This window comes from Actinophytocola sp., from assembly GCF_035712165.1.
Lineage (GTDB): Bacteria > Actinomycetota > Actinomycetes > Mycobacteriales > Pseudonocardiaceae > DASYTH01.
Genome location: NZ_DASTBH010000245.1, coordinates 1 through 41,857, shown reverse-complemented (window position 1 = coordinate 41,857; position 41,857 = coordinate 1). Strand labels below are relative to the sequence as shown.

The 41,857-nt window shown below is 72.0% G+C and carries 43 protein-coding genes; 26 read left to right on the top strand and 17 right to left on the bottom strand.

The window, feature by feature from the left end; translation table 11 throughout:
* Nucleotides 1-301, bottom strand: a 301-nt coding sequence (locus VFO68_RS14170) for a hypothetical protein (protein WP_325158726.1), incomplete at its 3' end; no start/stop codon positions are given.
* Nucleotides 286-552 (bottom strand): type II toxin-antitoxin system prevent-host-death family antitoxin, encoded by a 267-nt coding sequence (locus tag VFO68_RS14165; protein ID WP_325158725.1) that lies wholly within the window; start codon nt 550-552, stop codon nt 286-288. The genes VFO68_RS14170 and VFO68_RS14165, both read right to left, overlap by 16 nt.
* Nucleotides 553-622: 70 nt before the next feature.
* On the opposite strand from VFO68_RS14165, the gene VFO68_RS14160 reads away from it, so the two are divergent.
* Together VFO68_RS14160 and hisG are read left to right on the top strand one after the other, a co-directional pair.
* Complete coding sequence (locus VFO68_RS14160; protein ID WP_325158724.1) at nt 623-886, top strand: phosphoribosyl-ATP diphosphatase; 264 nt, start codon at nt 623-625, stop codon at nt 884-886.
* A gap of 10 nt (nt 887-896) precedes the next feature.
* A complete protein-coding gene (gene hisG / locus VFO68_RS14155; protein ID WP_325158723.1) occupies nt 897-1,742 on the top strand; it encodes an ATP phosphoribosyltransferase in 846 nt (281 codons plus the stop codon).
* 6 nt (nt 1,743-1,748) lie between these two features.
* On the opposite strand, the gene VFO68_RS14150 is transcribed toward hisG, so the two are convergent.
* Both VFO68_RS14150 and VFO68_RS14145 read right to left on the bottom strand, forming a co-directional pair.
* Nucleotides 1,749-2,525, bottom strand: a complete 777-nt coding sequence (locus VFO68_RS14150) for a thioesterase family protein (protein WP_325158722.1) — start codon at nt 2,523-2,525, stop codon at nt 1,749-1,751.
* A complete protein-coding gene (locus VFO68_RS14145; protein ID WP_325158721.1) occupies nt 2,525-3,421 on the bottom strand; it encodes a RecB family exonuclease in 897 nt (298 codons plus the stop codon). The genes VFO68_RS14150 and VFO68_RS14145 overlap by 1 nt, the downstream gene beginning before the upstream one ends.
* A 103-nt stretch (nt 3,422-3,524) precedes the next feature.
* On the opposite strand from VFO68_RS14145, the gene VFO68_RS14140 reads away from it, so the two are divergent.
* Together VFO68_RS14140 and VFO68_RS14135 are read left to right on the top strand one after the other, a co-directional pair.
* A complete protein-coding gene (locus VFO68_RS14140; protein ID WP_325158720.1) occupies nt 3,525-4,661 on the top strand; it encodes a site-2 protease family protein in 1,137 nt (378 codons plus the stop codon).
* 29 nt (nt 4,662-4,690) lie between these two features.
* Entirely contained in the window at nt 4,691-5,524 is an 834-nt protein-coding gene (locus VFO68_RS14135) for a tRNA (adenine-N1)-methyltransferase (protein ID WP_325158719.1), read from the top strand.
* A gap of 55 nt (nt 5,525-5,579) precedes the next feature.
* On the opposite strand, the gene VFO68_RS14130 is transcribed toward VFO68_RS14135, so the two are convergent.
* From VFO68_RS14130 to VFO68_RS14115, 4 genes are all read right to left on the bottom strand, one after another.
* The gene (locus VFO68_RS14130; protein ID WP_325158718.1) at nt 5,580-6,089 is read right to left on the bottom strand and encodes a hypothetical protein; all 510 of its coding nucleotides are present in this window, start codon (nt 6,087-6,089) and stop codon (nt 5,580-5,582) included.
* Entirely contained in the window at nt 6,077-6,700 is a 624-nt protein-coding gene (locus VFO68_RS14125) for a hypothetical protein (RefSeq protein WP_325158717.1), read from the bottom strand. Before VFO68_RS14125 ends, VFO68_RS14130 begins: the two co-directional genes overlap by 13 nt.
* A 25-nt stretch (nt 6,701-6,725) precedes the next feature.
* Complete coding sequence (locus VFO68_RS14120) at nt 6,726-7,454, bottom strand: hypothetical protein (protein WP_325158716.1); 729 nt, start codon at nt 7,452-7,454, stop codon at nt 6,726-6,728.
* Nucleotides 7,455-7,562: 108 nt separating this feature from the next.
* On the bottom strand, nt 7,563-8,216 hold the full coding sequence (locus tag VFO68_RS14115; protein ID WP_325158715.1) for a hypothetical protein: 654 nt from the start codon (nt 8,214-8,216) through the stop codon (nt 7,563-7,565).
* Between the two features lie 222 nt (nt 8,217-8,438).
* Here VFO68_RS14115 and arc point away from each other — a divergent pair, with 222 nt between their 5' ends.
* The 5 genes from arc to prcA all read left to right on the top strand — a co-directional run bounded on the left by arc (nt 8,439) and on the right by prcA (nt 13,863).
* Nucleotides 8,439-10,259 (top strand): proteasome ATPase, encoded by a 1,821-nt coding sequence (gene arc / locus VFO68_RS14110; RefSeq protein ID WP_325158714.1) that lies wholly within the window; start codon nt 8,439-8,441, stop codon nt 10,257-10,259.
* A 110-nt stretch (nt 10,260-10,369) separates the two neighbouring features.
* Nucleotides 10,370-11,878, top strand: coding sequence for a depupylase/deamidase Dop (gene dop, locus VFO68_RS14105; RefSeq protein WP_325158713.1), 1,509 nt, complete (start codon nt 10,370-10,372; stop codon nt 11,876-11,878).
* A 61-nt stretch (nt 11,879-11,939) separates the two neighbouring features.
* Nucleotides 11,940-12,134: a ubiquitin-like protein Pup gene (locus VFO68_RS14100; protein WP_325158712.1), complete on the top strand. Its 195-nt coding sequence runs from the start codon at nt 11,940-11,942 to the stop codon at nt 12,132-12,134.
* Nucleotides 12,135-12,180: 46 nt separating this feature from the next.
* Entirely contained in the window at nt 12,181-13,047 is an 867-nt protein-coding gene (gene prcB, locus VFO68_RS14095) for a proteasome subunit beta (protein ID WP_325158711.1), read from the top strand.
* Between the two features lie 33 nt (nt 13,048-13,080).
* Nucleotides 13,081-13,863, top strand: coding sequence for a proteasome subunit alpha (gene prcA / locus VFO68_RS14090; protein ID WP_325158710.1), 783 nt, complete (start codon nt 13,081-13,083; stop codon nt 13,861-13,863).
* Nucleotides 13,864-13,885: 22 nt separating this feature from the next.
* Here prcA and VFO68_RS14085 read toward each other — a convergent pair whose 3' ends face one another.
* A complete protein-coding gene (locus VFO68_RS14085; RefSeq protein ID WP_325158709.1) occupies nt 13,886-14,623 on the bottom strand; it encodes a class I SAM-dependent methyltransferase in 738 nt (245 codons plus the stop codon).
* 76 nt (nt 14,624-14,699) lie between these two features.
* Nucleotides 14,700-16,187: a bifunctional phosphatase PAP2/diacylglycerol kinase family protein gene (locus tag VFO68_RS14080; RefSeq protein ID WP_325158708.1), complete on the bottom strand. Its 1,488-nt coding sequence runs from the start codon at nt 16,185-16,187 to the stop codon at nt 14,700-14,702.
* Between the two features lie 132 nt (nt 16,188-16,319).
* Between VFO68_RS14080 and pafA the strand changes: the two genes are divergently transcribed.
* Entirely contained in the window at nt 16,320-17,678 is a 1,359-nt protein-coding gene (pafA, locus tag VFO68_RS14075) for a Pup--protein ligase (RefSeq protein ID WP_325158707.1), read from the top strand.
* An 11-nt stretch (nt 17,679-17,689) separates the two neighbouring features.
* Here the strand turns inward: pafA and VFO68_RS14070 are convergent, their stop codons facing one another.
* Nucleotides 17,690-19,882 carry an MMPL family transporter gene (locus VFO68_RS14070; protein ID WP_325158706.1) on the bottom strand — a complete coding sequence of 731 codons (2,193 nt, stop codon included), beginning with the start codon at nt 19,880-19,882 and terminating at the stop codon, nt 17,690-17,692.
* Nucleotides 19,883-19,968: 86 nt separating this feature from the next.
* Between VFO68_RS14070 and VFO68_RS14065 the strand changes: the two genes are divergently transcribed.
* On the top strand, nt 19,969-20,670 hold the full coding sequence (locus VFO68_RS14065) for a TetR/AcrR family transcriptional regulator (protein WP_325158705.1): 702 nt from the start codon (nt 19,969-19,971) through the stop codon (nt 20,668-20,670).
* A 171-nt stretch (nt 20,671-20,841) separates the two neighbouring features.
* Here VFO68_RS14065 and VFO68_RS14060 read toward each other — a convergent pair whose 3' ends face one another.
* Nucleotides 20,842-22,263: an FAD-dependent oxidoreductase gene (locus VFO68_RS14060; RefSeq protein WP_325158704.1), complete on the bottom strand. Its 1,422-nt coding sequence runs from the start codon at nt 22,261-22,263 to the stop codon at nt 20,842-20,844.
* A 67-nt stretch (nt 22,264-22,330) separates the two neighbouring features.
* Between VFO68_RS14060 and VFO68_RS14055 the strand changes: the two genes are divergently transcribed.
* A complete protein-coding gene (locus VFO68_RS14055) occupies nt 22,331-22,972 on the top strand; it encodes a TetR/AcrR family transcriptional regulator C-terminal domain-containing protein (RefSeq protein ID WP_325158703.1) in 642 nt (213 codons plus the stop codon).
* Here VFO68_RS14055 and VFO68_RS14050 read toward each other — a convergent pair.
* Nucleotides 22,932-23,660 carry a sterol desaturase family protein gene (locus VFO68_RS14050; RefSeq protein WP_325158702.1) on the bottom strand — a complete coding sequence of 243 codons (729 nt, stop codon included), beginning with the start codon at nt 23,658-23,660 and terminating at the stop codon, nt 22,932-22,934. The genes VFO68_RS14055 and VFO68_RS14050 overlap by 41 nt on opposite strands.
* A complete protein-coding gene (locus VFO68_RS14045) occupies nt 23,657-24,376 on the bottom strand; it encodes a FadR/GntR family transcriptional regulator (RefSeq protein ID WP_325158701.1) in 720 nt (239 codons plus the stop codon). The genes VFO68_RS14050 and VFO68_RS14045 overlap by 4 nt, the downstream gene beginning before the upstream one ends.
* A 132-nt stretch (nt 24,377-24,508) precedes the next feature.
* On the opposite strand from VFO68_RS14045, the gene VFO68_RS14040 reads away from it, so the two are divergent.
* From VFO68_RS14040 to VFO68_RS13995, 10 genes are all read left to right on the top strand, one after another.
* Nucleotides 24,509-25,492: a helix-turn-helix transcriptional regulator gene (locus VFO68_RS14040; protein WP_325158700.1), complete on the top strand. Its 984-nt coding sequence runs from the start codon at nt 24,509-24,511 to the stop codon at nt 25,490-25,492.
* Entirely contained in the window at nt 25,489-26,475 is a 987-nt protein-coding gene (locus tag VFO68_RS14035; RefSeq protein WP_325158699.1) for a helix-turn-helix transcriptional regulator, read from the top strand. The genes VFO68_RS14040 and VFO68_RS14035 overlap by 4 nt, the downstream gene beginning before the upstream one ends.
* A 5-nt stretch (nt 26,476-26,480) precedes the next feature.
* Nucleotides 26,481-26,744: a bacteriophage holin gene (locus VFO68_RS14030; RefSeq protein ID WP_325158698.1), complete on the top strand. Its 264-nt coding sequence runs from the start codon at nt 26,481-26,483 to the stop codon at nt 26,742-26,744.
* Complete coding sequence (tatA, locus tag VFO68_RS14025; RefSeq protein WP_325158697.1) at nt 26,741-27,010, top strand: Sec-independent protein translocase subunit TatA; 270 nt, start codon at nt 26,741-26,743, stop codon at nt 27,008-27,010. Before VFO68_RS14030 ends, tatA begins: the two co-directional genes overlap by 4 nt.
* A gap of 17 nt (nt 27,011-27,027) precedes the next feature.
* The gene (tatC, locus tag VFO68_RS14020) at nt 27,028-27,990 is read left to right on the top strand and encodes a twin-arginine translocase subunit TatC (protein WP_414635501.1); all 963 of its coding nucleotides are present in this window, start codon (nt 27,028-27,030) and stop codon (nt 27,988-27,990) included.
* A 39-nt stretch (nt 27,991-28,029) separates the two neighbouring features.
* Entirely contained in the window at nt 28,030-28,917 is an 888-nt protein-coding gene (locus tag VFO68_RS14015; protein WP_325158696.1) for a YegS/Rv2252/BmrU family lipid kinase, read from the top strand.
* Between the two features lie 31 nt (nt 28,918-28,948).
* Nucleotides 28,949-29,863 carry an LLM class flavin-dependent oxidoreductase gene (locus VFO68_RS14010; protein ID WP_325158695.1) on the top strand — a complete coding sequence of 305 codons (915 nt, stop codon included), beginning with the start codon at nt 28,949-28,951 and terminating at the stop codon, nt 29,861-29,863.
* 28 nt (nt 29,864-29,891) lie between these two features.
* Nucleotides 29,892-32,663 carry a DEAD/DEAH box helicase gene (locus VFO68_RS14005; protein WP_325158694.1) on the top strand — a complete coding sequence of 924 codons (2,772 nt, stop codon included), beginning with the start codon at nt 29,892-29,894 and terminating at the stop codon, nt 32,661-32,663.
* Between the two features lie 130 nt (nt 32,664-32,793).
* On the top strand, nt 32,794-33,441 hold the full coding sequence (locus VFO68_RS14000) for a DUF4333 domain-containing protein (RefSeq protein ID WP_325158693.1): 648 nt from the start codon (nt 32,794-32,796) through the stop codon (nt 33,439-33,441).
* A 42-nt stretch (nt 33,442-33,483) separates the two neighbouring features.
* Complete coding sequence (locus VFO68_RS13995; RefSeq protein WP_325158692.1) at nt 33,484-34,701, top strand: GNAT family N-acetyltransferase; 1,218 nt, start codon at nt 33,484-33,486, stop codon at nt 34,699-34,701.
* A 7-nt stretch (nt 34,702-34,708) separates the two neighbouring features.
* Here VFO68_RS13995 and VFO68_RS13990 read toward each other — a convergent pair whose 3' ends face one another.
* Complete coding sequence (locus tag VFO68_RS13990) at nt 34,709-35,638, bottom strand: 5'-3' exonuclease (protein WP_325158691.1); 930 nt, start codon at nt 35,636-35,638, stop codon at nt 34,709-34,711.
* Between the two features lie 45 nt (nt 35,639-35,683).
* On the opposite strand from VFO68_RS13990, the gene VFO68_RS13985 reads away from it, so the two are divergent.
* Nucleotides 35,684-36,808 (top strand): Xaa-Pro peptidase family protein, encoded by a 1,125-nt coding sequence (locus VFO68_RS13985; RefSeq protein WP_325158690.1) that lies wholly within the window; start codon nt 35,684-35,686, stop codon nt 36,806-36,808.
* Entirely contained in the window at nt 36,805-37,257 is a 453-nt protein-coding gene (locus VFO68_RS13980) for an Lrp/AsnC family transcriptional regulator (protein ID WP_325158689.1), read from the top strand. The genes VFO68_RS13985 and VFO68_RS13980 overlap by 4 nt, the downstream gene beginning before the upstream one ends.
* Here the strand turns inward: VFO68_RS13980 and VFO68_RS13975 are convergent.
* On the bottom strand, nt 37,254-37,943 hold the full coding sequence (locus tag VFO68_RS13975) for a helix-turn-helix domain-containing protein (RefSeq protein WP_325158688.1): 690 nt from the start codon (nt 37,941-37,943) through the stop codon (nt 37,254-37,256). The two genes, VFO68_RS13980 and VFO68_RS13975, sit on opposite strands and share 4 nt — an antisense overlap.
* 103 nt (nt 37,944-38,046) lie before the next feature.
* On the opposite strand from VFO68_RS13975, the gene VFO68_RS13970 reads away from it, so the two are divergent.
* Both VFO68_RS13970 and VFO68_RS13965 read left to right on the top strand, forming a co-directional pair.
* A complete protein-coding gene (locus VFO68_RS13970) occupies nt 38,047-38,667 on the top strand; it encodes a helix-turn-helix domain-containing protein (RefSeq protein WP_325158687.1) in 621 nt (206 codons plus the stop codon).
* Nucleotides 38,668-38,772: 105 nt separating this feature from the next.
* Entirely contained in the window at nt 38,773-40,296 is a 1,524-nt protein-coding gene (locus VFO68_RS13965; protein ID WP_325158686.1) for an FAD-dependent monooxygenase, read from the top strand.
* 33 nt (nt 40,297-40,329) lie between these two features.
* On the opposite strand, the gene VFO68_RS13960 is transcribed toward VFO68_RS13965, so the two are convergent.
* Nucleotides 40,330-41,730 (bottom strand): S28 family serine protease, encoded by a 1,401-nt coding sequence (locus VFO68_RS13960; protein WP_325158685.1) that lies wholly within the window; start codon nt 41,728-41,730, stop codon nt 40,330-40,332.
* Nucleotides 41,731-41,857 lie beyond the last annotated feature (127 nt).

Genomic DNA, 41,857 nt, shown 5'->3' with positions numbered 1-41,857 from the left:
TGACCAGATCGAGGGCGCCGCGCGGCCGCCCGGCGCGCCGGGCGTGCATCGCCAGATAGGCGTGCGCGCGAGCCACCTCCACCGTGTAGTCCTCGATCGGCATGATGGCGAGCCACGCCTCGGCGTTCAGCGCGATCATGTCGCGGTACGCCGGGTGAGCTTGATCGACTCCGGCCAGCAGCTCCATCGCGGTGACCGCCGAGATGGCTGGGTCGCGGTCGCCGATGACGGCACGCAGTTCCAGCCGCTGACGTTCGGCCGCGACGATCACCCCGGTGTCGAGGATCAGTCGATCGGCCACTGGCGCACGCTGTCCCCGGCGTTCATCAGCGCGCGGTTCTCCTCGATGGTCCTGGCCAGGTCTTCGGCGGCTTCGGGGCTGAGCGGGTACCGGTCCAGCACCTCGGCGATGCGTTCGGCAACGGATCGTTCCGGGACGAAGCGGCCGACCGGAACGCCGTCGCGGGTCACCACGATCGTCTCCCCGTGTTCGGCGGCCGCGAGAAGGGCGGCGAAGTTCGCGGAGGCTTCGGCGGTGGTCATGGAACGCATGTGATCAGGTTATCGATGGGGTGGGGTGGCGGGCGTCACTCGATGGGGTGGGATGAAAGGATTCGGGCTCGTGAAGTCGTTCGACGAGTTGTTCGCCGAACTCACTGAGCGGGCGCGGGCGCGTCCGGTGGGTTCCGGCACGGTGGCCGCGCTGGACGCGGGTGTGCACGCACAGGGCAAGAAGGTGCTCGAGGAGGCCGGCGAGGTGTGGATCGCCGCCGAGCACGAGTCCGACGAGCGGCTGGCCGAGGAGGTCTCCCAGTTGCTCTACCGGGTACAGGTGCTGATGCTCGGCCGGGGGCTCACGCTCGAGGACGTCTACCGTCACCTCTAAGGAGCGAAGAATGCTGCGTGTGGCCGTGCCGAACAAGGGTGCGCTGGCCGCGTCCGCGTCCGAGATGCTCGTCGAGGCCGGCTACCGGCAGCGGCACGAGCAGCGCGATCTCACCGTCCTCGATCCCGCCAACAGTGTGGAGTTCTTCTTCCTGCGCCCCAAGGACATCGCCATCTACGTGGGCTCCGGCGACGTGGACCTGGGCATCACCGGGCGCGATCTCGCGCTGGACTCCGGCGCGCCGGTCGAGGAGCGGCTGGCGCTCGGCTTCGGGTCGTCCACGTTCCGTTACGCCGCGCCCTCCGGTCCGGAGTGGACGGTCGCGGACCTGGCCGGCAAACGGCTGGCCACCGCGTATCCGCGGTTGGTGCGCGACGACCTGGCCCGGCACGGGGTGTCGGCGACGGTGATCCGGCTGGAGGGCGCGGTGGAGATCTCCGTGCAGCTCGGGGTCGCTGACGCGATCGCGGACGTGGTCGGCTCCGGCCGGACCCTGCGCCAGCACCAGCTGCTCCCGTTCGGTGACCCGATCTGTGTCTCCGAGGCGGTTCTGTTGCAGCGCAAGGATTCTCCGGCCTCGGCGGTCAAGGACCAGCTGACCGCCCGGCTGCGCGGTGTGGTGTTCGCCCAGCAGTACATGATGGTCGACTACGACTGCCCGAAGTCGCTGTTGGATGCCGCGATCGCGATCACGCCCGGTCTGGAGTCGCCGACCGTCGCCCCGCTCGCCTCACCGGAGTGGGTGGCGGTCCGTGCCATGGTGCCGCGCAACGAGGTCAACCCGATCATGGACCAGCTCGCCGAGCTCGGCGCCCGGGCCGTGCTCGCCTTCGACATCCGCTCCTGCCGGCTGTAGGGCGCGCTACCTGGGACGCACCATCAGCGACTGGGCGCCGGCGGCCACCGGGCCGTCGAGGTCGTGCAGGGTGGACAGGGCCGCGCCGATCCCGTCCGGCCCGATCACCGTGTTGGCGTCGATGCCGATCCATTCACCGGTGGGCTCGCGGTAGAGGTGCACGGTCAGCTCGGTGTTGATGAACCACCAGTGCCGCGGGTCCAGCCGGTTGGACACGCCGTTGCCGGAGTCGGCGACGGTGAGCAGGCGTTGCAGCCCGGAGGCCGGTTCCCCGGCGACCAGGTCGACCTGGGCCCGTGCCCAGATGGTGGCGGGACCGGGGCCGGCGAAGGAGCCGCGCAGCGCCCGCCATTCCATCGCGTCCAGGTAGCCGTTGCCCCAACCCTCCGGCCGGGTCACCGGCACGGCCTCCTCGGGCGGGCTGATCGGGTCCGGGAAGCCGGCGAGCACCGCCGTGCTGTCCGACCGCACGATCCGCCAGGCGCGGCCGCGCACCACGGTTCGGCCGCCGGCCCGGATCTCGCCCGCCAGCAACTCCACCGACCGGCCGGGGCGTTCGACCGCGGCCGACACCTCGAGCTCGGCGACCGGCACCGGGCCGAGGATCTCCACGGTGATGCGGCTGATCATGCTCGGGGTGGTGGTGGGCAGCCGCTCCAGCTCCCGGGTCAGCAGCGCGCTGGGCGGACCGAGGTGCTGGCTGCCCTCCGCCCACGGCCCGTTGGTGTGCTCCGTCGAGCGGAACCGACCCCCGCCAAGGGGTTCGAAGAACGCCTCACCCATCAGTCCGCCCTGTCCACTACGGATTCCTCGCCGTCCGGTTCCGGCCAGCCCGGATAGTCCGGCGGCGTGCCGCCGAAGGCCGGACACCGCTCCTTGTGCGAGCACCAGTCGCACAGCCGGCTCGGGTTCGGCCGGAAGTCGCCGGTGCGTCCGGCCCTGAGGATCGCCTGCCAGATCGCGTCCAGGGTGCGCTCGAACCGGGCCAGCTCGGCCTCGTCCGGCGTGTAGGTCAGGGACTGCCGGTCGGCCAGGTACATCAGCCGCAGCTGGCGGGGCACCACGCCACGCAGCCGCCACAGCGCGACCGCGTAGAACTTCATCTGGAACAGCGCCTTGGCCTCGTTGAACTCGCGGGGCGCCGCGCCGCTCTTGTAGTCGACCACGCGCAGCTCGCCGGTGGGTGCGGCGTCCAGCCGGTCGATGTAGCCCCGCAGCAGCACCCCGGACGCCAGCTCGGTCTCCACCAGCAGCTCCCGGGCCTCGGGGTGCACCAGCCTGGGATCCTCCAGCCCGTAGTACCCGTCGAGCAGCTCGCCCGCCGAGGCCAGCCACTCGGCGACCGAGGCGTCGTCGCCGGCCTGGAACAGCTCGGCCAGCTCGGGCCGCTCCGCGCACACCCGCCGCCAGGCCGGCGCGACCAGCTGGTGCGCCCGCTCGGGCACGCGCTCGGCCGCGGGCAGGCCGAACAGCTCCTCGAGCACGGCGTGCACCACGATGCCGCGCACCTGGGCCGCGGACGGAGTCTCGGGCAGCCGGTCGATCGCCCGGAACCGGTAGAGCAACGGGCACACCTTGAAGTCGCTGGCGCGCGACGGCGACAGCGCCGGGCGGCGCGGTGCGGATGCCTCGCCCGGTGGAGGCTCCTGCGCCGCGACGGGGGCGGCCGTGTCCGTCATGGTCCAAACAGTAGGCCAGGGCACCGACATCCCCGACCGCCCCGCTCGGGCGTGTCCCGCCGAACCCATGCGGGGTTGACAGCCGGCCACCTACGCTGCCCGTGTGACCACGACGAGCTGGGCGCAGTCGGCGAACCAGGACGGCGGGCTGCGGCTGTTCCGGTTCGCCGGGGTGCCGGTCCTGCTGGCCCCGTCGTGGTGGCTCGGCTCCGCCGTGGTGGTCGTCTTCTACACCCCGCTGGTCTTCCGGTTCCTGCCCGGCATCGACTTACCGGCGGCGTTCCTGCTGGCCATGATGTTCGCCGTGCTGCTCGGCGCGTCGGTGCTGGCCCACGAGCTGGGCCACTGCGTAGCCGCCCTGCGGCTGGGTCTGCCGGTGCGCCGGGTGCGACTGTTCCTGCTCGGCGGTCTGTCCGAGATCGCCAGGACACCGCGCCGGCCCCGGCACGAGTTCGTGGTGGCGGTGGCCGGGCCTGCGGTGTCGGTGCTGCTGGCCGCGCTGTGCTGGCTGGTGCTGCTGGTCGTGCCGGACGAGGGTGCGGTGCGGCTGCTGGTGCTGGAGTGCGTGTTCGCCAACGCGGCGGTCGCCGTGTTCAACCTGCTGCCCGGGTTGCCCCTGGACGGCGGGCGCATCCTGCGGGCCGGGGTGTGGGCGCTGTCCGGCCGGCGGGGCGACGGAACCCGGGCGGCGGTGGTCGGTGGCTGGCTGGTCGCCGGGGTGCTGCTGGCCTGGGCGGTGTGGGGTCTGGTCAGTGACAGCCCGGACCGCTGGCTGCGGCTCGGCGGGTGCCTGGTCACCGCCTGGTTCGTCATCGACGGCGCCAGCGGCGAGCTGGCCCACGAGCAGCGTCCGGGATGGCCGCCGGGCCTGCGCCTGGCCGACCTGGTCAGTCCCGTTCTGCAACTGCCGGCCGAGAGCCCGGTGGCCAGCGCGCTGACCGCGGCCGCCGGCCGGGGGGTGGTGCTGGTCCGGGCCGACGGCGTCGCGGCCGGGCTGCTCGACCGGGCGGCCGCCGAGCGGCTCGCCCAGCGTTCGCCGAGGGCGCCCGCGGAGTTCGCCGCCGAGCCCATCCGGCCCGAGTCGGTGCTGCTGGCCTCCGAACCGGGGGAGGACATCGTGGACCGCGTGCTGGACACCGCCGCCTGGCAGTTCCTGGTGGTCGACGAGGAGGGCCGCCCGTCCGGCGTGCTGCGGCGGGAGGACCTGCGAGCCGCGCTGGAGTCCTACCCGGCATCCTGACGCCCCGGCTCGGAGGCGATGATCTCCCCGTGACAGCACGTACGGCCAGTGGTCCGTTCCGGGCCGGAGATCGCGTTCAGCTCACCGATCCGAAGGGACGGCGCTACACCCTGGTGCTCACCGAGGGCGGCCAGTACCACACCCACCGCGGCGGCATCGCGCACGACGACGTGATCGGCCGGGCGGAGGGGTCGGTGATCGTCTCGGCCGGCGGCACCTCCTACCTCGCCATGCGCCCGCTGCTGGCCGACTACGTGCTGTCCATGCCACGCGGCGCGCAGGTGATCTATCCCAAGGACGCGGCGCAGATCATCATGTGGGGCGACGTGTTCCCGGGCGCGCGGGTGTTGGAGGCCGGCGCCGGCTCAGGGGCGCTGACCTGTTCGCTGCTGCGCGCGGTCGGTCCGGCCGGGCGGGTCCTGTCCTATGAGGTCCGCGCCGACCACGCCGAGCACGCCGAGCGGAACGTGACCGAGTTCTTCGGCTCCCGACCGTCCAACTGGGACCTTCGGCTCGCCGATCTCGCCACGCACACCGGTGAGGTCGACCGGGTGGTGCTGGACATGGTGTCCCCGTGGGACGTGCTGCCGACGGTCGCGGCCAACCTGATCCCGGGCGGCGTGCTGGTGTCCTATGTGGCCACGACGACGCAGCTGTCCCGGGTGACCGAAGCGTTGCGGGAGCAGCAGTGCTGGACCGAACCGCAAGCCTGGGAGACGCTCATGCGGCCCTGGCACGCGGTCGGCCTGGCCGTTCGGCCGGAGCACCGGATGATCGCGCACACGGCGTTCCTGGTCGGCACCCGCCGGCTGGCCGAGGGCGTCGTGCCCCCGCGCCCGCAGCGCCGGCCGAGCCGGGGATAGCGCTGGACCACCGGTGCGTGTCCTGCGGATCGGAATCCGGAGAGGCGGGTGCCCCCTAATCAGCGCACCAGCTCCCGTCCTGGTTGCGCAGTGGCAACGGGATGGTGGTGGAGGATTCGCCGATGGTCAGTTTCAGCTGCACGGTCGCCGTGTCCCCGGTCAGCTCGGGCGCCGACACCAGCTCCACCTTGGCCTCCGGCGGGATGGGCAGCTCGGTCGACTGCTGGTCGCAGCTGATCTTCTTCAGCGCCGCCGGGTCGTGCGCGTTGAACGCCTGAACGACCTGCTCGGCGACCCCCTGGACGGTGGCGGTCTGCGCCGCCGCGCCACCCGAGGGCGCCGCGGTGCCCGGAACCGAGGACGGCGGCGGTACGGCCGGGCTGGACGTCGCGGCGAAGTTGGACGTGTCCGGCGCCTTGTCGTCGTCCTTGCTCAGCACGAAGATCAGGACGGCGACGGCGGCGAGCACCACCGCGGCGATCAGCACGGCGATGACGATCGTCCGCTGGCTGACCTTCCGCGGAGCGGTCCCGGTGTCCGGCTGGGTCTCGCTCACGAGACGCACCAGCCCCTCGGCTCCTTGGTGAGCAGCAGCGGGAAGCCCTCGAGCGGCTCGGCCTGGCCGATGGTGACCTTGACGTCGATGGTCGCGCTGGTGGCGTCGAGCATCTGCGTCTTGCCGATCACCTCGACCTTGGTGTCGTTCTCGAACAGGATCCCGGCTTCCTGGTTGTTGCAGCTCAGCGACTTCGCGGTGGCCTCGTCCCGGTCGGAGACGGCCTTGGCGTAGCGCTGCGCGGTCTCCTGCACCGCCGGGTCGACCTGCGCGCCCTGCGCGGGCGGCTCGGCCGGCCCGGTGGGCGTGGCGCCGCTCGGGGTGACGCCGGACGGCAGCGTCACGCTGACGCCGGTGGACGGCCCGGTCGACGCCGTCGGCTCCGGTCTGCCGCTGGAGGAGGTGCCGGCCGGGTTGGGCGCGGCGTTACCCGCCGGGTCGTCGCGGTTCGCCAGATAGATGGCGACGGCGATGCCCCCGCCGACCAGAACGGCCGCGACGACCAGGGCGGTGATCATCCCGGCCCGGCTCTTACGGCCCGGCGGACCGTCCGGCGCCGGCATCTGGACGGTCTGGTCTAACGCGCCCTGCGGTTCGGGCTGGTGTGGCGACTGGGTCATGCTCCCCGACTCCTTTGCTGGGGGGTCAGGCTTCGCCTTCGCCGCAGAACCGCCACTGACCGCCCTCCTTGACAATCTTGATCTTGATCTTCGGTGTCTTGGTCTCGCTGCCCTTGGTCAGCTCGAGGTTGATCAGGGCGGTGGCCGAGTTGCCGGTGACCTCCGGGTCGCCGCCGTTCTCGGCCTTGATGTCCCACGGCGCGAGCTGTTCCTCCAGCTCACTGGTGTCGGTGCCGAACTTGTCCTTGTAGGCCTGGCAGGCGTTCTCCACGATCGCGCCGAACTGCTTGCTCTCGTAGGCCTCCATGTAGGCCCGCTGGATCGCGGTCGGGCTGTTCGACTCGTCGTCGTCGTTGGAGTCGCTCGGCTTGTTCTCGGGCTTGGTCTTGGGAGCGCTCTGGGGACTGCTGTTCGGGCCGGCCGTGGTGGTCTTGTCGTCCTTGTTGTTGGTGAGGAAGTAGATCGTGGCGGCCGCGCCGCCCAGCACCAGCACCGCCACCACCACGACGACGATGATCATGGTGTTGTTCTTCTTCGGCGGCGGTGGCGGCGGGAAGCCGCCGAGCCCCTGGTAGGGGGTGGGTGGCCCGTACGGGTCGGGCCCGGGCTGCTGGCCGCCGTACGGGTCCGGCTGCGGCGGTCCGTACGGACCGGGCTGCGGCCCGTAGGGGCCTTGTGGCTGCTGGCCGTAGGGACCGGGCGGCTGCTGCGGGCCGTAGGGGCCGCCACCCGGCGGTTGCGGTGGATAGGTCATCTTGGCCCCTGACTCCTGTGCTGCTGCTGGTCATGACGTGGTTCGACAACCCATGCTATTTCGCGCCGGGCGCGACGTCGCCGGGGGGACGTGGGTCGCAGACTGGCTTCAGTTGTTGCCGGCGCCGTTGAGACCTGGGAACCCGCAGAACTTCCAGTCGCCGTTCTCCTTGACCAGCAGAAGCTTGAAGTCTCCGTTGGCCGCCCGGACCTTGGAGCCCGTGAGGTGGACTGTGGCTTCAGCCTTGTCGTCCCCCTTCTGCTCCACGCCCCGCAGTTCGACGTGGACCTGGCTGTCCGCCGACTGTGGCCCACCCTCGAGGGATATCCGCGCGTCGTCCTTGTACTCCTCGCAACTCAGCGCCGCGATCTTGTCGGGGTTCCGCTCGTTGACCGCGCTGACAACCGCCTCGGCAACCGCTTGAGGACTGCTGGTGTCCGACCCACTGGTCAGAGTGAGGATGAGTACCACCGCGGCGGCGATGACGAGTACCCCGCCGCCGGCCAGGATCCAGGGCAGCGGGCTCTTGCGCGGCGGCGGGACGGGCGGGCCGTACCCGCCGGGGTAACCGTATTGGGGTGTTTGCCCGTATTGACCCGGTTGGCCGTACTGACCGTATCCGGGCTGCTGCGGGTAGCCGCCGGTTTGGGGGTAACCGCCCTGGCCGGGATAGCCACCAGGCACCTGACCTGGGCCTGGCTGGTAGCCGTAGCCGGGTTGGGGGCCGTTCGGCGGGCCCGGCGGATAGGGCGGTTGGGACATCGCAGGCTCCTCGGTGGGGACGATCGCGGACCCGTGCTGATGGTCCTACGTTCCTGACGCACGGTAGTGGGTATCCGGTTCCCACTCGAACCGGGTGGACGCGTCGAGCCGGCTAGAGCAGGTTTCGGTTCTGTGACCCGGCGGTTCCGACATGCGGATGGTCTTTTCTTGTCGGAGTCCCCCGGTACCGTGGAGGTACTAGTTCGGGAGGAGGTGCCGGCCATGCAGCACGATCGTCCCGGCGGTCGGCCGGAGGAGGCCGACGAGCACGGCTCTGGAATGGAGCGGGCGGGAGGGCGAGAGCCCTCCGAGTCCGCGCAGATCCGCTTCCTCGAAGAGGAAGTCGCTTTGCTACGCCGGAAGCTGACCGAGTCGCCGCGCCACGCGCGGCTGCTTGAGCAACGGTTGGCGGAGGCGTCCGAGCGGGTCAGCCAGCTGACCGAGCGCAACGCCAAGCTCGTCGACACCTTGCGGGAGGCGCGCAGCCAACTGCTCGCCCTGCGCGAGGAAGTGGACCGACTGGCCCAACCGCCGAGTGGATACGGCGTCTACCTCGACCGCCACGAAGACGGAACCGTCGACGTGTTCACCGCCGGCCGCAAGATGCGGGTCGCGGTGTCGCCGGCCGTGGACGTGGAGGAGGTGCGTCGCGGCCAGTCGGTACGGCTGAACGAGGCGCTCACCGTGGTCGAGGCGGGCACCTTCGAGCGCACCGGTGAGGTGTCCACCCTGCGCGAGCTGCTCGCCTCCGACACCGACGAGGGCCGGCCGCTGCGCGCGTTGGTCGTCGGCCACGCCGACGAGGAGCGCGTGGTCTGGCTCGCCGACCCGCTGGCCGACTCGCCGCTCAAGCCCGGCGACTCGCTGCTGGTCGACACCAAGTCCGGCTACGCCTACGAACGGGTGCCCAAGGCCGAGGTCGAGGACCTGGTGCTGGAGGAGGTGCCGGACGTCGACTACGCCGACATCGGCGGCCTGTTCCGGCAGATCGAGCAGATCCGCGACGCGGTCGAGCTGCCGTTCCTGCACTCCGACCTGTTCCGCGAGTACGAGCTGCGCCCGCCCAAGGGCGTGCTGCTGTACGGCCCGCCCGGCTGCGGCAAGACGCTCATCGCCAAGGCCGTGGCCAACTCGCTGGCCAAGCAGGTCGCGGCGACCAGGGGCAAGGAGGGCACGCCCACCGAGGCGAAGTCCTACTTCCTCAACATCAAGGGCCCGGAGCTGCTGAACAAGTTCGTCGGCGAGACCGAGCGGCACATCCGGCTGATCTTCCAGCGGGCTCGGGAGAAGGCCTCCGAGGGCACCCCGGTGATCGTGTTCTTCGACGAGATGGACTCGATTTTCCGGACCCGTGGCTCCGGTGTCTCCTCCGACGTCGAGACGACGATCGTGCCCCAGCTGCTGTCGGAGATCGACGGCGTCGAGGGCCTGGAGAACGTCATCGTGATAGGCGCCTCCAACCGGGAGGACATGATCGACCCGGCGATCCTGCGGCCCGGCCGGCTGGACGTCAAGATCAAGATCGAGCGTCCGGACGCGGAGGCGGCCAAGGACATCTTCTCCAAGTACCTGACCCGGACCCTGCCGATCCACGCCGACGACCTGGCCGAGTTCAGCGGTGACCCGGGCGCGTGCATCGAGGCGATGATCCAGCACACGGTCGAGCGGATGTACGCCGAGACCGACGAGAACCGCTTCCTCGAGGTCACCTACGCCAACGGCGACAAGGAGGTCCTGTACTTCCGCGACTTCAACTCCGGCGCCATGATCCAGAACATCGTGGACCGGGCGAAGAAGGCGGCGATCAAGTCCGTGCTGGAGACCAACCAGCCCGGCCTGCGCGTCCAGCACCTCATCGACGCCATCATCGACGAGTTCGCGGAGAACGAGGACCTGCCCAACACCACCAACCCGGACGACTGGGCCCGCATCTCCGGCAAGAAGGGGGAGCGCATCGTCTACATCCGCACCCTCGTCACCGGCAAGAACCAGGAGTCCGGTCGGGCCATAGACACGGCCACCAACACCGGCCAGTACCTCTGACCGGTATGACGCACTCCCGAGGCCGCCTCACTTCCGGTGGGGCGGCCTCGGCATACCCGCACTCTCGGGCGGCTCGAGTGCGGCTCGAGTGTGGCCCGTAGGCTGAGGTCATGCGCCGGATCATGGGTACCGAGGTCGAGTATGGGATCGCCGTACCGGGGGATGCGACGGCGAACCCGGTGCTGACCTCCACCCAGGTGGTGCTCGCCTACGCCGCTGCGGCGGACATCCCGCGGGCGCGGCGGGCGCGGTGGGACTACGAGGTCGAGTCCCCGCTGCGGGACGCGCGCGGGTTCGATCTCGGCGCGCCGGGGATGCCCCCGTCCGACCCCGAGGTGGAGGACCTGGGCGCGGCCAACGTGATCCTGACCAACGGCGCCCGGCTCTACGTCGACCACGCGCACCCCGAGTACTCCGCGCCCGAGGTGACCAACGCCCGGGACGCGGTGATCTGGGACAAGGCGGGCGAGCGGGTCATGGAGGAGGCCGCCATGCGCGCGGCCACCGTGCCCGGCCAGTCCCGGCTTCAGCTCTACAAGAACAACGTGGACGGCAAGGGCGCGAGCTACGGCACCCACGAGAACTACCTGATGGCCCGCAGCACCCCGTTCACCGCGGTGATCGGCGGGCTCACCCCCTTCTTCGTCTCCCGCCAGGTCGTCTGCGGCTCCGGCCGGGTCGGCATCGGCGTGTCCGGCGAGGAGGCCGGCTTCCAGCTGTCGCAGCGCGCCGACTACATCGAGGTCGAGGTCGGCCTGGAGACCACGCTCAAGCGCGGCATCATCAACACCCGGGACGAGCCGCACGCCGACGCCGACAAGTACCGCCGGCTGCACGTGATCATCGGGGACGCCAACCTCGCCGAGCTGTCCACCTACCTCAAGGTCGGCACCACGGCCCTGGTGCTGGACCTGATCGAGTCAGGCGTGCGGTTCGACCAGCTCAAGCTCGCCGACCCGGTCCGGGCGGTGCACACGATCAGCCACGACCCCACCCTGAAGGCCACCGTCGAGCTGGCCAACGGCCGCCGGTTCACCGGCCTGGACATGCAGTTCGCCTACCACGAGCTGGCGTCCAGGCACCTGGAGCGCTCCGACATCGACCGGGTCTCCGAGGACGTGCTGCAGACCTGGGGCGACGTGCTCGACGCCCTGGCCAGGGACCCGCAGGAGTGCGCCGACCGGCTGGACTGGCCGGCCAAGCTGCGGCTGCTGGAGGGCTACCGGGCCCGGGACGGCCTGAACTGGTCCTCGCCCCGGCTGCAGCTGGTCGACCTGCAGTACTCCGACGTGCGGCTGGACCGCGGCCTGTACAACCGCCTGGTGGCCCGGGGCTCGATGAAGCGCCTGGTGACCGAGGAGGAGGTGACCGCGGCGATGATCAATCCGCCGCTGGACACCCGGGCCTACTTCCGCGGCAGGTGCCTGGAGCGGTACCCGAACGCGATCGCGGCCGCGTCCTGGGACTCGGTGATCTTCGACATCGGTCGGGAGTCGCTGGTGCGCATCCCCACGCTGGAGCCGCTGCGCGGCACCAAGGCGCACGTGGGGGACCTGCTGGAGGCCTCGGCTACCGCTGAAGAGCTGGTGGACACCCTGACCGGTGGAGGCCGGCGTTGATGGTCGGATGTCGGCCCTGATCGGTAGTGTTTGAGGTAGGCCAGCCACAACGGGAGGCGAGATGGCTCAGGAACACGTGCAGCGGCAAGGCGGCGGTGACGGCGACGAAGATGTCGACGGCGGCGCGCCGGCCGGTCAGGAACGCCGGGAGAAGCTCGGCGAGGATGTCGACACGATTCTCGACGAGATCGACGACGTCCTGGAGGAGAACGCCGAGGACTTCGTCCGCGCCTACGTTCAAAAGGGCGGCGAGTAACCCCGTCGTCGTGTCGCGTGTAGGGATCTAGGAACGAAAGAAGGGCATGGACCACACCTCGCACCGCGCCACGCCCGGCGCACGGCTCTCCGCTGCCTACCTGACCACGGGAACGTCGTCGTTCACCGACTTCCTGCGCGCCGAAGCGCCGGACCTGTTGCCCGGCAGGCGGACCGGCCAAGCGGCGCCGGTGGCGTCCGCCGGCAAGGTGGACCTTCCCCACGGCACGACGATCGTGGCGGTGGCGTTCGACGGCGGGGTGCTGATCGCCGGTGACCGGCGGGCCACGTCGGGCAACCTGATCGCCCAGCGCGACATGGACAAGGTCTACGTGACCGACGCCTACTCGGCCGTCGGGATCGCCGGGGTCGCGGGCATCGCCGTGGAGATGGTGCGGCTGTACGCGGTGGAGTTGGCGCACTACGAGAAGATCGAGGGCGTCTCGCTGTCCCTGGAGGGCAAGACCAACAAGCTGGCGATCACGGTGCGGCAGAACCTGGAGATGGCCATGGCTGGCCTGGCCGTGATCCCGCTGTTCGTCGGTATCGACCTCGAGGCGCCGGACCCGGCCCGGGGCGGCCGGATCGTGTCCTACGACGTTGCCGGCGGACGGTACGAGGAGCGGTCCGGCTTCCACGCGGTGGGTTCGGGTTCGCTGTTCGCCCGCTCCGCGCTGAAGAAGCTCTACGACCCCGACGGCGACCGGGACGCGGCCCTGCGCAACGCCGTCGAGGCGCTCTACGACGCCGCCGACGACGACACCGCCACCGGCGGACCCGACATCGTCCGCCGGATCTTCCCGACGATCATCACGATCACCGCCGCGGACGGCGCCCTGCACGTGCCCGAGGCCGAGGCCGCCGCGGTCGCCGAGGCGGTCGTTGCCGACCGGGCCCGCGCGCCGCGCGGCTGACCCGATGACCACCGGACAGACGAGGAGCAACCTGTGACCCTGCCGCTGTATGCCTCGCCCGAGCAGCTGCTGCGGGAGCGCTCGGAGCTGGCCCGCAAGGGCATCGCCCGGGGCCGCAGCGTGGTGGTGCTCAAGTACAGCGGCGGCATCCTGTTCGTGGCCGAGAACCCGTCGGCCACCCTGCACAAGGTCTCCGAGATCTACGACCGGATCGGGTTCGCCGCGGCCGGCCGGTACAACGAGTACGAGAGCCTGCGCCGGGCCGGCATCCGGCACGTCGACCTGTGGGGCTACGCCTACGACCGCCGCGACGTCTCGGCCCGCCAGTTGGCCAACGTCTACAGCCAGACCCTCGGTGGCATCTTCGCCGACCAGCTCAAGCCGTTCGAGGTGGAGATCTGCGTCGGCGAGGTGGGCGTGACGCCCGCGGACGACCAGCTGTACCGGCTCACCTACGATGGCTCGATCGTGGACGAGCCGCAGCACCTGGTGATGGGCGGGCAGACCGACCCGATCTCCGCCGTGATCAAGAACGACTACCGGACCGAGATGCCGCTGGCCGACGCCGTGCACCTGGCGGTGCGGGCGCTGTCGGCGGCCACCACCAACACCAGCAACGGCGACTCCACGCCCACGCCCGGCAAGCTGGAGGTGGCCGTGCTGGAACGCACCCGGCCGACCCGGGCGTTCCGCCGCCTGGAAGGCCCGGTGCTGGCGGCGCTGCTGCCGCAGGCCGAGACGCCGGCGGAACCGGCAGCCGACGAGGAGAAGGGTCCGGAGGTTCCGCCGGAGACGCCGGAACCACCGGCCAAGTAACGCGGGCGCCCTGGGAAACAGCTCAACGGCATTCCAACGCGGTGACGAACGGGTTGTCCCGGTAGGCCTGCCAGTACTCGGCGCCGCGAGCCTCGATGGCCTCCACCGGGATGCTGACCTGGTGCCAGGTGAGCGAGCCGAACCCGGCCTCGCCGCTGCACTCCTCGTAGAGCTCACCGTCCCACTGGGACAGTCGCAGCCGCGCGGTGGGCTTGGTGAGCAGGTCCATGACCAGGTGGGTGCGCCGCCCGTCGGCGCTCGCCTCGATCACGCGCAGCCCGTAGGGCTCCCAACTCGACCCCCAGGGGCTGTACCGGGGGCCGACGGTGACCGCCACGAGCCGGCCGCCGGGCGCCAGGTTGGCCCGGATCGCGGCGAACATCGCGGTCAGGTTGGTCGGGCCGGTGGCGTAGTTGAGCAGCCAGACCGCGATGGCCACGTCGAAGGCGCCGAGCCGGGGGAGCCGGGCCACGTTGTGCACGTGGTAGTCGATGCCGCGGGGCTCCTCGGTCTCCATCCGGCGAGCCAAAGTGATCATCGGTTCGGAGATGTCCACTCCCACCACGGTGATCGCGCCCAGGTCGCTGGCCAGCCGGGCGTAGTGGCCGAACCCGCAGCCCAGGTCGAGCACCTGGGCGCCGTCGAGGTTGCCGAGCAGGGCCCGCACCGTGTGCTCTTCGGGCTCCGGTTTGTGCGAACGTTTGAACGCGGCATACCGCTTGGCGATCGGATCGTGTTCGGGTCCGGCTGTCACGGTCATCGGGCCGTCTCCCACCTGTGGCGTGGAAACGCTTCGCGATCGAGCGTAAGCCCGCCGTGGAACCGGCTCGAGATCTCTAACGGGTGATCTCGGGGTCCTTCGGCCGGTACACGGTCAGCCGCGCCTCGGCGACGGCGAAGTCGAACCGGGTGCCGCTGGCCGGGACCTCGCCGTCGGTGGCCAGCGCAACGGGCTCGCCGTGCACGTCGACCGTGAGCCGCGGGATCTCGCGCTGGACGTAGACCCGGCTGCGGGTCAGCGTGCCGGTCAGCGCCGCCACCAGGAACCGCGTACGGGACATCCGCACGTCGGCCCGCAGATAGCGGACGTCGAGCAGACCGGTGTCCAGGCCCGGCCGCCAAGCCGGAACCATCCCGCGCGGGTGGTAGGGGCCGTTGCCGACGAACAGCAGCCAGACCGCCCGCCGCCGGCCTTCCATGGTGACGTGCAGCGGCCGCGCCTCGGCCAGCACGCGGATCAGCGCCAGGCCCGCCGAGACCCACTTGCCCAGCCGGTGCTCCCAGCGCTCCCGGATCCGCACCATGTCCGGGTAGCCGCCGATGCTCGCGGTGTTGACGAACGGCCGGGGCGCGGCGCCGTCCACCCGCACCGTGGCCAGGTCCACCGAGACCGCCTCGCCGGTGCGCATCGCCTCGGCCGCGTCGTCGAAGGTGGCCACGCCGATGTCCCGGGCGAAGTGGTTGAGGGTGCCCGCGGGCAGCACGGCCAGCGGCAGCCGGTGCCGTTCGGCGACCGCGGCGACCGCCGCGACCGAGCCGTCGCCGCCGGCCACGCCCACTGCCTTGGTGCTGTCGTCCACCTCGGCGGTCAGCCGCTCCACGAGGTCGTCGCCGGCTTCCAGAGCCACGATCCGGGCCTTCGGCAGCGCCTGGTTGATCTCGTCGGCGGGATCGACCGAGCGGTCGCCGGCATGTTTGTTGGCGGCCACGACCAGCCCGTCACCCTGCGGTAACGCCTCCACGTCGGCATGCGGCCGGGCCCGTGCCGGCACGTCCGGCCGGACCGCCCACCAGCGCCGGGTGGCCAGCGCGACCGCCCCGCCCAGCGCGGCGCCGGCCACGACGTCGGAGGTCCAGTGCACGCCGGTGTGCACCCGCGAGTAGGCCACGGTGGCGGCCAGCGGAGCGATCACCATCCCGGCGACCGGGCTTTCCATGGCGACCGCCGTGGTGAACGCGGCCGCCGACGCGGCGTGACCGGACGGGAACGAGGACGACGTGGGCGGGTCCGGCAGGGTCCGGAAATCCGGCAGCGCGTCGGCGGCCGGCCGGCGGCGCGGCATCAGCGGCTTGGCCACGGCGTTGGTCAGCAGGCTGGCGCCACCGATCGCCACCACGCCCCGCAGCGCGGCGCGCCGGGTGACCCCGCGCCGGGAGGCGAGCGCGGCCGCGATGACGAACCACAGCACGCTGTGGTTGGCCGCCGTGGTGATGCGCGCCAGCGCGGTGTCCGCGCCGGACCGGGGGATCCGGGCGATCCGGCGCTCGATCGTCACGTCGGTCTCGTTGATTCGGGAGGCGATCATCCGTAGCCACTCAAGCACGGGTGCTGACGCTACCTGCAGCGCCGCTGGCCTGCCGAATGCTGGGCCGCCCGGGTGAAGTGCACGTCATGTTTGTGAACCTGTGGGCGATCCGGGCGACCAGTTCGGCGGTTTCGAGCTTAGGGTAGAGGGATGCAGCGGCGGATCTTCGGCATCGAGACCGAGTTCGGCGTGACCTGTACCTTCCACGGACAGCGCAGGCTGTCTCCGGATGAGGTCGCGCGGTACCTGTTTCGGCGCGTGGTGTCCTGGGGGCGTTCCTCGAACGTGTTCCTGCGCAACGGCTCACGCCTCTACCTCGACGTCGGCTCGCATCCCGAGTACGCCACCGCCGAGTGTGACGACCTGGTGCAACTGGTCACGCACGACAAGGCCGGCGAGCGGATCCTGGAGGATCTGCTGGTCGACGCCGAGCGGCGGCTGGCCGACGAGGGCATCGGCGGGGACATCTTCCTGTTCAAGAACAACACCGACTCGGCCGGCAACTCCTACGGTTGCCACGAGAACTACCTGGTCACCCGGGCCGGCGAGTTCTCCAGGATCGCCGACGTGCTGCTGCCGTTCCTGGTCACCCGGCAGGTGATCTGCGGCGCCGGCAAGGTGCTGCAGACCCCGCGCGGCGCGGTGTACTGCCTGTCGCAGCGGGCCGAGCACATCTGGGAGGGCGTCTCCAGCGCCACCACCCGGTCCCGGCCGATCATCAACACCCGGGACGAGCCGCACGCCGACGCCGAGCGCTACCGGCGGCTGCACGTGATCGTCGGCGACTCGAACATGGCCGAGCCGACCACGCTGCTCAAGGTCGGCAGCGCGAACCTGGTGCTGGAGATGATCGAGGAAGGCGTGCAGTTCCGGGACTTCAGTCTGGACAACCCGATCCGGGCGATCCGGGAGATCAGCCACGACCTGACCGGGCGCCGGCTGGTGCGGCTGGCCGGCGGCCGGGAGGCCTCGGCCCTGGACATCCAGCGGGAGTACTTCGCGCGCGCGGTCGAGCACGTGTCCCGGCGCTCGCCCGACCCGATCGCGGACCGGGTGATCGAGCTGTGGGGCCGGACGTTGGACGCGGTGGAGGCGCAGGACCTGGGCAAGATCGACCGGGAGATCGACTGGGCGATCAAGCACCGGCTGGTCGAGCGCTACCGGTCCAAGCACGGCATGGAGCTGTCCAGCCCCCGGATCGCCCAGCTCGACCTGGCCTACCACGACATCCGGCGCGGCCGTGGCATCTTCGATCTGTTGCAGCGCAAGGACCTGGTCGCCCGGGTCACCGACGACGGCGAGATCGAGGCGGCCAAGGACACCCCGCCGCAGACCACCCGGGCCAAGCTGCGCGGCGACTTCATCGCCGCCGCACAGCAGGCCGGCCGGGACTTCACGGTGGACTGGGTGCACCTCAAGCTCAACGACCAGGCGCAGCGCACCGTGCTGTGCAAGGACCCGTTCCGCGCGGTGGACGAACGCGTCGAGCGCCTGATCGCCTCGTTGTAACCGCCCAAGACCTACACGCCGACGCGTTCGCGTTCCGTGCTCGCGGGTGCCTCGCGCAGTCCCACGCGGTCGTGCACCCGGCGCAGCGGCCGCGGCGCCCACCACGCGCCCCGGCCGAGCAGGCGCATGCCGACCGGGACGAGGATGCCGCGGATCAGGGTGGCGTCGATCAGGATCGCCAGGCCGGTGCCGAGGCCGAACAGTTGGATGAAGCTGACCCCGCTGGTGCCGAAGGCGAACATGCTGACCGCGATCAGGGCCGCGGCGGTGGACACCAGCCGGCCGGTGCGGGACAGGCCGTAGGGCACCGCCTCGCTGGTGGGCACGCCCCGGTCGTGCGTCTCCTTGATCCGGCTGAGCACGAACACCTCGTAGTCGATCGACAGCCCGAACGCGATGCAGAACAGCAGCACCAGCATGTTGATGTTCAGCGGCAGCGGGGTGAAGCCCAGCGCCGAGGACAGCCAACCGTCCTGGAACACCAGCACCATCACGCCGAGCGTGGCGCCCAGCCCGATCACGTTGAACAGCATGGCCCGCAGCGGTTGCAACACGCTGCCGCTGAACAGGAACAGCAGTACGAACGTGGTGAGCACGATCAGCGCAACGGCCAGCGGGAGCCGGCTGCCGATCGAGTCCTTGCTGTCCACCAGAGCGGCGGCCGCCCCGCCCACCTTGACCGGCACCCCGGCCGGTCCCGGGACGCCGCGCACGGACTCGACCAGCGCCTGGGCCTCGTCGGAGACCGACTCGGACTCGGTCACCACGGACAACCGTTGCAGCCCGCCGCGCCCGGTCAGCTGTGCGTCGGCCGGGCCGGTGCCGGTGGACCGGCCGTCGGCGAACCCGCCCGCGCTGGACGACACCCGGGCCACCCCGGGCAGTGCGGAGAGCCGGCCCGCGTAGTCGCCGATCGCGGCCCGGTCCACCGGCCCGGTGGTGACCACCTGAATGGCCCGGCTCTCGTCGCCGTTGAACGCGGTGCGCAGGGTGTCGCCGACCACCCTGGTGTCGGCGGTGCTGGCCAGCACCCGGTCGTCCGGCACGCCGAACTCGACCCGCAGCAGCGGAACGGCGGCCAGCACCAGCAGGATCAGCACCGGCGCGGCGGCCAGCACCGGGCGACGCATGGCCCCGGAGGCGATCCGGCCCCAGAACGGCGACACGGCACTGGGGTCGCGCCGCCGGGCCCACGGCAGCCGTCCGGCGTTGACCCGCCGGCCGAGCACGGTCAGCAGCGCCGGAAGCACGAACAGCGCGGAGAGCGCGGCGATCGCGACCACGCCGATCCCGGCGTAGGCGAACGAGCGCAGGAAGTACAGCGGGAACAACAGCAGCACGGCCAGCGCGGCGGCCACCGTGGTGGCGCCGAAGACGATGGTCCGCCCCGCGGTGCGCACGGTGGTGATCACGGCCGCGTGGGTGTCCGCGCCGGCGGCGACCTCCTCGCGGAACCGGCTGACCATCAGCAGCGCGTAGTCGATCGCCAGGCCGAGACCGAGCGCGGTGGTCAGGTTGATCGCGTAGACCGAGATGTCGGTGAGCGAGCCGAACAACGACAGTTCGGCGAACGTGCCGATGATGGCGATTGCGCCGAGTACCAACGGAAGCAGCGCGGACACCAGGCTGCCGAACGCGAACACCAGCAGGATCAGGATCAGCGGCACGGCGATCGACTCGGCCAGCACCAGGTCGGCGCCGATCTGTTCGGTGGCGTCGTGCCCGATCGCGGCCGCGCCGCCGACGGTCACGCTCGCCGGGCCGTCCGCGCCGGCGTAGCGCTGCCGCAGATCGGTGATCACCTCGTCGGCGTCGTCGGCGAGATGGGCGAGCACGATGGCGTAGCGCCCGTCGGTGGAGCGCAACGGTGGTGCCGGGGTGCTGAAGTAGGAGGTGATCTCGGTGAGCCGGCCGTCACCGGCGAGCCGGTCGGTGAGGTCGGCGCCGGCCTGCCGCACCGCCGGGTCGTCCACGGTGCCGGTGTCCGCCTCGACCAGGAACACCAGGTTGGTCCGGCCGCCGAACTGGCTGTCGATCAACTCCTGGGCCTGCACGGAGTCGGCCCCGGGATCGGCGAAGCCCTGGGCTTTGAGCTTTCCGAACGCGGTGAACCCGTAGGCTCCCGCGCCGATCATGAGCAGCACGGTGAGGACCAGGACGGCCCGTGCGTGCCGGGTGACTAATCGACCGATGTGACCGAACATCGTGCTCCCCACTCACCATGTGTATGCCCGTAAACTTTACGGCGGTCAACTTGCCACGGATGTTTATAGTCGTCAACATTCTTCTCATGGAACTCTCAGGTCCTCCGAAGCGCGGCTATCACCACGGCGATCTCCGCAACGCTCTGGGCGACGCCGCGGCCCAGCTCGCTCGCGAGGGCGGACCTGAGTCGGTCACCGTCCGCGCGGCCGCCCGGCGTGCCGGCGTGACGCCGACCGCGGCGTACCGGCACTACGCCGGCCACGAGGAACTGCTGGCCGACGCGAAGCAGCAGTGCCTGGCGCAGTTGGGCGCCGCCATCGAGAAGACACTGCGCGCCCTGCCGCCGCTGGCCGACCCGCGGCACCAGGCCGCCCGCGACCTGGCCGTCGCCGGGCGGGCCTACATCGACTTCGCGCTCGCCGAGCCGGGCCTGTTCCGCACCGCGTTCTCCCAGGGCGGCGCGGTGCTGGGCAAGGAACACCTGGAGAACTCGCCGTTCGGCCAGCTGGTGGGCCTGCTGGACCGGCTGGTCGAGGTCGGCTACCTGCCGCCGGCCCGCCGTCCGTTCGCCGAGGTGGCCGCCTGGTCGGCCACGCACGGCCTGGCCATGCTGCTGCTGGACGGCCCGCTGCGCGACGTGCCGGCGGCCATGCAGGAGGAGGCGATCGCCAGGACCATCCTGGCCATGGGCCGGGGGCTGGCCGGCGAACGGCTGTCCGCGGACCTCGAAGAGGTCGTGCTGGCGGCCGCCGGCCGGGGCGATGGTTCAGAGGCTCCCGCTGGGTGACCCGGGAGACCAGGCCGCGTGGCCTGTCGGCCGGTCCGGTAGGTCAGAGGCTCCCGCTGGGTGACCGGGGAGACCGGGCCGCGTGGCCTGTCGGCCGGTCCGGTGGGTCAGAGGCTCCCGCTGGGTGACCCGGGAGACCAGGCTGCGTGGCCTGTCGGCCGGTCCGGTAGGTCAGAGGCTCCCGCTGACCGACCCGACTAGGTCGAGGTACCGGTCGACCCGGCCCGGCTCGGCCGTGATCAGGCCGACGTAGCCGTCCGGGCGGACCAGGGCGAACGTTCCGGCCGGCAGGTCGTAGGCGGTGTCGACGGCGTGCGCCCGAACGCCGGCCCGGGAGCCGGGAGGCTCGGCGCCCACCGCGAGCAGCGTCCAGTGCGGGCCGCGGAACAGGTCGAACAACCGCACCGGCTGCCCGCCCGCGTCCCGGCACCGCCCGTCCGGTGCGCGGTCGCCGGGCCGCAGCTCTCCGGTCCACTCCGGATCGGACAGCGAACCGCCCCGGTAGCCGATCCCGAGCTGGTTGGTCTCCGGGTCGCGGCGCACGGAGCGGGCGTGGTGCAGCCGCGTGCTCAGCCCGAGCACGTCGGCGGCCATCGGCAGGCGCTCCTCCTCGTAGCTGTCCAGCAGCGCCTCCGAGCCGGCCGCGAGCTTCCAGCCGAGGTTGTAGGCGTCCTGGATGCCGGTGTTGAGCCCCTGGCCGCCGGCCGGTGAGTGCACGTGCGCGGCGTCGCCGGCCAGAAACACCCGGCCGGCCCGGAACCGGTCGGCCATCCGGATGTTCGGCCGGTACAGCGACAGCCAGGTGGGTTCGTGCGGCCGGATGTCCGGATCGCCGGTCGCCTCCTCGATCAGCCGGCGCACGGTGGCCGCGGTCGGTTCCGGCGCCTCGTCGGGGGCGACGGTCGCCATGAACTGGAAGGAGCCGGTGCCGGGCAGCGGACACAGCGCGAGCCAGCGGCCCTCGTCGCCGGGCCGGCCCCAGGCGTGCCAGTGCTCGCGGTCCAACCCGTCCACCCGCACGTCGCCGACCACCATCCGCTCGGTCTCGTAGGTGTCCCCGGCGAACCCGATGCCCAGCTCCTTGCGCACGGTGCTGCGGCCGCCGTCCGCGCCGACCAGGTAGCCGGCCCGAACCCGCTCGGTGCGCCCGGCCGTCTCCAGCGTGGCCGTCACGCCCTGGTCGTCCTGGGTGCACCCGGTCAGCCGGACACCCAGCTCGACCCGGCCGCCCAGCTCGGCCAGCCGGGCACGCAGCAACTGCTCGGTGCGCGCCTGCGGGAGCATCAGCAGGTTGGGGTAGGGCCGCGCCGGGCTCGGCGCGGCGGGCTCGTGCGTCCGGCCCTCCCAGACCACGGCGCCGTCCGCGTAGCGGCGCAGCACCGGGTACTCCTCGGCCTCGGCCAGCACCGGCTCGATCAGGCCCAGGTCGTCGAACACTTCGAGGCTGCGCGGTTGCAGGCCCTTGCCGCGCGAGCCGGTGTGGAACTCCGGGGCCGCGTCGACGATCCGGACGGTGACGCCGCGCCGGAGCAGGTCGCAGGCCAGCACCAGCCCGGTCGGTCCGGCCCCCGCGATCAGCACCTGGGTGTTCACGAGATCTCCTTAACGTCGTTAAATTGAACGGCGTTAAGGTAACTTGAACGGTGTTAAGGTGTCAACCATGGCGTTGGACCGGCAGACCGTGGTGCGCACCGCGTTGCGCGTGCTCGACGAGGTCGGGCTCGAGGGCCTGACCCTGCGCCGGATCGCCGCCGAGCTGGACGTGCGGGCGCCGGCCCTGTACTGGCACTTCAAGAACAAGCAGGAGTTGCTCGACGCCATGGCGACCACGCTGCTGGTCGACGCCCTGGACAGGTTCGGCGTGCCGGACACGGGCGACTGGGTGGAGCTTGCCGAGGCCTACGGGCGCGGCCTGCGCGCGATGCTGCTGTCCCACCGGGACGGCGCGCGGATGTTCAGCGGCACCTTTCTGACCGACGACACCGCCTACGGCTCCATGGAACGGGCCATCCGCACGCTCACCGGCGCCGGGTTCTCCGCGCGCGACGCGGTGCGCGGCCTGAACACGATCTACTGCTTCACGATCGGCTTCACCATCGAGGAGCAGGCGGTCCATCCCCGGCCCGGGCAACGCGCCGAGCAGTACGACCTGGCCGCCCGCACGGAGCGGGTCGATCCCGCGCTACCGCACGTGCGGGACACCGGCGCGGAGGTGCTCGACAACTTCGACGACCGGTTCGAGCACGGGCTTCAGGTGATCATCAGCGGGTTGGGGTCGACTCTCGGGCGTGCAGATCCCTGACCGTCGGCGACGTCGGTACCCGCTCCGGGTCGGGGTAGGTGCGCAGGACCCGGTCCGCGGTGCCGGAACTGGTCACGGTGAACCAGTAGTGCTCGTTCTTGTAGTGGTGCAGCCGGTGGTTGCGCCACACCGCGCGATAGAGCCGGGTGCGCGGCCGGTAGTCGCTGTGGATCAGGTAATGCGTCCACTCGTAGCCCAGGCCCAGCAGGCCCACCACGACCAGGAAGGTCAGGCCGAGCCCGAGCCGGGGAAAGGCGAACACGCCGATGGCGACGTACCCGGCGACCACCCAGATCAGCGCCTGCCACGGGATGAACACCAGGGGCACGTCGCGGGGATCGGCGTGGTGCGCGCGGTGCTTGCGGGCCAGCAGCGGGTCCAGCCGCAGCCCGGCCACCCGGCGCGGCCGCCAGTGCAGGATGCAGACGTGCACGAGCCACTCGAAGAACGGGAAGGTGGCCACCATCAGCACCGGCAGCCAGGCGTCGGACAGCCGCCAGTCGCCGACCAGTACACGGGCGGTGAGCGCACAGGCGAGCAGGCTGCCGATGATCCACGGCGACGGGTGCCGCCAGAACGCCCGGACGGCGTCGGAAAGCGACACACTCCGCCGCCGCGACCCGGTGATCGCCGCCTCGTCGGCGCGCAGGCGTGCCTGAGCCTTGCTTTCGATCTCAGCCTTGGTCACGCTTCCTCCAGCGTTCGGATGGCGGACAGCAGCAGGTCGGTGGCCGGGCCGAGCAGGTCCTCGGCGGCCGACCGGGCGGACTCCGGGTCGCCGGAGCCGATCGCGGCGGTGAGGGCGCGGTAGGCGCTGACCCGATCGACCTCCGCGGCCATCACGGCGGCCAGCGCGTCCAGGGCGGGCTCGTAGGCGGCCCGCAGGCTGTTGAACATCAGCCGGAAGGCGATCGAGTCGGCGCCGTCCACCACGTGGTCCCAGAAGACGAGGGCGTGCCGTTGCCGGGCCACCGGGTCGGGGTCGGCCTCGATCGCGTCGGCGGCGGCGCGCAGCTCGGCGGCCAGGCGCCCGCCGGCCCGTTCGGCGGCCAGCGCCGCCACCTTCGGTCCGATGTGCAGCCGGGCCTCGAGGATGCTCCGGGCCACGGTGAGATCCAGCTCGCCGCCCCGCAGCAGCAGCCGGGGGAGCAGGTCGAGCCCGCCGTGCCGGCGGAAGTCGCGCACCGTGGTGGCGTCGCCCTGGCGTACCTCGACCAGTCCGGCCTGCGCCATCCGCTGCAGCGCCTCGCGCACCGCCGGCCGGGACACCCGCAGCACCTCGGCCAGCCGGCGCTCGCTGGGCAGCACAGCGCCGGGGGCGAGATCCCCCCCGACGACCTCGGCCACGATCTGCTCGAACACCTCGTCGGGCACCGACCGGCGGGCTACGGGCTGCAGGTCCATGCCCGTCATCCTGACCCGCGCACCGGTCAGAGGTCAAGTGGTCAGACCAGTGCTCCGGATCGATGGTCCGTTCACACATTTGTTCGGTGCGTTGTCGCGTCCACTCGCGATCAGGCGCGTTAGGGTGCGGGGGTGTCCGTCGCACGCGCCGAACGTCTGGTCAACCTGGTGCTGTGCCTGCTGTCCACCCGGTCCCACCTGACCGCCGAGCGGATTCGCGGCATCGTCCCCGGGTACGCCGACGCGCCCAGCGACGAAGCGTTCTTCCGGATGTTCGAACGGGACAAGACCGAGCTGCGGGAGCTGGGCATCCCGCTGGAGGTGGGGCGCAACTCGGCGTTCGACACCATCGACGGGTACCGCATCGCCCGGCGCGACTACGAGCTCGGCGACATCGACCTCGAACCCGACGAGGCGGCCGCGGTCGCCCTGGCCGTCCGGCTGTGGGACTCCCCGGAGCTGACCGGGGCCGCGCACGGCGCCCTGCTCAAGCTGCGCGCGGCCGGTGTCGAGGTGGACGAGGCGGCGCCCGCGGTCGTCGAGCCCAAGGTCCGGACCACCGAGCCGGCGTTCGGCCCGCTGCTGGCCGCCGTCCAGGCCGCCCAGGTGGTCCGGTTCGACTACCGCCGGCCGAGCCCGACCGAGCTGCGCACCCGCACCATCGAGCCGTGGGGCGTGGTGTCCTGGCGCGGCCGCTGGTACGTCGTCGGCCATGATCAGGACCGGGCCGCCCCGCGCTGCTTCCGGATGTCCCGGATCGCCGGCGAGGTCCGGCCGGTCGGCCGCCCCGGCGCGTTCCGCCGTCCGGAGCGGGTCAACCTGCTCGAGTTCGTCGCCAAGGGCAGCCGCGAGGACACCGCCCCGCCCACCACGACCGTGCAGCTGTGGCTGGCCCGCAACCGCGCCGCCGGGCTGCGCAGGCGGGCCACCCCGGTGGAGCCGCGCACCCTCGACGGCGTCTCGGGCGATGTCGTGGAGCTCAAGCTGTTCGACCCGGACTCCGCCGCCGGCTGGATCGCCGGGTTCGGCCCCGATGTCGTGGTGCTCGAACCCGAGGTGCTGCGCAAGGCGGTACGCGAGCGCCACCTCGCCGTGGTCGGCCGGGAGGAGGAATGACGTCGCAGGAACGGCTGCCTCGGCTGCTCGCCCTGGTGCCCTACCTGATCGCCCGGCCCGGTATCGCGATCGACGAGGCGGCCACCGAGCTCGGGGTGACCCCCAGACAGCTCCGCAAGGATCTCGAGCTGCTGTGGATGTGCGGCCTGCCCGGCTACGGGCCGGGCGACCTGATCGACCTGTCCATGGACGAGGACACCGTCACCGTCACCTACGACGCCGGCATGCGCCGGCCGCTGCGGCTGACCGGCGCCGAGGCGACCGCCCTGCTCGTCGCGCTGCGGGCCCTGCTGGACACCCCGGGCATGGTCGACGCCGACGCGGTTCGCCGGGCCGTGGCCAAGATCGAGTCGGCGGCCGGACAGGCCGAGCCGTCCGGGGTGGCGGTCGGCCTGGGCGTGCGCGAGGGCGTCTCCACCGCCAACACCCGGCGGGTCGCCCAGCAGGCCCTGCACACCGGGCGGGCCATGCGGATCACCTACTACACCGCGTCCCGGGACGAGATCACCGAGCGGACCATCGACCCGATGCGGTTGCTGATCGTGGACGGCCGCGGCTACCTGGAGGCCTGGTGCCGCCGGGCCGACGACGTGCGGCTGTTCCGGTTGGATCGGGTGGACCAGGTGACGGTGCTGGACGAACCGGCCGCCCCGCCGCCGTTCGCCGAGCAGACCGACCTCTCCGCCGGGCTGTACCGGCCGCACCCCGACCAGGACCTGGCCCAGCTCATCCTGGAGCCGGACGCCCGATGGATCTCCGAGTACTACCCGGTCGAGCACCTCGAGGAGCTCGAGGGCGGGCGGCTACGCATCCGGATGCGCTACGCCGACCCGGACTGGATGGTGCGGCTGCTGCTCGGGCACGGCGGTGACGTGACCGTCGAGTGGCCGGCCGGCCTCGCCGAGGCCTTGCGGGAGCGGGCGTTGCGGGCGTTGCGCCGGTCCGGACCTGACCGCCACCTGATCCCGGACCCGCTACCGTGAGCCTCGTGCCTGCCCTGCTCGCCGGCGCGCTGGCGGTCGCCGCCCTGGTGGTGCTGCTCGCCGTCCTGGCGCCGACCCGCCGGTCCGCCCGGCGGTTCCAGCGCACGACCAGCGTGGTCGTCCGCCAACTGGACAACCGCTCCGGCCTGCTGCGCGCACGTAGGGGGGCCTTGGGGGTAGCAATCCGGCAACGGCGGCGCGTACGAATAGAGGGGGACCCCGCCCGCGTACCATCGGGGGAGCCAGCACAGACAGGAGGACGGCCGTGAACTTGGGACCGTGGGAGATTCTGATCATCGCAGTGGTGATCGTGTTGTTGTTCGGCGCACGGAAGATGCCGGCGATGGCGCGTTCACTCGGCCAGTCGATGCGGATCCTCAAGGCCGAGACCAAGGGCATGCGCAACGACGAAGACGCGGATGCCAAGGACGAGCCGGCCGCCCGGCCGCAGGCCCAGCTGCCCCAGGCCCAGCCGCAGGTGCCCGTGGTCGCGCCGCCGATTGAGCAGACCCAGGCGAACAAGAACGTCAGCTGAGAGAAACGGGCGAGGCGGTGGCACGCGATCCGGAGACCCGGGCCAGCCGCCGCGAGCAGAGGCGGACCCGTAGTCGTCGGCACAACCCCGACGGCACCATGACGTTGCGGGACCATATCTACGAGCTCCGGCACCGGTTGGGCCTGGCCGTTCTCTTCATCCTGCTCGGCGGCGTACTGGGCTTTCTGTGGTTCGGTAACAAGATCGGCCCGATTCCGTCGCTCGGCGACCTGATGACCGGGCCGTACTGTGCACTGCCCGCACCCGAGGTGCGGTTCGAGCCGAACCCCGGCCAGTGCCAGCTGCTGCAGACGCAGCCGTTCGAGGCGTTCCTGATCCAGTTCAAGGTGGGTGTCGCCGCAGGCGCGGTGCTCACCGCGCCCTTGTGGCTGTATCAGGTCTGGGCGTTCATCACCCCCGGGCTCTACGCCCGGGAACGCAAGTTCGCGCTGACCTTCGTCGCCTTCGGCAGCGCGCTGTTCGCCTGCGGCGCGGCGCTGGCCTACTTCGTGGTGCCCAAGGGCCTCGAGGTGCTGGTCAACTTCGGTGGCGACAACTTCATCACGGCCCTGGCCGCGAACGACTACATCTCGTTCGTCCTGGTCATGCTGCTGATCTTCGGGGTCTGCTTCGAACTGCCGCTGCTGGTCGTGATGCTCAACCGGGTCGGCATCGTCTCCTACAACGCCCTCAAACGGCACCGCCGCGGCATCCTGTTCGGCTTGTTCGTCTTCGCCGCGTTCGCCACCCCCGGCACCGACCCGGTCTCCATGATCGCGCTCGCCGTGGCCCTGACCGTGCTGTTGGAGGTGGCGATCCAGGTCGCCCGGATCCACGACCGGCGCAAGGCGGCCCGCGAGGCCGCCGAGGGCTTCGGCGAATTGAGCGATGACGAGCCCAGTCCGATGAACTACAGTCCGGAGCCTGTCCAGCCGAGCCCGACGCCGGAGGCCCGAGCCGGCCTGGACGATGTGACCTGAGGTTGACCGGGTGACCTGAGGCTGACCGGCGGAGATCGAGTGGGCATACGAGCGGCACTGGCCGTGCACGGCGGCTCGGGGCACGGCGCCGGCGGGCGGCTCGCCACGGCGGTCGCCGACCGGCTGCGGGCGGCGGTCGACCGGCTCGATGTGGTCACCGCGGACACCGTCGAGGCGGCCCGGGCGCTGATGGACCAGGCCCGTGACCGCGGCCTGGACGCGCTGATCGTGCTCGGCGGCGACGGCTCGGCTCATCAGGCGGTTCAGTTCTGCGCCGGCACCGACATCGCGCTGGGCGTGGTCCCGGCCGGCACCGGCAACGACTTCGTCCGGGCGCTGGGCGGCCCGATGGGCACCCTGGCCGCGGCGGAGGCGTTGGTCGGCGCGCTGCGGGAGGGCCGGCGGCGGCGGTTGGACCTCGGTCGGATCGGCGAGGACCGCTGGTTCGCCACGGTGCTGTGCGCCGGGTTCGACTCCGCGGTGAACGAGCGGGCCAACCGGATGCGCTGGCCGCACGGCCCCCGGCGCTACGACCTGGCCACCATCGCGGAACTGGCGGCGCTGCGGCCCTACCCGCTGGTCGTGGAGACCACCGGGGAGCGCATCGAGCTCGACGCGACGATGGTCTCGGTCGGCAACACCCGGTTCTACGGCGGCGGCATCCCGATCTGCCCGGAGGCCAACCCGGCCGACGGGCTGTTCGACGTGACCGTGGTCGGCAAGGCTCGGCGGCGTGACCTGCTCCGGATGATGCCGAGGGTGCGGCGCGGCCGGCACATCGACCATCCGATGGTCACCACGCTGCGCGCCAAGCGGGTCCGGCTCGGCGAGGACAACGGCTGGGTCGCCTACGCCGACGGCGAGCGGATCGGACCGCTGCCGCTGGCGGTCGGCTGTGTCCCCGGCGCCCTGACGATCATCGGCTGACCGCACGACCGCGCTGAGGGAAGGGGAGTCCATGGCGCTCGAGGTGGGTGTCTCGTTACCGGTGTTCCTCGACCGCCACGCCTCGGCGCGCCCCGACATCGCCGGCGCGGCCCGGCATGCCGAGGACGCCGGCCTGGACGCCGCCTGGGCGGGCGATCACCTGACCACCGGCGCGCCGTTCGTGGACAGCACGGTGGCGCTGACCGCCGCGGCGACGGCGACCGAGCGGATCGCGCTCGGCTACGGCGTGATGCTGCTCGCCCTGCGCCATCCCGCGTGGGCCGCCAAGCAGATCGGCTCCCTGCAACTGATCTCCGGCAACCGGTTGCGGCTCGGGGTGGGCGTCGGCGGGCAGTGGCCGCAGGAGTGGGTCGCGGCCGGCGTCCCGACCACGGGCCGCGGCCGGCGCACCGACGCCATCCTGGACTACCTGCCCGGCCTGCTGGCCGGCGAGCCCACCCGGCTGGCCACCGAGCCGGAGCAGCCCGAGGTGACCCTGGCTCCGGGCGTGCCCGTGCCGCCGCTGTGGGTGGGCGGCATGTCGGAGGCCGCGCTGCGCCGGGCGGTGCGGATCGGCGCGCAGGGCTGGCTGGGCTCGTTCGTGCCGCCGAGCGTGGTGCCGGACGTCGCCGGGAAGCTCGACGCCCTGGCCGGCGAGGCCGGGACCACGGCGCCGGCCGTCGGGATGATCGTGTTCGGCCAGCTCACGGCCCCCGGCGCCACCCCCGGCGACGCCGCCGTCCGGTACCTCACCAAGACCTACGGCATGCCTCGGGACTACGCCGAGCAGGTCGCGGTGAGCGGGCCGCCCGAACAGCTTGCCGAACGCATGGCCGAGTACGCGGCGGCCGGGGTCAGCCACTTCGTGATCGCCGCCGTGCACGCCGACGTCCGCGGGCAGTACGACCTGGTCGCCACCGCGCGGGCCGCTCTTCTCGCTGGTTGAGGGCCTCGGCCGGACGCCGCGGCGCGAGATGTGGAAGCCTGTTGAGGTGGCCGCCAGCACTTCTTCATCTCCGGCCGAGGCCTATGCGGCGGCGCAGCGGCGCGCAGCAATGCCGCGGCTGGCCGAGTTCGCCAGGGACCTTTCCTTCGAGCTCGACCCGTTCCAGTCGCAGGCCTGCGCGGCGCTGGAGCAGGGGCACGGCGTGCTGGTGTGCGCACCGACCGGCGCCGGCAAGACCGTCGTCGGCGAGTTCGCCGTGCACCTCGCCCTCGCCGAGGGCCGCAAGTGCTTCTACACCACGCCGATCAAGGCGTTGTCCAACCAGAAGTACGCCGACCTGCTGGCCCGCTACGGGCCGGAAACCGTCGGGCTGCTGACCGGGGACACGTCGGTCAACGGCAACGCGCCGGTGGTGGTGATGACCACCGAGGTGCTGCGCAACATGATCTACGCCGGGTCGTCCACTTTGGACGGACTCGGGTATGTGGTGATGGACGAGGTGCACTACCTCGCCGACCGGTTCCGCGGCGCCGTGTGGGAGGAGGTGATCCTGCACCTGCCCCGGTGGGTCCGGCTGGTCAGCCTGTCGGCGACGGTCAGCAACGCCGAGGAGTTCGGCGAGTGGCTGGTCGAGGTGCGCGGCGACACCACCGTCGTGGTGGACGAGCACCGCCCGGTGCCGCTCTGGCAGCACATGCTGGTCGGCGGCCGGATGCTGGACCTGTTCGCCGGTGCGGACGCCGACGGCGAGGCGAAGATCAACCCCGAGCTGCTGCGCCGGGCCGACGACGTCGGCCGGCTGCAGGCGGGCTGGCAGGGCCCCCGGCAGCGGGGCCGCCGCCCACCACCGCGCGGGTCGCGGTTCCGCCCGCCGTCCCGGGTCGACGTGGTGCAGCGGCTGGACGGCGCCGGTCTGCTGCCGGCCATCGTGTTCGTGTTCAGCCGGGCCGGCTGCGACGCGGCCGTCGTCCAGTGCACCCGCTCCGGCCTGCGGCTCAACACCGACGTGGAGGTCGAGGAGATCCGCCGCATCGTGGACTCCCGGACCCGCGAACTGCCCGACGCCGACCTCGGTGTCCTGGGCTACTGGGAGTGGCGGGAGGCCCTGGAGCGCGGCTTCGCCAGCCACCACGCCGGGTTGCTGCCGGCGTTCAAGGAGACCGTCGAGGAGTTGTTCGTCCGGGGCCTGGTCAAGGTGGTCTTCGCGACCGAGACGCTGGCGCTGGGCATCAACATGCCGGCCCGGACCGTGGTGCTGGAACGCCTGGTCAAGTACAACGGCGAGGCGCACGTCGAGCTCACGCCGGGGGAGTACACCCAGCTGACCGGGCGGGCCGGCCGGCGAGGCATCGACGTGGAGGGCCACGCGGTCGTGGTCTGGCAGCCCGGGGTCGACCCGCGGCAGGTCGCGGGCCTCGCCTCGACCCGCACCTACCCGCTGCGCTCGTCGTTTCGCCCCGGCTACAACATGGCGGTCAACCTGGTCGACCGGGTCGGCGCCGAGGCGGCCCGGGAGCTGCTGGAGCAGTCCTTCGCGCAGTTCCAGGCCGACCGCTCGGTGGTGGGCCTGGCCCGGCGGATCGACCGCAACCACGAGGCGCTTTCCGGCTATGCCAAGCCGATGACCTGTCACCTCGGCGACTTCACCGAGTACGCCCGGCTGCGCCGGCAGATCAGCGACCGCGAGAAGGCGCTGTCCCGGCAGAACACCGTGGCCCGGCGGGCCGAGGCGGCGCGCTCCCTGGAGCGGCTGCGCAAGGGCGACGTGATCGCCATCCCGGCCGGCCGGCGCTCGGGCCTGGCCATCGTCGTGGACCCCGGGCTCGACCCGGTCGCCGACCCGCGTCCGCTGGTGGTCACCGAGGACCGCTGGGCCGGCCGGCTGTCGGTGGCCGACTTCCCGGCCCCGGTCGAGCCGCTGGGCCGGGTCAAGCTGCCCAAACAGGTCGACGTGCGCTCGCCGCGCTCGCGCCGGGACCTGGCCGCCACCCTGCACAACCCCGGCATCGAGCCGCCGGGCCGGGCGCGCCGCCGCTCGTCCGACGGCGAGGACGGCGAACTGGCGGCGCTGCGCCGGGCGCTGCGCGCGCATCCCTGTCACGGCTGCACCGAGCGGGAGGACCACGCCCGCTGGGCCGAGCGCTACCACCGGCTGGCCGCCGAGACCGAACAGTTGGAGACGCGGGTGGCGGCCACCACGCACTCGCTGGCCCGGCAGTTCGACCGGATCCGGGGGCTGCTGGCCGAACGCGGCTACCTCGCCGCCGGCCGCGACGGCGAGGTGACCGAGCACGGCCGGATGCTCGCCCGGCTCTACAGCGAGTCCGACCTGCTCGCCGCCGAATGCCTGCGGCAGGGCGTGTGGCGGGGCCTCGGTCCGGCCGAACTGGCCGCCGTGGTCTCCGCGCTGGTCTACGAGTCACGCCGGGACAGCCCCGGCGAGGCGCGGGTGCCCGGCGGGGCGGTCGCCGACGCCCTGGCCGTGACCGCCCGGCTGTGGGCCGAGTTGGAGGACGACGAGCGGCGGCACCGGTTGGAGCGGACCCGGGAGCCGGACGCCAACTTCGCGTGGACGGTGTACCGGTGGGCGCGGGGCGAGTCCCTGGAGAAGGTGATCGCCGCCGCCGAGTCGGCCGGCAGCGAGTTCTCCGCGGGAGACTTCGTGCGCTGGTGCCGCCAGGTCATCGACCTGCTCGACCAGATCCGGGACGTCCTCGGTCCGGACGAGCAGGTCGGCGCGGTGGCCGCCAAGGCCGTCCGGGCGATCCGGCGCGGTGTCGTCGCGCTGGGCACCGCCTGATGTCCAACGGGTTGGCAAAAGCTTTGGGGTCGGGTAGGGAAAACCTGGCCGGCTGTGGTTTGATCGCGCAGCGGGCGTACGCAGTGGGAGATGCCGCCCGTCCTTGCGACGTTGTATGCGGAGGAGAACGATGACCAGCCCTTACGGGCCTGCCGGTGGCAACGATCCGCAGCAACAGTGGGGGCAGCAGCCTGCGCCGTACGGCGGTCAGCAGCCTCACCCGGGCACCCCGTCCGGCGGATTCCCGGCCCAGGGCACGCCGTCCGGCGGCTACCCGTCCGGCGGTTACGGCCAGCAGCCCCAGCAACCTCAGCAGCCCTACGGCGGTTACGGCCAGCAGCCCTACGGCGGCTACGGGCAGCCCACCCAGCAGCAGCCGTACAACCCGTACGGGCAGCAGCCGGGCGGCTATCCCGGCGCCCCGCCCAAGCGCAAGAGCAACGCCTGGATCTGGATCCTGGTGGCCGTCGTGGTGCTGGCCGCCGGCGCGGTGGTCATCCTCGGCCTGGTCTATCCCGGCTTCTTCGTCAAGAAGGTCTTCGACGAGTCGGCGCTGGAAGGCGACAACGGCGTGCGCAAGGTGCTCACCGCGAGCTATGGCGTGCAGAACGACCAGATCCAGAGCATCGACTGCCCGGCGAACCAGGAAGTCAAGCAGGGCGTCAAGTTCAGCTGCACGGTCAAGCTCGGTGGGGACAACCCCAAGGAGCAGGTCGTGGACATCACGGTCCGCAACGACGACGGCGAGTACGAGGTCGGCACCCCGCGCGACAAGTAGAAACCGGTCGCCTTCGCCCCGAAGAGTCGGCATCATCGCCGGATGAGTGATTTCACGGTGCGGCCCGTCGAGGAGTCGGAGCTGCGCACCGCGAGCACCGTCTTCCTGGGGGCGCTGCACATGGCGCCGCTGTCCGACGAGAAGTGGCGGTACTGGTCCCGCTCCTACGAGCCCGGACGCACCCAGGGCGCCTTCTCCGACGGGCAGTTGATCGGCGCCGCGGTCACCTGGGGGTCGAGGCTGACCCTGCCCGGCGGCGGTGCGCTGCCGATGGCGGCGGTGACCGGGGTCGGCGTGCGGGCCGACCACACCCGCCGCGGTGTGCTGACCGAACTGATGACCGCCGCGCTCGCCGACGCCCATGAGCGCGGTGAGCCGTTGGCCGGACTGCATGCCACCGAAGCGCCGATCTACGGCCGCTTCGGTTACGGCATGGCCATCCGGGCCGGCAACCTCCGGATCAACCGCCGGGCCGCGACCCTGCGCGCCGACGTTCCCCGGCTGGGGCAGGTGCGCCTGGTGGACCCGGACGAGGCGCTGCGGCTGGTGCCGGCCATCTACGAGCGGGCGCTGCCGACCCGCCCGGGCCTGATGTCCCGCTCGGCGGGCTGGTGGGCGCTCGCCTATGAGAAGCGGCTCCGTGGCACCGAGGACAACCTGCTCGTCGCCGTGCACAGCGATCCGGACGGCGCGACCGGGTTCGTGACCTACTCCGTCAGCGAGGAGCGCTCGGAGTTCGCCGCGGGCAACTGTGCGACGTTGCGGATCCGGGACTTCCAGACCGCGACCGCGACCGCGGCCACCGGCCTGTGGCGGTATCTGCTCGGGGTGGACCTGGTCGACGAGATCTTCGCCTGGGCCCGGTCGATCGAGGAGCCGCTGCCGGCGATGCTCACCGATCCGCGCGCCGTGCGGACCACGTTCGAGGAGGGCCTGTGGCTGCGGCTGGTGGACGTGCCGCGCGCGCTGGCCGGGCGAACCTACGGCACCGCCGAACCGGTCGTGCTCGACGTGCGGGACCGGTTGCTGCCGGCCAACTCCGGCCGCTACCGGATCAGTCCACACGGGACGGAGCCGACCACCGAACCGCCCGGCCTGGTGCTGGACGTCGAGGCGCTGGCCATGCTCTACCTCGGCGCCTGGCCGGCCAGCACGCTGGCCACCGCCGGCCGGATCGAGGTGGCCGACCCGGACGCCGTCCCGCACGCCGACCGGCTGTTCGCCAGCCCCACCGCCGCCATGTGCTCGACGATGTTCTGACCGGCCGCTAACCGAGCGCGCTCAGCAGCCGGTCCACCGAGGTGCTCAGGTTCCACCGCTCCTGCAGGTCGCGCACCCGATCGGGGTCACGGGGCTTGGCCGGCACCCGGTCGGCCCCGCTCAGCTCGACCGGCGCGTCCACGGCGACCCGCACCACCAGCGGTGCGGCCGCGACGTAGCGCGCCTCGTCGGCCAGCGCGGTGCGCCAGCGCTGCGGCACCGGCGAGTCGTCCAGCGCGGCAGCCGCCACCAGGCCCTCCAGCGACCCGAACCGGGTGATCAGCTTGGCGGCGGTCTTCTCGCCGATGCCGGCCACGCCGGGCAGCCCGTCGGAGGGGTCGCCGCGCAGCGCCGCCATGTCCGCGTAGGCCGGGCCGGCGTTGTCGACCGGCAGCCCGTAGCGCGCGGCGACCTCGGCCGGGCCCAGGGTCTGCGCCTTGGCCCAACCGCCGCCCACGTAGACCACGCTGACCGGGGTGGGTTGCGCCCGCACGACCTGGAACAGGTCTCGATCGCCGGTGATCACCTCCACCGGGTCGGTGCGCTCCCGGGCGGCCAGCGCGCCGATCACGTCGTCGGCCTCGTACCCGCGCGCCAACGCGGTCGCCAGACCCACCGCGTCCAGCAGGTCCAGGATGATCGGGATCTGCGGGGTGAGCGTGTCCGGCACCTCCTCGATGTTCGCCTTCGGGTCGGCCACCCGGTGGGTCTTGTAGGAGGGCAGTGCCGCCACCCGGAAGGCCGGCCGCCAGTCCGCGTCCAGACAGGCCACCAGCCGCGCCGGCCGCCGTTCGGTCAACACCCGGGCGATCGCGTCGGCGAAGCCGCGCACCGCGTTCACCGGCGTCCCGTCCGGCGCGGTCATCGAGTCGGGTAGGGCGTAGTAGGCCCGGAAGTACAGGCTGGCCGAGTCCAGCAGGGCGAGGGGAGCGGTCACGATCCCGAAGCCTGCCACAACCGGCCCGGGACTAGGCTGTCCGCCATGTCCACCAAGGATTCCAGCGCCTTGCGGGCGCGCCTGGACCGGGCCCGGACGGCGGCCGGGGCGGCCGGTGTCGACGCGCTGCTGATCGCCCCCGGTTCGGATCTGTGGTACCTGCTCGGCGGTTCCGGCCACTCCTTCGAACGGCTCACCTGCCTGGTGCTGCCGGCCGGCGAGGGGCCTGCGGTGCTGGTGGTGCCCCGGCTGGAGGCGCCCGGTTACGACGCGATCCCGTTCGACGAACTGGGCGTCGAGCTGGCCACGTGGGTGGACGGTGAGGACCCGTACGCGCTGGTGGCCGGGCGGCTGGGCCGGCCGGCGCGGCTGGCGGTCGCCGACGTCATGCCGGCGCTGCACGTGCTCGGGCTGCGCGCCGCGGTGCCGTCGGCCGAGCAGACCCTGGCCGGGCCGGTGCTGCGGGAACTGCGGATGCGCAAGGACGACCTGGAGATCGAGGCGTTGCGCCGGGCCGGCGCGGCGATCGACCGGGTGCACGCCCGGATGGCGGAGTGGCTGCGCGCGGGCCGGACCGAGGCCGCGATCGCCGCGGACATCACCGCCGCGATCGTCGAGGAAGGCCACGTGCGGGCCGACTTCGTCATCGTCGGCTCCGGGCCGAACGGCGCCAGCCCGCACCACACGGTCTCCGAGCGGGTGGTCGAGTCCGGTGACGTCGTGGTGATCGACATCGGTGGTCCGGTGGCCGAGGGCTACAACTCCGACTCCACCCGGACCTACTCGATCGGCACGCCCCGGGACACCGACGTGGCGCAGACCTACGCGGTGCTGCAGGAGGCGCAGCGGGCCGCCGTCGACTCGGTGCGGCCGGGAGTGCGCGCCGAGGACGTGGACGCGGTGGCGCGGAAGGTCATTGCCGAGGCCGGGTTCGGGCCGAACTTCATCCACCGCACCGGTCACGGGATCGGGCTGGACGTGCACGAGGACCCCTACATCGTCAGCGGCAACCGGATCGCGGTCGAGCCGGGCATGGCGTTCAGCGTCGAACCCGGCATCTATCTGCCCGGCCGGTGGGGCGCCCGGATCGAGGACATCGTCGTGGTGACCCCCGACGGGGTCGAGTCGTTGAACAACCAACCGCACGAATTGGTTATGTTGCCTGGGTGACCGAGGAACTCGAGTCGATCGACCGCGCGATCGCCAAGGAACTGGCCGGGGACGGCCGGTGCAGCTTCACCGACCTGGCCGAGCGCGTCGGTCTCAGTGTTTCCGCCGTGCACCAGCGAGTCCGGCGGCTGGAGCACCGCGGGGTGATCCAGGGCTACCACGCCCGCCTCAGCGCCGAGTCGGTCGGCCTCCCGCTGACCGCGCTGATCTCCCTGACCCCGATCGACCCCGCGGTCCCCGACGACTACCCGCAACGCCTGGAACACATCGGCGAGATCGAGTCGTGCTACTCGGTGGCCGGCGCGGAGTCCTACGTGCTGCTCGTCCGGGTGGCCTCGCCCGCCGCCCTCGAGGACCTTCTGCGCCGCATCCGTGAGGCGGCCAAGGTCTCCACCCGCACCACGGTCGTCTTATCCACGCCGTTCGAAGGCCGCGCTCCCGCCCTTTAGCGGTCCGCCGAGACCTCGGAGATGTCGACCCCCAGCGTGGCGAACGGGTCCGCCGCGGTCTGCCGAACCCGCACCGACCGGTCGTCCGCCCGCTCCAACCACCCGGCGTCCACCGCCCGGGCGAGCAGTGCGGCCGGAACCGTGCCGGCCAGGTGCTCCCGCCGTTCCGTCCAATCCAGACAGTCCCGCAGCACCGGCCGCCCGTTGCCGGCCGGCGCCACCACGCCCAGCGAGTCCAACGCCCGCCGTCCCGTCGCGGTGACCACCAAACCGCTGCTGGTGTCCACCAGCCCGAGGCGCACCATCCCGTCCCGCAGCAGCACGCCCAACCGTCCGGCCAGGTGGTCGTAACAGGTTCGCGCCACCGCGAGCCGCCGGGCCCGCAGCGAGGCCCGCAGCGTCGTGGCCGGCCGCTGCCCGGCATGCTCCGACAACCGCTCGATCAACTCCGCCACCCGGGGATCGGTGATCCGCACATAGCGGTGCCGCCCCTGCCGCAATGACTCCACGAACCCGGCCGCCACCAACCGTCCCACGTGTTCGCTTCCCGTGGACGGCGCGACGCCGGCGACCCGGGCCAGCTCACCCACGGTCCAGGCCCGCCCGTCGATCAGCGCCAGACACATCGCGGCCCGCGCCGGCTCCGCCAACACCGCGGCCACCTCTGCCATGGCAACGTTCTCCATCCCCTCACGCTAGGCGACCCAACTGTCGGCCCCGGCCGACCTGTCGAACAAATTGCGTGGCGCGCATCTTTGCGTGTCACGCAATTAGTGCTAGCGTGGTGGCATGACAGGGCTGCGGGAGCGCAAGAAGGCCGAGACGCGGGCGGCGCTCGGCTGGGCCGCGATCCACCTCACCGCGGAGCGCGGCTACGACAACGTCCGGGTCGAGGACATCGCCGAGGCGGCCGGGGTCTCCCCCCGCACGTTCAACAACTACTTCTCCAGCAAGGCCGAGGCGATCGCCTCCCGCCACCTCGACCGCAGCCTGCGCACCGCCGCCGCGCTGCGCGAACGCCCCGCCGGCGAACCGCTCTGGGCGGCGCTCACCCGGGCCGCGCTTGAGCAGTTCACCCGCGGCCCGGAGGTCGAGGCGATGCCGTCCCCCGCCCACGCCCAGTGGGTGACCGGCGTGCGCGCCATGCTCGCCGAGCCCGCGCTGCAGGGCGAGCGGCTGCGTGCCGCCGCGGTCGCCGAGGCCGAGTTGGCCGCCGCCGTCGCCGAGCGCACCGGCACCGACCTCGCCACCGACATGTATCCGAGGCTCGTCGCGGCGGCCGCCAGCGCCGCCGTCGCCGTCGCCGTGCGGCACTATCTCGACAGCGCCGACCCGCCCGCCCCGATCGAGCGCCTGATCACCGACGCCTTCGGCCAGGTCGCCGCCGGGCTCCCGGAGCCGCCCGGCTAAGCCCCTGCATCTTCGTTCCACCCACAGCCGCGTCACGTCGCGCGGCGGGCCGGCCGCGTGCCGCGCCCGCCGTGGCGATGACGCACACCGGAAGGAATCACGATCATGATCGATGTCCTCATCGTCGGAGCCGGCCCCAACGGCCTCATGCTCGCCTGCGAGCTGGCTCTTGCCGGCGTCCACCCCGTCGTCCTCGAACGCCGCGCCGCGCCCGCGGGCGAGCCCCGCGCCAACGGCCTCGTCGGCCAGGTCGTCCGCCTGCTCGACCGGCGCGGCCTCTACGCGCGGCTCAGCGGCCAGAGCACGCCTCCCTCGCCCCAGCCGGCCTTCACCTTCGGCGCGTTCCCGCTGGATCTCACGATGCTCGACGAGAACCCGCACTACGTGCTCGGTGTGCCGCAAGCCCGGCTCGAGGCCGCCCTCGCCGCCCGGGCCGCCGCGCTCGGCGTCGACGTGCGCCGCGACCACGAGGTCGTCGACCTCCGCCAGGGCCCCGAGGCGGTCGAGGTCGGCCTCGCCGACGGCAGGCGGCTCACCTCCCGGTTCCTGGTCGGCGCCGACGGCGGCCGCAGCGCGGTGCGCCGCCTCGCCGGCATCGACTTTCCCGGCGTCACCAACGACCGGTCGATCTCCCGCACCGCCACCGTGACCGTCCCCGCGTCCTTCCTCGACCCCGGCACCGGCGGCCTGCGGGTCCCCGGCTATGGCGTCGTCCCGCCGTTCCAGCACACCCGCACCGCGCGCGGTCTCATCGTCTGGGCCCCGTTCCCCGGCCGCCCGGCGATGTTGAGCACGACCGAGTGGCCCGACGTGCCGACGAGCGACGAGACCCCGATGGACCTGGCGGAGCTCCGCACCAGCGTCGCCCGGGTGCTCGGCGCCGACATCCCCATCGGCGCGCCCGACGGCCCCGGCCTGCTGCGGCGGCTGACCGGCGGCAACACCCGCGTCGCCGCCCGCTATCGCGCCGGCCGGGTGCTGCTGGTCGGCGATGCCGCCCACGTGCACCCCGCGATCGGCGGCCCGGGCCTCAACCTGAGCCTGCAGGACGCCGTCAACCTCGGTTGGAAGCTTGCCGCCACGGTGCGCGGCTGGGCGCCGGAAGGCCTGCTCGACACCTACGAGACCGAGCGTCGCCCCGTCGCCGAACGGGTCGTCATGTCCACGCAGGCCCAGTCGGCGCTCATCGCCCCCGGCGAGGAGATCACCGCCCTGCGGGACCTGTTCGCCGAGTTGCTGCGCAAGCCGGAGGTGACCGGGCACATCGCGGGGCTGATGTCCGGCGCGGACGTCCGGTACCCCGCGGACCCCGCCGACCCGTTGGCCGGCCGCTGCGCCCCCGACGTGGTCGTGCACGGCGAGGACGGCCCGGTACGCCTCGCCGAGCTGACCCGCGCCGCGCGCCCGTTGCTGTTGGACTCCACCGGAACCTATGCCGAGGTCGCCGCGCCCTGGCGCGACCGGGTCGACGTGGTCACCGGCTCATTGCAGGGCACGACCGCGACCGCGTTGCTCGTCCGCCCCGACTGCTTCGTCGCCTGGTCCGCCGGGGACGCCGACACGCTGCGCGCCTCACTCACCTCCCACTTCGGGCCTGGGCACGACGCGGCCGACACCCTGTCGTCCTGAGCGACGAGGTGTCGGCCGCGCCGGAGATCCGTCTCAGAGTGGGCGGCGGATGGTGTCGGGGTTGAAGGAGTCGAGCGCGGGATAGGTGGGGGGCACGGAGAAGGTGGTGAGGGTGGACAGTCCGGCCCAGCGGCGGAGGGTGGCGGTGGCGGCGGCGGCATCGGCCGGGTTGAGCCGGGAGATGTTGGCGCCGTGGTTGGAACCGGGTGCGGTGTAGGTGTACGAGTCACGGCCGCTGGGGTGGAACTGTTCGCCGCCCCACGGGTCGTTGGCCCCGTAGATGAACAGCATCTGGCTGGACTCCCGGGTGACCCACCGGTCGATGTCGGTCATCGGCCACGGGTCGTGCTGGGACCGCAGTTCGGCCGGCAGGCTGGAGTTGGCCTCGTTGTAGAGACCCGGGTACCGGAACAGGTCGCGCACGTGCCTGAACTTCAGCTGGGGCCAGCCGAGCTGGGTGGCCGCCTGGTAGAAGTACGGCGAGTAGAACAGGATGTCCTGGTCGGTGTAGAAGGCCCAGCCAGCGGTGCCGTCGATGAACTCGAAGATCTCCTGGGTGCTGGCGGTGGTCGGCGGAACGATGCTGCAGAACGGTTGGCCGAGGAACTGCCAGAACGCCCACCGGCTGTCCAGCACGGCGAACTCGAACGCGGCGTCGGCCGTGCCGAAGACCTGGTTGAAGGTGCGGCCCTCGGACCGGGCGAACGCCTCGTACATGTTGACCAGGTCGGTGCGCCGCAGGAACGCCTCCCGCTGGATGTTGGCCAGCGCCGTGCGGCAGGCCGGGTCGGTGCCGACGACGTCGAAGAACCGGTCGTAGGCCTCGTCGGAGCGGTTCACCACGTCGTTGGGCGCCACGTAGGCGACCACGCCGGACAGGTCCCGGGGGTAGAACCGGCGGTGGTACACGGAGGTCATGCCGCCCTTGCTCGCCCCGGTACTGATCCAGTTGCCGGTGTAGATCGGCTTGAGCGCGTTGATCAGGCGGTGGTGGTCGGTCGCGGCCTGCCAGATGTTCAGCTTGGTCCAGTCGGCCGGGTCCGGCCGGGACGGGCTGAAGAACCGCTGCTCGGTGGAGATCTGGTTGGCCTCGAGCAGCCGCGCCGGTTCGGACTGGAAGACCCGCTCCGGCATGTCGTAGCCGGTGGTGTGCAGCACCATGGGCCGGTCGGTGGCGCGGTGCAGCAGGCTGAACCGCTGCTCGAAGGTCGCGCCCTGCGAGTTGAGGTGATCCGCGGGCTGCCGGTAGGTGAGGAAGAAGAAGCGCATCCCCGGCGCCGGCGGCGGCGCCTCGGACACGATCGTCAGCCCGGGGACGGCCCGCAGCCGGTCGGCGATGTCGACCTCGGCGGCGGCCGAGCCGGGAACGACTGTCAGCCCGATGACGCCCGCGACCAGCGCCAGGATCGCGGTGATGGCTCTCCGGATGGACACGCCACCCCTCCTTGCGTGTGGGGGTCGCTGGGTTGGCGACCGACCAGGCGCGAGTCTTGCCCATTGCGGACAGCCCTGGATAGACGCCGAAAGTTGGCAGCGTGTCGGCAATCGGGAGCGGGGGGTG

Bases quoted from the DNA above. Each gene is read 5' to 3' on its own strand.
- VFO68_RS14165 (WP_325158725.1), bottom strand. From the start codon at position 552: ATGCGTTCCATGACCACCGCCGAAGCCTCCGCGAACTTCGCCGCCCTT.
- hisG (WP_325158723.1), top strand. From the start codon at position 897: ATGCTGCGTGTGGCCGTGCCGAACAAGGGTGCGCTGGCCGCGTCCGCG.
- VFO68_RS14150 (WP_325158722.1), bottom strand. From the start codon at position 2,525: ATGGGTGAGGCGTTCTTCGAACCCCTTGGCGGGGGTCGGTTCCGCTCG.
- VFO68_RS14145 (WP_325158721.1), bottom strand. From the start codon at position 3,421: ATGACGGACACGGCCGCCCCCGTCGCGGCGCAGGAGCCTCCACCGGGC.
- VFO68_RS14125 (WP_325158717.1), bottom strand. From the start codon at position 6,700: ATGACCCAGTCGCCACACCAGCCCGAACCGCAGGGCGCGTTAGACCAG.
- VFO68_RS14120 (WP_325158716.1), bottom strand. From the start codon at position 7,454: ATGACCTATCCACCGCAACCGCCGGGTGGCGGCCCCTACGGCCCGCAG.
- VFO68_RS14115 (WP_325158715.1), bottom strand. From the start codon at position 8,216: ATGTCCCAACCGCCCTATCCGCCGGGCCCGCCGAACGGCCCCCAACCC.
- arc (WP_325158714.1), top strand. From the start codon at position 8,439: ATGCAGCACGATCGTCCCGGCGGTCGGCCGGAGGAGGCCGACGAGCAC.
- dop (WP_325158713.1), top strand. From the start codon at position 10,370: ATGCGCCGGATCATGGGTACCGAGGTCGAGTATGGGATCGCCGTACCG.
- VFO68_RS14100 (WP_325158712.1), top strand. From the start codon at position 11,940: ATGGCTCAGGAACACGTGCAGCGGCAAGGCGGCGGTGACGGCGACGAA.
- prcB (WP_325158711.1), top strand. From the start codon at position 12,181: ATGGACCACACCTCGCACCGCGCCACGCCCGGCGCACGGCTCTCCGCT.
- VFO68_RS14085 (WP_325158709.1), bottom strand. From the start codon at position 14,623: ATGACCGTGACAGCCGGACCCGAACACGATCCGATCGCCAAGCGGTAT.
- pafA (WP_325158707.1), top strand. From the start codon at position 16,320: ATGCAGCGGCGGATCTTCGGCATCGAGACCGAGTTCGGCGTGACCTGT.
- VFO68_RS14070 (WP_325158706.1), bottom strand. From the start codon at position 19,882: ATGTTCGGTCACATCGGTCGATTAGTCACCCGGCACGCACGGGCCGTC.
- VFO68_RS14065 (WP_325158705.1), top strand. From the start codon at position 19,969: ATGGAACTCTCAGGTCCTCCGAAGCGCGGCTATCACCACGGCGATCTC.
- VFO68_RS14055 (WP_325158703.1), top strand. From the start codon at position 22,331: ATGGCGTTGGACCGGCAGACCGTGGTGCGCACCGCGTTGCGCGTGCTC.
- VFO68_RS14045 (WP_325158701.1), bottom strand. From the start codon at position 24,376: ATGGACCTGCAGCCCGTAGCCCGCCGGTCGGTGCCCGACGAGGTGTTC.
- VFO68_RS14035 (WP_325158699.1), top strand. From the start codon at position 25,489: ATGACGTCGCAGGAACGGCTGCCTCGGCTGCTCGCCCTGGTGCCCTAC.
- VFO68_RS14010 (WP_325158695.1), top strand. From the start codon at position 28,949: ATGGCGCTCGAGGTGGGTGTCTCGTTACCGGTGTTCCTCGACCGCCAC.
- VFO68_RS14005 (WP_325158694.1), top strand. From the start codon at position 29,892: ATGTGGAAGCCTGTTGAGGTGGCCGCCAGCACTTCTTCATCTCCGGCC.
- VFO68_RS14000 (WP_325158693.1), top strand. From the start codon at position 32,794: ATGACCAGCCCTTACGGGCCTGCCGGTGGCAACGATCCGCAGCAACAG.
- VFO68_RS13995 (WP_325158692.1), top strand. From the start codon at position 33,484: ATGAGTGATTTCACGGTGCGGCCCGTCGAGGAGTCGGAGCTGCGCACC.
- VFO68_RS13985 (WP_325158690.1), top strand. From the start codon at position 35,684: ATGTCCACCAAGGATTCCAGCGCCTTGCGGGCGCGCCTGGACCGGGCC.
- VFO68_RS13975 (WP_325158688.1), bottom strand. From the start codon at position 37,943: ATGGAGAACGTTGCCATGGCAGAGGTGGCCGCGGTGTTGGCGGAGCCG.
- VFO68_RS13970 (WP_325158687.1), top strand. From the start codon at position 38,047: ATGACAGGGCTGCGGGAGCGCAAGAAGGCCGAGACGCGGGCGGCGCTC.
- VFO68_RS13965 (WP_325158686.1), top strand. From the start codon at position 38,773: ATGATCGATGTCCTCATCGTCGGAGCCGGCCCCAACGGCCTCATGCTC.